This is a genomic window from uncultured Caldilinea sp. (assembly GCF_937128415.1).
In the GTDB taxonomy this organism is placed as follows: Bacteria; Chloroflexota; Anaerolineae; order Caldilineales; family Caldilineaceae; genus Caldilinea.
Genome location: NZ_CAKZMJ010000054.1, coordinates 1 through 57671 on the forward strand (window position 1 = coordinate 1; position 57671 = coordinate 57671).

A 57671-nucleotide genomic window follows, 5' to 3' on the forward strand; every position below is an offset into this window, starting at 1 on the left:
TCTCCCGCTCTCCACCTCTCCCGCTCTCCACCTCTCCCGCTCTCCACCTCTCCCGCTCTCCACCTCTCCCGCTCTCCTCCTCTCCCGCTCTCCTCCTCTCCCGCTCTCCACCTCTCCCCTTCTCACTCCGCCGGGAAAGCCTCCACCAGCTTTTTGCCGACGAAATCCATGTCGTCGAGAAGGCCGGCCTGCGCTGCATAGATGGCCGGGAGATGCAGCGAGTTGGCGAGATTGGGATCGCTCTGTCCGGCGCCGATGGCCCAGCGCAGGCCATCCGTCGCAATCTTCAGCGCCGCGTCGCGCGCGTGGATGCGACTCATGGCCTGCAGCGTCTCCGGACTAAAGGGCATGGCCTCGGTCGGGTGGGCAATCGAGCGCTCGGCGAAGACGGCGGCGGTCTCGGCGAAGGCGATCAGCTCGCCCAGGCGGAAGAGAACATGCTGATTGCGCGTCAGGCGGTCGAGGCGCGCACGCTCCAGCAGGACGGCCAACGCGCGCATGGCCAGCGCCGCCGTCGCTGCGCCGCTGTTGTCGTTGGTGCGCGCCAACGCCTCTAGCCGCGCCGCCCAGTCGTTGTAGTAGGCGCCTTTGGTCTTGAGATGGAGCTGCCAGCGGTCGCGGCTGATCGTCCACTCCATGATCTCGGAGGTGCCTTCGTAAATGGTCGTGATGCGCACGTCGCGCTTGATTTTTTCGACCATGTATTCGCGCGTATAGCCATAGCCGCCCAGCGCCTGAATCGAATCCTCCGCCGCTTTGTTGCCGGCCTCGGTCGCCATATATTTCGCCACCGCGCCTTCGGTCTGCTGGTTGGGGTCGCCGCTGTCGATGCGCTCGGCGGTCCATTCGATATAGGCGCGCGACGCTTCCAGGCGCACGGCGTTGGGGACGATCAGCTTATCCATGTAGCCCTGCTTCTGGTTAAGCGTGGCGCCGCCCTGCACGCGCGTCTGGCTGTAGCGGATCGCCCGCTTGAGCGCAGCCCAACCGGCGCCCAACCCAAACGCCGCCACCATGAGGCGGGTGTAGCCGAAGACGGCCTGCGCCTGCGCCAGCCCCTGTCCCTCGACGCGCCCCATCAGCCGGTCGGCGTCCACATAAACGTCTTCCAAGAAGAGGGCGGCGGTGTTGCTGGCGCGGATGCCGTGCTTGTCCTCCGGCTTGTTTTTGGTGAAGCCGGGCGCATCCTTCTCGACGACGAACCACGACGGGCCGCCGGGCGCCATCGCCAGGATCGTGTAGATGTCGGCGACGCCGCCGTTGGAGATCCACTGCTTGCGGCCGGTGAGTTTGTAGCCTTTGAGTTCGCCGTTTTCGTAGACGGGTACAGCCTTGGTCTTCAGCTGCGCCAGGTCGGAGCCTGCCTGCGGTTCGGTGGCCCCGTAGGCAACCAGCAGCCCCTCGTTGGCGATGCGGCTCATCCAGTAGTGGCGTTGATCCGGCGCGCCGCCGACGACGATAGGGTCGGCGCCAAGAAAGGTGGCGAGCACGCCGGTGGCAATGCCGAGGTCGATGCCGGCCATGGCCTCTGAGATGCGATACACGTCGTAAGCGCCGCCGCCGAGACCGTCGTCCTCCTCGCTGATGAAGACCAGATGCAGGCCGATGTTGTTGTAAAGATCGGAGAGCACCTCCGCAGGGAAACGATCTTCGTGGTCAAGTTCCAGCAAAAATTCCGGCGTCAATTTCTTTTCTGCGTACTTTTGAAGCGTGGAGAGAATTTGTTCGAGTTCTTTGCGATCTAACGCCATAGCAGGTTTCTCCTTCCGTTCCCCTTCGTACAGATTCCCAGCGTGTTGTGGTGCAGTGGTGGGCAAGTTGCTCCGGACACTGCCAATTTACCTTGTGAAAGTTGTCACATATCAGTGATAGAAATAATCAGCGCCTCGGGACAAGTGTCACTTTGTCCATAAGGGAGAGAGACGTCAGGTTTGACGTCCCCGCCGCCGACGGTTAACATGGCTGATATTCATGCGTCAGGCTGCTCAGCCACACACCAAACGGGCATCCAGCGTCTATGCGCGACCACATCCTTGCGATTGACAACGGCACACAGAGCGTGCGCGCTCTGATCTTCGACCTTCACGGCAATCTGCTGGCCAAATCGCAGGTCTACATCGAACCCTATTTCTCCCGTCAGCCGGGATGGGCCGAACAGAACCCCGAATACTACTGGGCTTCTTTATGCGAGGCCTGTCAGAAACTGTGGAAGCAGCCGCAGGCGGACAAGATGCGCATCGCCGGCGCAGCGCTCACGACGCAGCGCGCCACCGTGATCAACGTGGACAGCCGCGGCAGACCGCTGCGCCCCGCCATCGTCTGGCTGGATCAACGGCGCACGCCGGGCCTGCCGAAGATCGGTGGGATCTGGGGGTTGATCTTTCGCCTCACGCGCATGACCGAAACCGTTGCATATATCCAGGCCGAGGCCGAAGCGAACTGGATTCGCGTGCATGAGCCGGAAGTCTGGGCGGAGACGTACAAATACCTCTATCTTTCCGGCTATCTCACCTACAAGTTGACAGGTCGCTTCGTAGACTCGGTGGGCTGTCAGGTTGGCTTCATGCCCTTCGACTACAAACGGCTGCGCTGGGCGGCGAAGTGGGACTGGAAATGGAAAGTCGTTCCGATGGACCCATCAATGCTGGCGGAGTTGGTTCCTCCAACGCATCCGCTCGGCGAAATCACGGAGCAGGCGGCCGAGGCGACAGGCATTCCCCAGGGCTTGCCGTTGATCGCCGCCGCTGCAGACAAAGCGTGCGAGGTGATCGGCGCCGGCGCGCTGGAGCCGCATATCGGCTGTTTGAGCTACGGCACCACCGCAACGATCACGACCACGCAAACGCGTTACATCGAGCCGATCCCGCTCATTCCCCCTTATCCGGCGGCGATTCCTAATGCATACAACCTGGAAGTTCAGATCTATCGCGGCTTTTGGATGGTGAGTTGGTTCAAACAGGAGTTTGCCCAACGCGAGCTGCTCGCAGCCGAGGCGCAAGGGATCGCGCCCGAAAAACTGCTGGATGAGCTGGTGGCGAATGTGCCCCCCGGCTGCGAAGGGCTGATCCTTCAACCCTATTGGTCGCCGGGCATCAAGGTGCCCGGCCCCGAAGCGATGGGCGCCGTGATCGGCTTCACAGATGTGCACACTCGCGCCCATTTGTATCGGGCAATCCTGGAGGGGCTGGCATATGGCCTGCGCGAAGGGAAGGAGCGCCTGGAGAGGCGCGCCGGCGCCCCGATCACCGAGTTGCGCGTTTCAGGCGGCGGCTCTCAGAGCGACGTCGCCATGCAGCTCACGGCGGACATCTTCGGCCTGCCTGCGGTGCGCCCCCATATTTATGAAACGTCCGGGCTAGGCGCCGCGATCGACGCTGCGGTGGGGCTGAAACTCCATCCCGATTTCCCCACCGCGATCAAAGCGATGACGCGCCCCGGCCAGGTCTTCGAGCCGAATCACCGCACGCATCTCATGTATGACGAACTGTATCGCCGCATCTACCTCCGCCTCTATGATCGCCTGAAACCGTTCTACAAAGAAATTCGCAGAATCATCCGCCGCTGATCGGGATCATTGTCCTTATTTGATGCGGAGCGCCGTTTTCAGTACAATTTTGAGATTCCACAGGCGCAAGGTGATTTTGTATGGCAGAGCCTTTGTTGGACGTTCGCTTGCACAAGAGGTATCCCAATCTCCTGTTTTGGCTTTCGTTTTTCGTTCTCAACGCCTTGCTCTTCCTGCCCATGGCCATGGTGAGCGAAGAGAACGCATTGGCGCCGCCTGCGCCGCCGGCGGAAGGGGGGTGGCAATCGGCGCTCAGCCAACTCCTGATCTGGCGTGAATCTCTGGATCCCTGGCGCATCTCCGCCGAATTGACCCTGATGACGACGCTGTGGGTGTGGTTGGGGAAATGGCGACGAAAATGGCTGGGCGCACTCTTTGGACTGCTCTATATGCTGATGTTGGCCTACTCGATCTATGAAGCGATCGTAATCGGAATCTATCTACTGGAGCCTTCGTTCTACAGCCAGTTCTTTCTGGCGCGCGATGGGCTGCCCTTCCTGGCGGAGCATGTCAACGCCCGCTGGGAGCTCTACCTTGTCGGGGGGGCGCTGGTTTTGATTGCAGGCTGCGCCATCGTGATCGCACTGTGGCGCACGTTGCTGACGAGCGGAGCGTCTTCTGGCCTCAGCCGCAGCTCGCGCCTGATCATGGCGGGGCTCGCGCCGGTCACCCTGCTCGCACTGGCGCTGTATCAACATTACACGGCGCGGCCGGAGATGGTGGTCAGCAGCTTCGGATACAAGCTCCAGCGCAATATCGAAGCCTCTCTCGAAATTTACCAGGATGTCATCAGTTTCGACGACAACCTGGTGCGCCACGTCTACGATTACAGCGGCCATCGACTGGCGCACAAGCCGGACATCTACATCATCTTTGTCGAGTCCTACGGCAGCGTGCTATATAAGCGCCCTCATTTTACACCAGCGTATCGCGCCTTACTGAGCGAGCTGACGGAACTGTTTAACATTGAAGGGTGGCATGTGGCGACGACATTGAGCGAAGCGCCGACGTGGGGCGGCGGCTCCTGGCTGTCTTACACCACCACACTGTTTGGGATGCGCATCGACAACCATCCGCAGTATTTGGATTTACGCAACAAATATCAGGTGGAGCGCTATCCCAGCCTGGGCGCCACCTTGCACGATCAGGGTTATCATTATGTCTGGCTTTCGGCGCTGGATGAAAACATCTCCGAAGTGGGCTGGTCAAAATATACGCGCATGCTGGCGGTCGATGAACTCATCCGCTACAGAGATATGGGGTTCGTCGGGCCGCGCTACGGCTGGGGGCCGGCGCCGCCTGACCAGTGGGTGCTGCACTGGGCGTATGAACATTTGAAGAGCAAGACGGATAAGCCGCTGATGTTTTTCACCATCACGCAGAACTCGCACTATCCATGGGCGCCCCATCCCACCCTGGTGGAGGACTGGCGCGCGTTGAACCAACCGGGGCCGGAGCCGGAGCCGGTCGACCCGGAGACGATCGGGCTGGACGCCATGCGCGCCAACTATTTGAACGCCATCGACTATCAGCTGCGCATGTTGACGCAGTGGATCCTGGATGTAGGCGACGAAAACAGCATCTTCGTGCTCATCGGCGACCATCAGCCGCCGGCCGTCTCCCGTCGCGCAGACGGGTGGGCGACGCCCGTGCACATTCTCAGCAAAGACGCCGCCTTCATCGAAGCCTTCGCGGAGTATGGCTTCGTTCCCGGCCTGGAGGTGAACGATCTGGAGCCAACGCTGCGACACGAAGGCTTCTATTCGATGTTTATGCGCACGCTGCTGGGCCGTTACGGAGCGAACCGAATCGCTCAACCCGCTTATCTGCCGGAAGGCATCCTGCGCGAAGCCGTCGATACCGCCGATTATTGACCTTCAAGCAATTCTTTTTGAGGAGGCTTCGACGCTTCCTGAAAGCTTGTAGATGTAGGAACAGGATAGCGCTCACCGGATCGAACGGAGAAAAATTTTGATCGATCTCCCTCAATCCATGCGCTTTGGGCTAGCGAGAGAAAGGAGTCAACCCATGTCTTTCCGCATTGTCAGGTGGCTGACGATTTTTCTTATGGGCGTGTTGATGGTGGGATGTGCTATGCCGCTCGCTCCTGCGGTTACGCCGCAGGCCCCACAACCTGCTGAGTCTCCGGAGGCTACAGTCGAAGCGGAAGAACCTGCCGACGCTGAGGCCGCCACGCCGGGCAGACCGGTGTCGGGTCTGCGCACGTTCGTCGTTGTGCCGGAAGCTTCGCGCGCTTCCTACCTGGTGGATGAAGAGTTCTTCGGCGGTGCGCTGGCGAAACTCGGCATCCCGGCTGGCCTCGCCAAAGTGGTTGGCAGCACGCAGGCCATCGAAGGACGCCTTCAGTTGAACCTGGACGACCTCTCGGCGCCGTTGGGCGAAAATATCTTCACCGTGCGCATCAACACGCTCACAACCGATCGAGAGGACCGTGACCAGTGGATTCGAGAGAACGGCCCGCGGCTGGACAGCTTCCCCATCGCCACCTTCGTCGCTAAAGCGATCGAGGGGGCGCCCGCCACCTACAACGAAGGCGAGGAAGTAAGCTTCAAGCTCTCCGGCGATCTCACGATCCGCAACATAACGCGGCCCGTCACCTTCGATGTGAGGGCGAGCCTCAACGGGGACACGCTCACAGGCGTCGCCACCACGCGGCTGTTGATGAGCGATTTCGGCATCGAGCAACTCAGCTTCGCCAACACGCTGACCGTCGCCGACGAGTTTGGCCTGGAGATCCACATCACGGCGAAAGAGGAGTGATTAGAACTTCTCACCTTTCGGGCGGCGTCGAGCCGCTCGAAAGGTCAAGGAGTTCGGGCAGGACGGCGCCGCTTTCATCGGTGGATGAAGCGCTTTTCCGGCTCTTCGCCAGCAGCACGCCGGCCAACCCCAGGCCGGCGACGCCGAACAGCACGTCACGCGCGCGGATCAGCAGGCTCAGGCTGACGCCCGCAGCGGAGGACTGTCCAAGCATGCGCATCGCCAGCGCCTGGCTTGCCTCCAGGGCGCCAATGGCCGCCGGCATCGGCAGCAGAATGGCGATGCGCGCCGCCAACAGCGCCGTGATCGCCTCGGCGATCGTCAATCTCATGCCCAACACGGCGGTCATCAGCCAGAACTCCCCGATGATGGCGCCCCAGCTCAGCAGGGAGGCGCCGACCGCAAGCAATAAAAATCCCGGATGATTGCGGCAGAGCGCAACGCTTTGCGCTTCGCTGTTGTAAATGGCGCGCGCCCAGCGCGTCTCCGTGAATGGACGGAACGCGCTTCCGCGGTATGCGCTCCACCGCTGTCCCATCCGATCGAACACCTTCAACAAGGTGGAGAGCGGTCGCCCTCCGGCGAGCAGCGCAATCAGCAGGCTCAACGGCGCCAGCAACAGCGCCACGGTCGTGAATAAAAGCTGCGTCTGGCCGATGCCCAGCATAGGATGCGCCTGGACGAGGAAGAGCGCGCCGAGCGTGAGAAAGGTGAAATTGGTCGTCATCTCTAGCGTCTTGTCGACGACCACCGCCGCCACCGAAGCTGAGAGCGGCACCCCGTGGCGCGAGGAAACCAGATAGACCTGAAGCGGTTCGCCGCCAAAATGCGGCCCCGGCGTGAAATAGCTGACGGCGAAGGTGGCGAGACGATAGCCGATCAACAGCGCGTAAGAGATTCGATAGCCCTGCGCCAGGAGAAGGAGCCACCAGCGCAGGCTGAAAGTGGCCAACACAGCCAGGTTGATCAACAGCAGCAGCCCAATCTGTTCAGGCTCCAGGCGGCGCAGACGCTCCCACACCTCGCGCAGGTCGACGGCTCGCAACGTCAACCAGAGCAACGCAATCGCAAGCGCCAACCAGATAAGCTGAACCGCCAGCCTGCCGGGCTGAAACCATTGTCTCGCCCGCTTGCGCAGCGCCCTTGTCATGAGCGGCCTCCGTTGCGCGCCCCAAGCTTTGCGTGCAGATAGTACTCTTCAGGTCGCCACAGCGACCAACGACCGCTGCCGATATGCAGAATGTACACGCTGCACGCCAGGAGCAGCGCGTTCACCCAATGCAGCCCTATCGTCGTCGCATCGAACGCAGCGAAAAAGGCAAGCGCCAATGCGCCTGCCCGCCCGACGACGCCAAGCAGCACAGAGCCGACGGCCAGCGCCACCACAGGCGCCGCCCACAAAGGGATGGCGTCGCTTTGTCGGAGGAGCCAGATTGCAAGCAGCGCCGCCAACAGTCGGACAACAAAGGGGGACTGCTCTTCGATGAGCCATTTGGCGCGGCGTCGCAGCGAGTGATAGCGCGGCGAATCTGCGTCGATCGCTGCGCTGACCGCCAGCCAGTCGCGGCCAAAGCTGAACGCAAGCGGGACGGCGAAGAGCCACGCAGCGAACAGGGCGACTTCGTCTCGCCACAACGGCCAGAGCGCGATGCTGATGAAGCCGGTCTGAAAACCGGCGATCAGGCGGCGATGATCGGAGGGGGGCAGTTCACGCACGGGCTTTCCGAGCCGCCGGCGCAGCCAAATGCCCAGAATGAAAAGCTGTCGCGCCATGCCCAAGATGAGATACCAGGGCGGCAGATGGCCATATTGAATCGCCAGGCCGACCGCAATCAAAATGCCAAGCCCGTCGAACTCGATGTCGAGAATGGCGCCCAACCGGGTCTCGCGGCTCGTGTAGCGCGCAACGAAGCCGTCAAAAAAATCGATGACGCGCTCGCTCATATACAGGAGGGCCGGCGCCCACGCCAGCCACCCCTGCGGCGACGGTGCAAACAGAAAGCCGGCCATCAAGCAGGTGAGCAGCCCGCGCGTCAGCGTCATGCCGTTGGCGACGCCTAAAGTCGGAAACAGCGCAGCGCCTTCAGGGGGGTGATTGAAGCGCAGCGCCCACCAGAGCACAATCATCTGCACCATCATGGCGAGCGTCGCCAGCAACAGCCACTGCAACGCATCCGCCGTCGACCAGGCGCGCCATAAGACCCAATAGCCAAGGCCAAGCACACTGACATAGATCAGCGCAACGTATAGCCATTGTCTGCGCAACTCGCCGATCAGACGCCGTTCATCATAGACCATACTCGCACCCGCCCCTCACACCCGTCGCGCATAGATGTCCCCTGAGCCGGACGCCTCGGTCAGCGTCTCCAGCCACGATAGCATTTCCGTCGCCGAGAGCCAGCGCGGCGATCCCCAGCGATGCTGTTCCCCTGGAGACCAGTTAAACTCGTAAGCTCCCAGCGTGGCAAGATAGTCAACGCACGCAAGCGCCAACGCTTTGGCGGCGCCGATATATTCAAACGAAAGCGCCGCAAGCGGCCGAGAAAGCCCGCGCAACGCCTCAAGCTCGTATCCCTCCACGTCAATCTTGCAAAAAGCCGGCTCGCCGAAGCGCTGGATCAGCGCATCCAACGTCGTCACAGGCACGGTGACGGCTCCATCCCAGCGCACGTGAGCAAAGGAGTCGCTTTGCTGCACCGCCTCGATCCACTGGGATGAAAGCGTCGAGACGGTCGGCGCGTTGGCGCTGATAAAAAGCGTCGCTTCCCCCGGTGCAGCGCCCACCGCAGCCTCGACCAGCGCGATTTCGGGCGTCCGGCCGTACCAGCTTTGCAACAAGCGCATGCAGGCGGGTTGAGGCTCCACGCCTACGATGCGCGCGCCCAGCCCCCTCCAGATGAAGAGGCGGTTGCCGACATGCGCGCCGACGTCAAAGCAAAGGTCGCCCGGCCGAATGAATTGCGCATAGAATTTGCGCATCCGGCGCAATTTGATCGGGTTCCAATAGTATACGAAGATGGAGCGCAGCAATCCTTTCCACTGCGGCGCAACGCGGTCGCCAGGCTGAACGTCCATCGCCTGATTTCACCCCTGGTCTGTGTGTTTGGGAGCCGGTGAAGACTCGTCATTGCACAATGCAGGGCGATTTTGTCGGAACGCCCGGTTGGCTGCATGGCAATGATAGCCGGAATCCTATCACAAACAAGCGCAAGACGTAGTACGCAATCTTCCTTCTGCACCAAAAACCAGAAGAGCCGCAACGGGTCTTCCACCCTGTTGCGGCTCTTTTCAGCGCTGCGACGCGCGCCGTCGATCCACCGGGAACGAGCGCGGAGCGATGCGCCCTGCATCGCTCCTACGCCTATTCCAGCTCTTCGACATATTTGTCGTACGCTTCCGGCTCCATGAGCGCAGCCAGTTCCTGTTCAAGTGCATCCGTTGGCCTGACTTTGAAAAACCATGCGTCATAGGGGCGTTCGTTGATAATTTCCGGCGTGTCCTCCAGCGCCGTGTTCACCTCGATCACCTCGCCGCTGACCGGCGCATAGACGTCCTCCGCCGCCTTGACCGATTCGACCGTGGCCGCCTGTTTTCCCGCAGTCACCGTGTCGCCGACCTCCGGCAAATCCACATACACGACATCGCTGAGCGCATCTTGGGCATAGTCCGAGACGCCGATCACGGCGACGCCGTCTTCGATGCGCACCCATTCGTGGGTCTTGGCGTATTTAACGCTTTTGTCCAGTTTGTATTTCGCCATCTTTGCCTCCTGAGTGGGGAATTGGTTGGGTTGGTTACTTGTAGCGCGGCTTATAGAAGGGCCGCTTGACGACGACGGCTTGCTTGGGCTCGCCCCGCACGATGACGTCCACTTTGGCGCCGATTGCGCTGTGCTCCGCCGGGACGTAAGCCATGGCCAGGAATTTGCCCAGCGTCGGGCTTTTCATCCCCGATGTGACATGGCCGATAACCTTGCCGTCCACGGCGACCGGGTAGCCCTCGCGCGGCACGGCTTTGTCGATCATTTCAAGGCCCACCAGCAGCCGCTCCGGTTTTTCCAGACGCACCTTGAGCAGGGCGTCGCGCCCGATGAAAGGCTTGCTCCAGGAGATCGTCCAGCCCAGGCGCGCCTCGAGAGGATTGATCTTTGCACTGAGCTCGTGCCCGTAAAGGGGCAGACACGCCTCAAAACGAAGGCTATCGCGCGCCGCCAGGCCGCAGGGCAGCAGCCCCTCTTCTTTGCCCGCTTCCAGCAATTGATTCCAAAAATCAATGACATGGTCAACAGGCGCGTACAGCTCGAAGCCATCCTCGCCCGTATAGCCCGTGCGCCCGGCGATGACATGGAGGCCGCCGATCTGCGTCTCGATGGCGGTGCGCGTGGCCACCGTGTGGAGAGGATAGTCCGTCAGCTTTTGCAAGATTTGTTCCGCTTTGGGGCCTTGCAGCGCCAACATGGCCAGATCGTCGGATCGCTCGATCAGGGCCACGTCGTAGCGCCCCAGATGGTGTTCGATCCAAGCCCAGTCCTTGGCGCGATTGGCGGCGTTGACGACCATCAGCCAGCGGCCTGAGAGTCGATACAGGAAGATGTCATCGACGACGGTGCCGTCTTCATAGCACAGCAGGCTGTAGTGAGCGTCCCCCTCCGCCATCTGCTCGACGTCCCACACTTGAATCTGTTGCAAGAACTCAACGACGTCGGGTCCGGCCAGCTCGAACTGCCCCATATGGTCGATGTCGAAGAGGCCCGCCGCCGCGCGCACAGCGTGATGTTCGGCGGTGGGGCCGGTGGGGTATTGCACGGGCAACTCGAAGCCCGCGAACTCCACCATGCGTCCGCCCAGAGCGACATGGATTTCGTAGAGTGGGGTGCGTTGCAACACAGGACGCTCCTTTGCGTTTGAGCTTATCTACGCCAACAGGGTCTTCCAGGGGCTGAACGGTTGGTGTTTCGGCATAAAAAGTATAAAACTGTGCGAATGCACCCGCAAACAGAGTGCGCCGCGGCGCCTGGCTCCAACTCAGGCGCCGCTCTCCTGCGACAGATGCTCGGCCGGCGGTTCGCCCGATTCCGCCCAGCGATCGAGATGCGCCAACGCCTCTTTCAGGTTGAAGCGCGGCTGATAGGCCTTGCGCCCTGTTCCGCCCTTTTGCCAGGGGCGCGGCCCCTCCAGCGGACGATAGTTGACGCCGTAGTGATCCAGGCGCTCCAGATGACGCGCCAGGCGCTCGCGAAAGGCGGAGAAAGGTTCGCGGCGCTCGCTCCAGCCCACCTCGGCCAGGGCGCAGAGCCGGGGGAACGCCATATATTCGAGATGCGCCTCGTCGAGGATCACCTCCCGCCAGAGCTGACACTGCACGCCCAACACATGGTGGAAGGTGCTTTTGTCCTCCCAACGCGCCGCAGGCTCATAGGTGTAGACGTCCTCCAGCGTCACCGACTGACCGATGGCCAAGGGTTCATCCGGACCGTCGTCCTGAGCGTAGTCGAAGTAGGTGGGGAAGACCGGCGCCAGGACGACGTCGTAGCCGGCGGCGGCCGCTTTCATGCCGCCTTTTTCCCCACGCCACGACATGATGGCGCTGCCCGGGGTCAAGCCGCCGTAATGGATGATCTCATCCCATCCGATCAGCCGTCTTCCGCGGTCGGCCAGGAACTTCGCAAAGTGCGCGGTGAACCAGGTGCGCATCGCTTCTGCGCTTTCGACGCCGAGCGCAGCCATGTGGGCGCGAATCTCGGGGGAATTGCGCCATGGGTCAAGCGGCGCTTCATCTCCGCCCAGATGAATCCAGGGCGAAGGAAAGATCGCCAGCAGCTCCTCCAGGATCGTTTCCAGCGCTGCGATGGTGTGCGGCAACGGGTTGACCAAATCGGAGCTGATGCCAAAGTAGGTCGCCACCTCCACTTTTTGAGCGGGGTTGCAGCCGAACTCTGGATAGGCGGCGACCAGGGCGCGTGCATGGCCAGGCAGGTCGATCTCCGGCACGACGGTGATCCCGCGCAGGGCTGCGTAGGCGACGATCTCGCGCAGGTCATCCTGCGTGTAATAGCCGCCGTGCGGCGTTCCATCGTGCGGATCCTTCGGGGAGGTGGCGAAGCCCAGGCCGGTGTGCGGACGGTGCGAGGCGATTTCGGTGAGCTTCGGAAAGGCCTTGATCTCCACGCGCCACCCCTGATCGTCGCTCAGATGCAGGTGCAGCCGGTTCATGTGGTGCATGGCCAGCAGGTCGATGAAGCGCAAGATCGTGTGTTTGGCCGCAAAATGGCGGGCCGTATCGATCATGCAGCCCCGCCAGCCAAAGCGAGGGCGGTCTTCGATCAGACAGGCGGGTGCGCTCCACTCCACGTTCGGCAACGGAGCGGCGCGCCAGTTGGCCGCCGGCAACAGTTGGCGCAGCGTGTAGACCCCGTGCACCAGGCCGGCCGGCGGCCCAGAGATCACGATGCGGCGGGCGTCGATCTCCAGCCGATAGCGCTCGCCGTCCTCCTCTTCGCTGCGCAGCACAATTTGTGCGCCCTCGGCGTCGGTGGATTCAAGGCGCAGGCCGGTGCTGCGCTCCAACTCGATGCGTAAAAGCTGCGCTGCGCCGCTTGCTCGCTCGTCGGCCGCGACGCCCACCGGAGATTTCAACATCAGTTTCCCAGGCCTCTCTTCGACGCGCCAGGGCAGCGGGACGATTGTAGAAAGTTGTAAATCCGACATAAGCGTTTCCTGACAGATAAGATGTGTGGTTGAGAGTGAATCAAGGCTGCCGGCAAAACATCATACCACAGTTTGTATAAAGCCTCGATTCTTTTGCTTTGTAGAGCGAGCAGCGGTACGATTGATCTCATTTTAAGCGTATGTTGTGTAGCAGCTTCTTGAAAAATCGAACGCAAATCGAAAGTTGAGGCATCTATGAGCACCCTTCCAGAATGGCGCGTCGCCGTCGTCGGCGCCGGCACCATCAGTCAACGCGTCCACATCCCAGTTTTCCAAAAGCAGCCGAACACCACGGTCGTTGCGGTGTGCGACGTCAACGAGGCGCGCGCCCGCGCCGTGGCGGAGGAGACGGGCGTCGCCGCCGTCTACAGCGACTTTGAGAAGATGTTGCTTGAAATCCAACCCAACATCACGGTGGTGGCGACGCCCAATGTCTTCCACAAACCGATGGCGATTGCGGCGTTGCAGGCGGGTTCGCACGTCCTGTGCGAGAAGCCTGTGGCGCTCACCTACGCCGACGCCCAAGAAATGTTTGCCACTGCGGCTGCTCAGAACCGCGTGCTGACCGTCGGCACACACTTTCGTTTTACGGCGCCGATGCAGGCGGCCAAGCGGCACGCCGAACGAGGCTTCTTTGGCCGCATTTACGCGGCGCGCACGGTCTGGCAGCGGCGCAACGGCATTCCCGGCTATGGAAGCTGGTTCACCAACAAGGACCTGGCCGGCGGCGGCGCGCTGCTCGACATCGGCGTGCATACGTTGGATCGCGCGCTGTACATCATGGGTTATCCCCGGCCCCGACGCGTCAGCGGCGTCATGTACGCCGAATTTGGCCCGCGCGGTCGCGGCCTGGGAGGCTGGGGGGCGGACATCCTGCAACCCTCCGAAGGCGCTCGGTTCGACGTCGACGACGTCGCCTGGGCGCAGGTGGTCTTTGAGAACGGCGCCGTGCTCCAGTTTCAGGTGGCATGGGCCTCGAACTATCCGGAGACGTTCGTCACCGAAATTTTCGGCGACGAGGGCGGCGCCTACATCGGCGGTTGGGATTCAGTCCAACTCTATACAATGCTCAACGGCCTCGAAGTGAAGGTCGAGACCGAACTCCCGTCGCAGCGGGGCAGCTCCTATGAACAGTTGATCAACAACTTCGTGCGACGATTGGAGGGAGACGAAAGCGCCGACATCGTCACGCCAGAGCAGGCGCTCGTGCACGTGCAGATCGTGGACGCCATCATGCGCTCGGCCACAGAAGGTTGCGAGGTGGCGCTGTAGCTCAGCTGGCGCAGCCGGCTTTGTTTCCGGGAAACGCCAGATTTTCAACAAATCCTCTGGCGATGACGGTGGGTGCGGCTTTCAGCCACACGCTCTCGATGGCACGCAAAGTCTTGAAAACCCAAGGAGGCGTAGCTGCGCGCCGGGCCCATCGGTCGCCAGAATCCTTTGCAAAATTTCATCCAGCTTCCTGATGGGAATAAAAAAACGGGGTGTTTCACGTGAAACACCCCGTTTTTGTGTGCGTCGATTACAGGTAATCGCGCAGCTTGCGGCTCCGGCTTGGGTGGCGCAGCCGACTCAACGCCTGCGCCTCGATCTGGCGGATGCGCTCGCGCGTGACGCCGAACTTCTTGCCCACTTCCTCCAGCGTATAGCAATACCCGTCGACCAGCCCAAAGCGCAGCTGCAGGATGCGCACCTCGCGCGGGGTCAGACTCTGGAAGATCTCGTCGATCACCTCGCGCAGAAGTTGCTGACCGGCGGCCTCGCCCGGCGCGTCGGCGTCCTCGTCCTCGATGAAATCGCCGAGATAGCTGTCCTCCTCTTCACCGACCGGCATCTCCAGGCTCAGGGGGCGCTGGCTGACGCGCATGATGTGCTCGACCTTGCGCGGCGAGACGCCCAGCTCCTCGGCGATCTCCTCCGTCGTCGGATCGCGGCCTAACTCCTGCACCAGCTGACGGCTGGTGCGCGTCAGGCGGTTGATCTGTTCGTACATGTGCACCGGCACGCGGATCGTGCGCCCCTGGTCGGCGATGGCGCGCGTCACGGCCTGCCGGATCCACCAGGTGGCGTAGGTGCTGAACTTGTAGCCGCGGCTGTAGTCGAACTTCTTCACGGCGCGAATCAGGCCGATGTTGCCCTCCTGAATCAGGTCCAGGAAGGGCACGCCGCGGCCGACGTATTTCTTGGCGACGCTCACCACCAGACGGCTGTTGGCCTTGATCAGATGCTCCTGCGCCGCCTGTCCGTCGCGCACGTACCAGAGCAGGCGCTCGCGCTCCTCCCAGTCTTCCACGCCTTCGGCAAGTTTCTTGCGCGCCTCGCGGCCGCGCTCCATGCGCTTGGCCAGCTCCACCTCCTCTTCGGCGGTGAGCAGCGGCACGCGGCCGATTTCTTTCAAATAAAGGCTGATCGAGTCGTCGATCTCGATCTGGCTGAGGTCGAGGTCTTCCTCTTCGATCTCGGCCTCTTCTATTTCGGCCTCGCCCAGATCGGCGAGCATGTCCGGCTCCTCCTCGCGCGGCTGACCGACCTCGATGCCCTGTTCAAACAGCGCAGCGAAGATATCTTCCAGCTGCTCCATGGAATTCTCCGCCTCGGGCATCACCCGCAGCACATCGTCGTACGTGACGTATCCCTGGGCGCGACCGAGCGCCAGCAACGACTCAAGCGCCGCCTCCGGGCTCAACGCCATGGGCGCCTCTTGTTCGCCGCCTGTATTCTCCTCAAGCGTTTCGCCGCCTTCCACGATTGTTTCTTCAATCAATTCGTCGTTCATCTCTTCCTCGAGGTCGATGCTGAAGTCGTCCTCGATGGAAGCGCGCATCGATTTTTGCTTCGCCATCTTCACCACTCCTTGATCGCCAATCCATCGTGCGATCGCTATTTAAATAGCATCCCACACGATCGAAAATTTCTCTATAACCTTCCCTACAAAACCTGTAGCCGTTTCTATAAGAAACTCTTCTGAAAATCCCCTCACAAAACCATAAGAACGCCGCCGGTTGCATTTAAGCTCGCACACACTCCAGCCTACTGCATCTTCGGCGGCTGTACGGCCTCCTTGAAATCCCACACCAATCCCCGACGCTCAAATGCGGCATGACAGACGGTGCATTCCACCCGCTGCTCGGCGCAGCGCATGAACGCCTCCGCCTGACAGTGCGGACACCGAAAGAGGCGCTCGATCGTCATCTCGCCAGACATCGGCGCAGGGCGCAGGGGATTGCCCGGCGCACCGACCTTCAGGAAGACGCTGGGCGCCAGCGGAAACGTTCCACCCGCCTGAAAGAGCCAGCTGTCCAGGCGCGCCAGCGTGTGCGCGTCGATCCGCGTCTTGAGCGCGCTCAGCCGAAAATGCGAGACCGCCAGCCGCTCTTCGATGCGCAGACCCGCCGCCTGCAAGCGCTCCTCCATCCATCGTGGATGGAAGTTGAAGTTCATCTCCACAAATTCAACCGGCTCCTGCGCCCAGGGCGACCATCGCTGGCGCCCCACCATCCACCGCAGGATCGCCTTGAGATTGCGCTTGTTGGCGTATTCGATCACGCCCACACTGTGACGGTGCAGAACCCGTCGCAGCTGCTCCAGCGCCGCCGAGACGTCAGCAAGATGATGCATCACCCGCACCATCACCAACGAGTCGAGAATGTTGCTCGCAAGCGGCAGCGTATAGAGGTTGCCGGCGACAAAAATGAAACGCTCGTCTTCCCCCAGTTGATCGACCGCCTCTTGCAACAAGCTGCGACTATAGTCGAACAGGATCACCTGCTCGTAATTCCTGTACAGGTCGGCCAGCCGCCCAAAGCCGGCGCCGATCTCGGCGATGCGTCCGCCATGGGACGGGAGGAGCCGCCGGAGCGCCAGCCGCTCAACGGCGTCCTCGTATCGCCTTCCGCTGCCCATCCAAAAATCAGCCCGGTACTGACTACCTTCGTAGTCAATCACCGGGATGGGTGACGCCTGCCGCATCTGGACAAATTCCTTCACGAATTCCGTCCGAATTTTGTGTTGCGAGCCGTCTTGACCAACCGATTGCCTGATCGGCCAATTGGTTGCCTGACCGACCGATTGGATGTTTCACGTGAAACACCCAATCGGTTTTCAATAGCGAATCAACCCCAAACACAAGGCTCGCAAAAGTTACATCTACAAAAAAATAGTGGGAGGTGACGCTCCCACCCTTTTTGATTTTGCAATTATACCAAGATCGATTCACAAATTCAACACTTGATTTAATTTTTTTCTGCAAAATAAATTGCAGAACGGCGCAGCGTGGACAATCGGGACAAGCTGCTCCATCTGGCAAACCGCCGACGACGCGGTCTAGATCAAGCGCTCGTCATTCTGCGCGCAGCCACGATCACCTGCCCAAGGCTCACGCCGCCGTCATTGGGCGGAACCTGCCGGTGCAGCAGCGGCTCGAATCCCGCTGCCCGCAGCCGATGCGCCAGATGCTCACTGAGTCGCCGATTCTGAAAACAGCCACCGCTCAACGCCACTCGACTTTGACCGAGGCGCTGCGCCACGGCGACGCCCATTTCCACCAGCGCGTTGTGAAAGCGCGCGGCCATGACGCCGGCTTCCTCCCCGCGGCGCAGGTCGGCGAGCATCGCCTCCAGCAGCGGCGCCCAGTTCAAAAGCAGGGTCGAAGCCGCAGGGGAAGGGTGGGGAGCGACGTTCGGGAGGGTGTCCACCATCTGCACAGCCTGCAGTTCCCCAGCAGCCGTGGTTTCCTCGACGAGGAAAGGATAGGCGCGCGGTTCATTGCGGTCGGCGCTATGCTCCAGCGCCATGGCGGCCTCTCCCTCAAAGGTGACGCGCAGATGCAGGCCGATCAACGCTGCCACGCCGTCGAAGAGACGCCCCATGCTGGTCGTAATCGGCGCGTTGACGCCTTTCGCCAACATCGTCGCCAACACGCGGCGTTCATGCTCGGCGAAGCTGCGCACCGGCGCCAACCATTCCCAGGTGAAACACTCTTCGCCGTACAGCTCCCACAGCAACGCCAGCGCCACGCGACGCGGTTCGCGCACGGCGGCTTCGCCGCCTGGCAGGCGAAACGGGCGCAAGTGCGCTACGCGTTGAAAATCTGCAGCGTCGCCCAACAGACACTCGCCGCCCCAGATCGTCCCATCCAGCCCGTATCCCGTTCCATCCCAAATCAGCCCCAACGCCGGACCGGAAACTTCGTTGTCGGCCAGACAGGCGGCGAGGTGGGCGTGATGGTGTTGCACCGGAATGCGCTGGGGTTGAGCGTCCGCATGAGGGCCGGGCCTGTCGATGTCGCCTGCACCGATTGAATTGTTCGCCCACTTTGTTGAAAGATATTCCGGATGCATGTCGTGGGCGATAGCGGCAGGCTGCGCCTCATAGAGACGCAGGAAGTCTGCAATGACGCGCCGGAAGGCGTCGAAGGCGGGCGCCGTCTCCAGATCGCCGATGTGCTGGCTGAGAAAGATCTGTTCGCCGACGCTGAGCGCCACCGTGTTTTTCAGATGTGCGCCGACCGCAAGGATCGTCGGCAGCGGATGAGGGGCGCGCACCGGCATCGGCGCATAGCCGCGCGCGCGACGCAGCAACTGCGGCTGCCCATCGACCAGCCAGAGCACGCTGTCATCGGCGTGGCGGGCGATCGGCCGGTTGTGGATCAGGAAACCGTCGGCGATGGCGCCCAACCGCTCGAAAGCCTCCCATTCGTCGACGCAGATCGGCTCGTCGGTCAGGTTGCCGCTGGTGGCGACGACAGGGAAGTCGAGCGCCTCCAAGAGCAGATGATGAAGCGGCGTGTAGGGCAACATCACGCCCAGGTCTGGGTTGCCCGGCGCCACCGCCTCGGCGACAATGGCCCCCGCCCGTTTGGGCAAGAGAAGGATCGGCGCCGCCTGGGACTGCAACAGGCCGGCTGCGGCGGGCGTCACCTCACACAGAGCGGCGGCCTGTTCCAGGGTGCGCGCCATCACCGCCAGCGGTTTGGTGGGGCGCTGTTTGCGCTCGCGCAGCTTCTGCACGGCGGCGGCGTTGCGTGCATCGACGATCAGGTGAAAGCCGCCCAACCCTTTGACGGCGACGATTGCGCCGCTCCGGATCGCCGCCGCCGCAGCGCGCAGCGCGCTTTCTCCCTCGGCGCTGAAGGACCATGCGCCGTAAGTCTGCGGCCAGTCGGCGAGCGAAGGCTGTGCGACTGAGGGAGACTCACCCTCAAGCCTTGCGTCGCCTCTGGTGTAAAAGGCCACCTGCGGCCCGCAGAGGGCGCACGCGTTCGGCTGCGCGTGAAAGCGGCGGTTGACCGGATCGTTGTATTCACGAGAACACTCCGGACAGAGCGCAAAGGTGCGCATCGTCGTGTTGGGACGATCGTAGGGAAGCGCTTCGATGATCGTGAAGCGCGGGCCGCAGTTGGTGCAGTTGATAAAGGGGTAGCGATAGCGGCGATCGGCCGGATCGAAAAGCTCGGACAGGCAGTCGGCGCAGGTCGCCAGGTCGGGCAAGATGAGCGTGGTGCGCGCGCCGACGGCTTCGGAATGGCGAATCTCGAAGCGTTCGTAGCCGACCGGCGTCAGCCAGGCATGGCGCAAGTGCGTGATGCGGGCGATGGCGGGCGCTTCTGCGGGAAGGCGTTCGAGGAACCGGCGAAGCTGCTCTTCTGCGCCTTCCACCTCGATGAAGACCCCGTGCGTGTCATTCAACACCCAGCCGGTCAGATGCAACCCTGTCGCCAGCCGGTAGATGAAAGGGCGAAAGCCGACGCCCTGCACGGCGCCGGCGATCTCCACGCGCAGGCGGCTCTGGGGGCGGTCGGTGGGGGACGACTTCGATGCGTCGGCTTGCATACCCCTCTCGTCGTTGCTCGTCAGATTCCCGAAAACGCCGAGAAGCCGCCGTCCACCGGCACGACGACGCCGGTCACGAAGCGAGAGGCGTCGCTGGCCAGCCAGATGGCGGTTCCGATCAGCTCCTCCGGCTCACCGTAGCGACGCATCGGCGTGTGGTCGAGGATCGCCTGGCCGCGCGGGGTGTTGGAGCCGTCGGGGTTAAGCAGCAGGCTGCGGTTCTGCTCGCCGATGAAAAACCCCGGGGCAATGGCGTTGACGCGCAGCCCTTCGCCGTATTTGAGCGCCAGCTCCACCGCCAGCCAGCGCGTGAAGTTGTCGATGGCCGCCTTGGCTGCGCCGTAACCGAGCACGCGCGTCAGCGTTCGCTGCGCCGCCATCGATGAGACGTTGATGATGACGCCGCTGCCTTGCGCCGCCATCGGTTCGCCGAAGATTTGCGTAGGCAACAGCGTGCCGGTCAGGTTGAGCTGCACCACGCGCTCGAAGTCGGCCGGTTGCATGTTGAAGAAGGTGAGATCGCCGACGATGGTGGCGCCCGGCATGTTTCCTCCTGCTGCGTTGAGAAGGATATCGACGCGGCCGTAGCGCTCCAGCAGCTGTTGACGCGCCGCCAGCAGCGAACCCACGTCGAGAACGTCGGCGGGCAGGGGCATCGCTTCACCGCCGGCGTCGAGAATGCGCCGCGCCGTTTCTTCGGCCTTCTGCGCCCGTCGGCCCAGGATCGCTACGCGCGCGCCGGCCGCTGCAAAACCGCGCGCGATCGCGCCGCCCAACACCCCTGTGCCGCCGGTGACGACGGCGACTTTGCCTGCTAAACTGAACTGATCGAGCGTAAAAAGAGCCATCGTTGCTTCTGTCCTGAAAGGTTTGCGTAGAATGATTTGTGTCAAATTTTCCGATGCCGATAGTCTGTCAACGGATATTGTACATCACCACCACAGAGACGAATCCGTGCTGGAAGCGTCAGATGGAAAGAAGCTGGCAGAGACCAACAGTGTTCAGTCTGCGTCATGGGCGTTCATCGTCGGCCCTCCCCACCGGACAAAACTTCGATAAAGTCCGTCCCCTCTTCGAGAAGAAGCCGCTGCACCTGAGCGTCGTACATGCCTAAAATGATGCGCTCCCAGGTGGCAGGCAAATTCTCAAAGCGGTAGACGTCTTCCACACAGTCGCCGGGGCGCCAGGTCGAGGTCGGATAGGCGCCGTCTTGCGGCCAACGATCGATCTGAGCGACGACCTGCCCGTGCGCATCGAGCGCCTGCACAAAGACCGTGTAGTCGGCGTGCAGGATGCGATCGGTCGTCCACAGCAAGCGCACCGTCAGCGCCTCATCGTCGATCGGGGAGGCAGCCTCGACGTCGAGAAGCTGGATGCCATTTTGCCAGCGCGCCTGCGGCGTTGCGTGGCTTGGGCAAGTTGGAGCGACGGCGTTGATGCGCACGCGGGCCAATCGGACGACATCGTCGATGGGCCGCCCGGCGGCGTCAAGGATGGCGAGGCGTCGCCCCGGGTCGTCATACGGGTAGAAGCCGACCGTGAGCGTCGCCAGCGCATCGGTCGTAGTTGGCGTCGGGCGGAGCCAGTAAGAGTCCCGAAAGAGCGCACCGGGAATCCACTGCGGAGTGGGATGCTTGCCTGCAACCGGCACCCCGTCGAATTGATAGAGCATCTCTCCGTGCTGATCGGTCAGGTGAATGAACAGCGTGAAAAACTCTTCGATGGGGCGATGGGTTGTCCAGTAGAGCGTCAACGGCAGCGCCTCTCCTGGGTTGATGGCCGCGCCGTTGGGGAAATCTGCGCCGAGCAGTTCGATGCCGTGATCAAATTGGGCGTGCACCGGCCGGTCCGGTTCAACCGGCTCCTGAAGGGGCGGAGGAAGGCGATAGGCGTCCGCCAGAACGCCGAGCTGCGAAACGGCCAACCCCAGAAAGAGCAACGGAATCACCGCCAGCGCCGGTCGATGCAGCCGCGCCGGAAGAAACGCCCGCCAACCCAGCGCCAACAGCAGCGCGATCGGCGCGATGGCCGGATAGAGGAGCCGTCCCTGCGCCGTGAAATTAACCAGTCGCATCCAGTTGAGAAGGCTGAACAAAACGCCGGCCGTCCAGAGCAGCGACAACGCCAGCGCAAAGGTCGTCCGCCCTGCGCAGTCGCTCGAGAGTTGTGAACGCCGGCGCAGGGTGAGACGAAGCGCGCAGACAAGCAACCCAACCAGCGCCAGCAGCGTTGCAATCTGCATGGTCTGCAAGATGTACGGCGGCGAAAGGACGCCGTAGCCGAATTCCCCCCAGAAAGACTGCTGCACCAGCGGCAACTGCGCCAACATCTGCTCGAAAGAGAGCGGCTGCGGCCGCGCCAGATCGGGCAGCGCGGCCAGCATCGGCGCAAGCGGAACCGGTTGATGATAAAGCCACAGGTTGCGGGCATACCAGAAGCCGGCGACGGCGAAGGCGCCCGTCAGCAACGCCGTCGCCGACAAGGCCATCGCGCGTCCGTTGCGCCGCAACGCCGTCAACAAAACGAACAGCGCAGGCAGCCCCAACGCAAGGTTGCTGTATTTCGTGAGGGCGGCCAGCCCCAGCGCACAGCCCGCCCACCACCAGCCCCAGGTGCGCTCCGGTGCAGCGGCGGCGCGCACCAACAGCCACATGGCGAGGGCGGCCGTCCCCGCCGCCCAGGCGTCGTTGGTGATGGTGGCGGCGCTGAAAAGAAAGCGAGGATTGAAGGCCACAATGCTGGCTGCGGCGAACGCCAGCATCGTCTCCCCAGGAAAGAGCGCCCGCACCAGCAGAAAGGTTGCGCAGAGGGCAAGGGCGCCGCCCAGGGCGGAGACAAGGCGGGCGATCCAGACCGGCAGCTGCGCCTCCCACGGCGCCTCGTACACCGTGGCCGTGGCGCGAAAGGTGAGTCCCTTGAGATATTGTGGATTTGGGCGCAACAAATCCAGCCCTCTTTCGACCGACGTCCCTGCGCTCGCCAACGCGGCCAGCCCATAGTACAGCGGAGGCTGCTGCACCAACTGATGGGAGATAGCGGCGTGCTCTTCATCGATGGAGGGAAGGCTGCGCGCCCGATGGAGGTGGACGATGTAGCTGTAGTGGGCGCCGGCGTCCGGCGCCTCAAAGGGCGGCGTAAGCGCCGCATATGCTCCGACAAGCCCTAAAAAGACCAGGATCAGCAGCCACAACGCTGGCTGAGCGCATCGCGTCTCGCCGGAGACGTGACCGCCCTCTTCAGCGGCGAAAAGGCCGCCTGCACGAAAGGGAAACGGCGGTCGCCTATCGCCGCCAGGATGGCTGGAAAGCTGCGCCGGAGACTGCTTCACGTCGAACGCCGTTGCTCCTGCTGGGCCAGACCGCTCAATAAGAGTTGCATCAGCAGCGGATTTTGAGGGGCGGGCAATGACTGCATCCAGCGCGAGAGGGTGGCCGCTTGCTCCGCAGCCTTTTGATCGCCGGAGATGGCGAGCCAGAGCGCCTGCGCCTGAAGGGCGGCCCTCATCCCTTCCAGGAAGGAATCTCGCTGCGGCGACGCCTCGATCTCATGAAGGATGTGATGGATGAAGCTGCGGGCGTGGTCGGGCGACAGAGGAGTGGGCAGCGGCGGCAACATGCTCCAGACGTTGCTCGCCCACTTCGTCCAGACGTGCATGGCTGGATGCTCGAGCAGCCGGGCCGCCATGTGCGCCAGCTCTTCCGCGTTCGACCGACCGGAAGCAACCTCGACTTCCTCGTTGAAGAAAGACTGGTGTGACTCTGGCAAGGCGGGGGCGGCGAACTGCCAGAGCAAATCGTTGTACAGCCTGTATTCGCCGGGCAGTTCGGCGCTTTCCTTTTGTTTCCAGTGGGCCTCCAGCGCGCGCTGCAATAGCCAGCGCCCGGCGTCAAAGGGCGCCTCCAGGAGAAGGCCCTGCGCCTCTTCCGACGGCTCGAGAGGGATGAGTTCTCCGATCGGTCTTTGAGGAGGCAACTGGGCGTCATTGATATTCTCGGCGCCGGAACAGCCAAAGACGCCGAGATGCAAAACGACCCTCACCCAGAGGAGAACGCCATCGCTGCGGTTCTGCGCGCTGGCGTTGCGGACGAACCAGAGAACGCAATGTCCACTGGCGTCGCACGGGCCGAGCAGGGCGCGCCAGCCTTCGGGCGAGGGCGGTTGATAGCGCTTGCCGGTGAATTGGAGCTTGCGAAGACTCCGCTGCGCCTGCTCAGCAAGCGCCGGCGGCAAGGTGAAGGCCAGAGTGTGGAGGGCGCGCAAGGCCTGAGGGGCGGAGTCGAGCGCCGCCAGCGCCGATAACCGTTCCAGCGCGGCGCGGGCGACCGAACTTCGTCGATCCTGGGCGATCAAACGCAGCAGTTCGACGCGATCTGCAGGCGCCATCCGGTCGAGCAGATCGAGCACCATGAAGGCGACGTCGACGCCATGCTCCTGCATTTGCGTCACATACTCCAGCAAGATATGACGATTGGCGCGCCCCTCCTCGATCGCCTCTTGCAGGCTCTGCATGGCGATCTCGTTGTTGCCGGCCAGGTCGCTGATCAGCGCAGGCGAGACCGTTTCACCCAGGTAGCGTTCCAGAATCAGTTGGGCGCTGACGCGTTCGAGGGGCGTCCGTTGACGGTTGCCTACGACCTCGCGCAGCCGCGGCGCGATCATCTCAGGCGGCAACAACGCACAGAGATGGCCCAAACCGCCGCGCAGCTGGCTATTGGCCTCGCCAAGATGGCGTAGCACGGCGCCGACCAGACCCTCAGGCGGGAAGCGCCCGACCAAGTCTTGCGCCATGGCGATTAACTCCGCCTCCGTCGTCGCATCGCCCAACGCCTGAATGGCCGCTTCGATCTGGCGTCGCTCCTGAAGATTCTGGATAATTCCTCCCTCGCTCATGACGTTCTAGCTTATCTGCGCACGCAGGCATCTGTCAAACCGCCTGTCCCGCCTTCATTCACCCCCTGGGCTGTTCCGACTCGCCCGATCGATGGTACAATAACCTCAAATCTTTTCTTGGAATCCATGTACATCAGAAAGAAAACAAACCATGACGAACGACAACTTGACAAATTCACAGACACAAACGCGGATTCCTCTCGCCGTACAGCTGTATACGCTGCGCAACCTCTCGCTTGACGCCGATGCGCTGCTCGGCGAGGTGGCGGCGGCGGGCTACGCAGGCGTTGAGCTGGCGGGCAACCTCGGCCTGGACGCCGGTTCGCTGCGCACCTTGCTTGAAAAGCACAACCTCAAGGCGGTCTCTGCGCACGTGCCGCTGCAGGCGCTGGAAAATGACCTGCCCGACGTCGTCCGTTTTCACAAAACCATCGGCAACGACACGCTGGTTGTGCCCTGGATCGCCGAATCCGAACGCTCGAAATCTGCGGAAGGATGGAAAGCGCTGGGGAAACGCCTGGAGCGCCTGGGGCGTCGCCTGCGCACGGCGAACATGCGGCTGCTCTATCATAACCATGACTTCGAGATGATCCTCATCGATGGAAAGCCCGCCATCGCCTGGCTGCTGGAGGCGGCCTCGCCGGACTATCTCGGCTTCGAGCCGGATGTGGCCTGGATTGTGGCCGGGGGACAGGATGCAGCATCCATGCTCCGGCAATACAGCGGTCGCGTGCCGCGGGTGCATGCCAAGGATTTGGGCGACAACGAAGCGGAACGCGGCCTGGCGGACGTAGGCAGCGGTCGCCTTGATTGGGACGTTATTTTGCCGGCGATCGAAGCCGCCCATACAGAATGGATCGTCGTAGAGCATGACCTCCCGACCGATCCGCTCGCCAGCATCCGGCGCAGCTACGCTTTTCTCGCCGAAAAATTGAAAGCCTGATCGACGAGGGAAAGAAGATGGCGCGCACCGCGATGTTTGCAGGGCTGGTCTTTGATCAAAGCGGCCGCGTCGCCGAAGTGACGCATGTCGGCGAAAATGCCTGCTACGTGGTCTACGAAGACGATTTCAAGCGACACATCGACGCCGAGATCGTCGATCGGCAGGTGTTGCGCTTCATGCGACAACAGGTCGAAGGCAGCCGCGACCTTGCCGTCGGCGCCATCCTGGAAATGATCGGGCGCGACGATCTGTTCACAAAGGCGGCGGTCGAATCGACCATCGAACACATGGAGGACGCCGTCGGTCAGCCGATCCCCGAGGAAGCGCGCCAGTGGCTCGGAATGTTAGGGTTCAAGATCATCATTGACGAACAGGGGACGGTGGTCGATATTCAGATGCCCGCCGGCGGCGTCGATGAGGGCGAATAGAACTCATCCGTCGTTGCAAGCCGTCATTCCAATCGACGACTGCGAAGGAGCGGGAACCCTATCCTGGGGTTCCCGCTCGATACGTTTGTTTATTGCATCAACATCTGCTCGAGCGTGTCTGCCACCTGCGCATAGATCGGCGAATCGCCGCGGTTGAGGCGTATCTGGCTGGCGACGCGGCGCACGAGACCGGGGTTGACCTCGGCGAGCGCGGTGCTCATGGAATACCAGAGGCTGCACAGCTCGGGCACTTCATGGGTGGCGGCGCGCACGGCGATCTCGGCGGGCGTGGTGGCGCTCAGGGAGGGATTGCCGGCGTTCAACCCCAATTCCCGCCAGGCGTTGACCCAGTAGTACGAGAGCATCGGGTTGATCAGGCCGCGCATCCGGCTCCACAGGGGATCATCCTCCTGCACCAGGAAGAAGAAGGCCAGATAGTACGGCCGCGAATGGGCGTAATCGCGATGAATCTGCGAAAGCTCTCCGGCCCGCACGGAGGCGTAAGAGGCCATGTACCAGCGCAAATCTTCGAGAGTTGCGCCCGGCTCTCCCGCCTCCACAGCATCCCATTGCAGACGACAGGCCATCAGATAGCTGCGCGCCGAGGCGGCGAAATCCTGAGAGCGTTGCAGCATCGCCGTCTTCGCCAGGGAGCGCGCCTTTTCGATGCCGCGCGGCATGTTGTCGGGGAGCTGGACATTTTCGATGTCGTAGATGATCGGCTGCAGCGCCGGTTCGTCGGCGAAGGGAATCGAGCTGTGGCCGGGCAACACATAGCGGCCATCCACCTCGAGAATCAGCCCGCGCTGCTGGAGATCTTCCAACAGGCTGTCGATGTACTCGGTGTGTTCGCCGTCGTTGAGCAGAATGAGGGCCAGCTCTGTTTTATCGATCTCCAACCCGGCGTTGACGACGGCGTAGACGAACCCCGACTCGGCGCGGCGCACAAAGGTCGCTTCACTGTCGATGTCGGGGCTGAGCCAGACCGGAACGTGCACCGAGGCCACCTGATCGCGGTAGTCGAAGGCGCGTTGCCGGAAGCCCATCTGCCAGATCTGGCGGAGCGTCGTCTTGCTGCGGATCAACCCTTGATTTTCATACCGTTCACAAAGCTCATCGAGCAGCTCGTCGGTCGTGCGTTCGCCCGGGCGCTCACTCAGCTCTCGGTAGATGTCGCGCAACACATCGCGGCGCGTGGCGAAGTCCACCGACGTCATTTTGAGCCGAGTAAAAATCTGGTTGTACTGTTGCCGCAGCGTGAGCTTGGCGCTCGAACCGAGATCGCCGGACGGCGTGGTCGCCAATGGCGCCGTCGACGCGGCGGACTGGCCGTTGGCGGCGGTTGCCATTCCCCAGGGGCGCGACTCCCACTCCGGCGTTGGCCTGTACTCTCGCGGGGCGACATAGATCTGATGATCTTTCACGTAAAGGGTTAAAATGTCGGTGTTTTGCTCCAGCCAGCTCTTGAACTGCGAGTTGCCCGTCGAGGCCTCGTTGAAAGAGGCGTCGAGCATGAGCATGGTCTGCTTCAGTTTGGCGGCCAGCACCGGCAGCTCGTTGCGCTGCGCATGAATATGCAACGCCTTGAGCAGGAGCTGGCGCGCCGCCTCGGCGTCTGGAGACGGAGCCTCGACCAACCCCTCATCGCCGACAAATTCCCCCAGCGCCGTTTCCAGATAGACAAATTCGTCGCAGGCGCGCATGAGCAGCGGGTGCGTCACTTCGCGCGGGCCGATGCCGAGCGTATACTTGCTATACTCGCGCAGTTTGGTGACCAGCGGGCCAAAATCGCTGTCGCCGGAGACGATCACGAAGGTGTCGATCTGAGGACGTTGAATGGCCGTCTCCAGGGCGTCGAGCGCCATGCGGATGTCGGCGCGGTTCTTGCCGGCGCGAATGCTGAAGATTTGCACCAGATCGACGGCGTGGTTCATCAAATCTTCCCGATAGCGAGAAAAACGACTCCAGTCGGCGTAGGCGCGCACAATGGCGATCGAACCGCGGCCCTGCAAATAATTCATCAAAGGGGTCAGCTCAAAATCGAGAAACTCCTGCTCCGCCCACAAGGCGATATTTTCAAAATCAATAAAAACGGCGATCTGAGCACTCATAAGAGCTTCCTCGAATTCTCTTAAGAACTATTTGGAGATTTGCAAAGAATCGAGCACAAAATTTCTATGCGTATTTTATCGCATTTTACCATAGAGTCTGCGCCAAGTCATACACCGGCTGCAAACATCAAAAGCATCTGCAAGCTCCTCGGGCGAAAGACTGCCCTCTCGCCAAGATGCACCGCCCGAAGCAATTCACGCATGAAAAGTTCTGCGCCTCGACGTCTCTGCGATGAGATTTTCGGCGAAGCCAGACTCGCCTTGCGCGGCGCCAATCTCAAGATTCAAACAAATCGCTAATAAAAACTCAATGACATATAGACATTGATTCGCTACACTGTAAACGGCAAACGGGAAGAGCGGCCATCGAAAATTAGGCATTGATTGCCGTTGGACGATGCGCTGCACGAGAAATGAGCAAAAGGCGATAAACCCACATCATTTTTGGGAGGAATATACTTATGGGAAAGATTATCGGCATTGACCTGGGAACAACCAACAGCGTGGTGGCTGTCATGGAAGGCGGCACTCCGACCGTCATTCCGAATGCAGAGGGCAGCCGGACGACGCCGTCGGTGGTCGCGTTCAATAAAAATGGAGAGCGGCTTGTCGGCATCACGGCCAAGCGCCAGGCGATCGTCAATCCGGAGAACACCATCTACTCGGTGAAACGTCTGATGGGTCGACGCTTCGACGATCCGGAGACCCAGAAGGTCCGCAAGATGGTGCCGTACGCCATTGTGGAAGGGCCGAACGGCGATGCGCGCGTGAGCATCCCGGTGAAAAATAAAGTGTACACGCCCCAGGAGATCAGCGCCATGATTCTGGCGAAGCTCAAACGCGATGCCGAAAGCTACCTGGGCGAGGAAGTCAAGCAGGCTGTCATTACGGTCCCGGCCTACTTCAACGACAGTCAGCGCCAGGCGACCAAAGACGCCGGTCAGATCGCGGGTCTGGAGGTGTTGCGCATTATCAACGAGCCGACTGCGGCGGCCCTGGCGTATGGGTTGGACAAGAAGAAGGACGAGACGATCCTGGTCTTCGACCTGGGCGGCGGCACCTTCGACGTCTCGGTGTTGGAGGTGGGCGACGGCGTCATCGAGGTGAAAGCGACCAATGGCGACACCCTGCTCGGCGGCGACGACTGGGATGAGCGCATCGTGCGCTGGCTGATCGACGAGTTCAAGAAAGAGCAAGGCATCGATCTGAGCACCGACCGCCAGGCGTTGCAACGTCTGCGCGAGGCGGCGGAGAAAGCCAAGATCGAGCTGTCGACGGTGACGCAGACCGAAATCAACCTGCCGTTCATCACGGCGGACAGCACCGGTCCGAAACATCTGGTGATGACGCTGACGCGCGCCAAGTTCGAACAGCTGACGGCGGACTTGCTGGAGCGCTGCAAGCAGCCCTTCTTCAACGCCTTGAAGGACGCCGGTTTGACGGCGAAAGACCTGGACGAGGTGGTGTTGGTCGGCGGCTCCACGCGCATGCCGATGGTGCAAGAGCTGGTGCGCCAGTTGACCGGCAAAGAGCCGCACAAGGGCGTCAACCCGGACGAAGTGGTGGCCGTCGGTGCGGCGGTTCAGGCGGGCGTGTTGGGCGGCGAAGTGAGCGACGTGCTCTTGCTCGACGTGACGCCGTTGAGCCTGGGCCTGGAGACGTTGGGCGGCGTGATGACGGTGCTCATCCCGCGCAACACGACGATTCCGACCCGGAAGACCGAGATCTTCAGCACGGCTGCGGACAATCAGACGGCGGTGGACATCCACATCTTGCAGGGTGAGCGCCCGCTGGCCAAGGACAACAAGACGCTGGGCACCTTCCGCCTGGATGGCATCCCGCCGGCGCCGCGTGGCGTGCCGCAGATCGAGGTGACCTTCGACATCGACGCCAGCGGCATCTTGCACGTCACGGCCAAAGATAAGGCGACGGGCAAAGAGCAGAGCGTCAAGATCACGGCGTCCACCAACCTGTCGAAAGAGGAAGTGGAGCGCCTGGTGCGCGAAGCCAAACAGCACGAGGAAGAAGATCGCCGACAGCGCGAGTTGATCGACGCCCGCAACACAGCGGACAACCTCATCTATGTGACGGAGAAGACGCTGCGCGAGCTGGGCGACAAGGTGCCGGTCAACGATCGGGCGACGATCGAAAATCTGGTCGAAGAGCTGAAACAGGTGAAGGACTCCAACGACCTCGCCCGCATCCGCAGCCTGACCGAACGGCTCCAGCAGGCGACCAACGCCCTGGCGCAGCAGATGTATGCGCAGTCGGGCGGCCCCGGCGCCGGCTCGACAGGCGGACAGCGACCGGGCAGCGATGAGGACGTAGTGGAAGGCGAATACCGCACCGTCTGATCGGCGCCGAGCCGCACCGAGCAAGTGAAGAGATTTCCGAACGGGCGAGGCAAGACCTCGCCCGTTCTTTGCTAAATAAAACATTGAGCACATCTGTGCAGAGTGAAAGGGGACGAATCTTATGGCATACTTTGATCCATTCGGCGGCGGCTACAGGCGCCGCGGACATTCTGACGCCGTCGTGGTGAGCGCAGCGGAGCTGCAGCGATTACAACAAATGGCGGCGCAGCTTGAACAGGAAAACAAAGAACTCAAGGCGATGATCGAGCGCCTGAATCAAGAACTGCGTCAGAAAGCGCAGGAGATCGAAATCAAAGACGAAGCGTTGCGCAAACAGAGCGAGCATCAAAAACAGCTGGAAGCGGAGTTGGTCTTTCTGCGCGCCGCAGTGGCCGAAGCCAATGAAAGAAAAACATCCGACGCTGAAAACGCCGCCTGGCAAGATCGATATTTGCGTCTTCACGCTGAGTTAGATAATCTGCGTCGACGGTTAGAGCAGCGCTCGAGCGCAGAGACCGCAGAGAACCGCCGTCAGATTTTGGCGGACATGCTGCCGCTCGCCGACCATCTGGACCTGGCGCTGCAACATCGACCGCAGACGGACGATCCACAGGTGCGCAACTTTATCGCCAATATCGAAGCGACGCGCCGCGCCTTTCTGGAAACCCTGCGACGCTACGGAGTCGACCGCCTTGAACCGCTGCACGAGCCCTTTGATCCGGACCGCCATGAAGCGGTCGGCGTCATCTCCTCGGAGAGCGTGCCTACGGATCATGTGGCGACCGTCGTGCAGGCAGGCTACAGCGAAGGCGACCGCCTGATCCGTCCTGCACGCGTCCTGGTCAGCAGCGGCTCGGCGCAGTCGGATCAAACTCCGAAGACCAACCGGAAGGAGGGATGAGGGTAGCCTATGGAAGTCAAAGATTATTATCAAATCCTTGGCGTGCCGCGCACCGCTGACGAAAAGGAAATCAAAAAAGCCTTTCGGAAGCTGGCGCAAAAATATCATCCGGATAAGAATCCGGGCAATAAAGAAGCCGAGCAAAAATTCAAGGAAATCAATGAGGCGTACACGGTGCTCTCCGACCCGGAAAAACGCGCCAAATACGATCGATTCGGCGCGCAGTGGGAGCAATATGCACGCGCCGGCGGCCGTCCGGAAGATTTCGATTGGAGCTCCTGGAGCGCCGGCCCTGGGACGGGAGGAACCTACACGCGCACCATCACGCCGGAGGAGTTCGAGCAGCTGTTCGGCGGAATGGGAGGCTTCTCCAGCTTCTTCGACACGCTCTTTGGAGGCGCTCGCAGCGCCACGGGCCGCACCAGAACCGGTCGGCGCACCACGAGGAGCGATTTCGGCTTTGACTCGATGGGCGCCGCTGTGGAAACCCCGGCCGCCGAAACAACGGTGCAGATCACGCTGGATGAAGCGTTTCGCGGAACCACGCGCGTGCTCGAACGCAGCGACGGCTCGCGCATCGAGGTGAACATCCCGCGCGGCGTGCAGACCGGCTCCAAAGTGCGCATGCGCGGGGCAGCCGGGCAAGGCGACGTGATTCTCAACATCGAGGTGTTGCCGGACCCGCGCTTCACGCGCGAGGGGGACAATCTGCGCGTCACCGTGCCGGTCGATCTCTACACCGCCATTCTGGGCGGCGAGGTGCAGGTGCAGGCGCCCGACAAAACGGTGGCGCTGCGCATCCCGCCAGGCACGCAAAACGGCAAGGTCTTCCGGCTGAGAGGACTGGGCATGCCGCATCTGAAGAACCCGGACCAACGTGGCGATCTGTTGGCGGTGGTGAACGTTCAGTTGCCAACCGACCTCACCGAACGGGAGAAACAACTCTTTCAGGAGCTGCGTCAACTGCGCCAGCGTCGGTAAATGACGTTTGGACGCCTGTCTTTTCTAAAGTCGAACCAGGCGGCTGTTATAATCGTTCTTATTGTGGACATGTTGCGCAGTGCGTTTTGCGCAAGCGAAGACGGATCCAGGTCTTGCACAAAACCAAGCGCGAAATCCAGTTGCACTTGCCTGGAACTCAACAGAAGGGACAGGTCACAATATGTCGGTCACTCCCATCCACCCGGCTGATTTGAGCGACGTGGCGCGTTTGATCGCAAAGCAAAATGCAAACCCGGAGACGCAGTGCCTGTACAGCGGGGAACGCGCCGAAGAGATCGAGGCAGCGCTGCGAAAACAGACGGCTCCCTGTTATGTAGTGGTGCGCGAGGGGCGGACGCTCATCGGCGCCATGGGATGCGAAGTTGAGGAGGAACGGGGGTATCTCCAGGGGCCGTTCGTAGACGGCGCCGACTTCGACGCAGTCGCCGACGCGCTCTGGTCGGCGCTGCAAATGCAGATTGCGTCTCTTACGGGCTGGGAGGCGTTTCTGCATGTGCGCAACGAGCGCGGCGCCGCCTTCTATCTCAGACAGGGGTTCCGTCGAGGGCAGACCGCGCAGATTTATGTGCTGCCGGCTTCGGCTTTGCAGCCGATCGAAGGCGAGCCTGCGCGTCGTTTCACCCCTGAATGTGCGGCGGGCGTGCGCGCCTTGCATGAGCTGGCCTTCGCCGACAGCCCCGACTCCATTGAGCCGTTTATGAACGGCGACGATGAAACTCGCTGCTTATTCGTCTATGTGGACAAGGGACGCTGCGTCGGGTATGTGGCGGCCTCGGTGAACGACAACCCGCGCGAAGGCTCCATCGATCTGCTGGCGGTCGACGCCTCCGTGCGCAACCGCGGATATGGCCGCCGGCTGCTGCTTACGGCTGCACACTGGCTGATCCGCGAACGAGGCATGCCCCAGGTCGGCCTCACGGTGCGCGATATGCGCGCCGATGCCCGAGGACTCTATCAGCGATCTGGCTTTCGACTGCTTCACACAGGCGTCGGCTATGCACGCGAATTCCCCACAAACAAACGACGCTAGAGCTGTCTAGCGCCGGTTCACCCGTGGCGGCGCCTCCGATTGTCGAAATTTCTTGCTTTGCGTGATATGATGGGAAAAATCATTCACGCCGCGCAATTGCTTTCCAGAGGAGTTTGCCATGGACTTCCACCTGACCGATGAGCACAAGATGATCGAGAAAATGGCGTATGACTTCACACGCAAGGAAGTCATGCCCATCATCAAGGAACACGACCGCAACCACACCTTTCCGCATGAGCTTCTGCCCAAAATGGCCGAACTAGGCTTTCTGGGCCTCTGCCTGCCGGTGCGTTACGGCGGCGCAGGACTGGACTTTATCTCGCTGGGCATCGTCTGTGAGGCGCTTGAATATGGCGACTCCTCCGTGCGCGAGACGATCGCCGTGCACCTTTGTCTGCACGCGCTGCCGATCTTCCAATGGGGCACGGAGGAGCAAAAGCGAGAATTCTTGCCGCCGCTGGCGCGTGGAGAGCACATCGCCTGCTTCGGCCTCACCGAACCGGGCGCCGGCTCCGACGTGGCCGCCATGCGTTCGACGGCGCGCAAAGACGGCGACGACTACATCCTCAACGGCGAAAAGATGTGGATCACCCTCTCCAACGTGGCGGATCGCTTCCTGGTCTTCGCCAAGACCGACCCTTCCAAAGGCGCCAACGGCATCACGGCCTTCATTCTGGAGCGTGGGTGGAAGGGGCTGACGACGGGCACGATCGAGGGCAAGATGGGCGTGCGCGCCAGCAACACCGGCTGGATCAGCATGCATGACGTGCGCGTGCCCAAGAGCCATCGCCTGGGGCTTGAGGGCGAGGGCTTCAAGATTGCCATGAGCGCGCTGGACAACGCCCGCTACGGCGTCGCCGCCGGCGCAGTGGGCGTCATGAAGGCGTGCCTCGACGAGTCGATCAAATACGCCAAAACGCGCCAAACCTTTGGTCGCCCGATTGCGGAGTATCAGCTTGTGCAGCAGATGATCGCCAACATGCAACAGTGCATCGACATCGGTCAGCTGTTGGTGTGGAAGGTGGGCTGGCTCAAAAACATGGGCGTTCGCAACACGCGTGAGACGAGCATGGCGAAATGGTACTGCACCGAAGCCGCCTTCCGCTGCGCCAACGACGCCGTCCAAATTCACGGCGCGTATGGCTACTCGGACGAATACAACGTCGAGCGTCACCTGCGCAACACCAAGAGCGCCGTCATCTACGAAGGCACATCGCAGATTCACACGCTGATGCAGGCCGCCTATGCGCTCGGCGACCGCGTGGACAAGCCGCTGCGTTGCGAGATGCCCGCCTACGATCCGGTCTACTGGCAATCCGAGGAAGATGCCCTGGTCGCAGCGTAGCAAACGGCGATGACCCACTGATGCTTGCAGTCAGACTCTACAAGCGTCTTTCTTCGTTTGACCTTGACCTGACGCTCGAAGCGCCGCCTGGGGTGACGGCGTTGTTCGGTCCTTCAGGCGCCGGCAAGAGCATGACGCTGGCCTGCATCGCCGGTTTAGCGCGCCCCGACGCCGGTCGCATCGCCTTGAACGGCTTCGTCTTCTACGACGCCGCCGCCAAGCTGAACGTTCCTCCTCAACGGCGACGCATCGGCTACGTCATGCAGGATTATCTGCTCTTTCCACATCTGACCGTCGGCGAAAACGTTGCGTTCGGGCTGCATCGCCTGCCGCGGCGCGAGCGAGAGGCGCGCGTCGCGGCCATGCTGGAACGCATGGGGCTGGCGGGCTACGAAACCCGCCGTCCTCAGGAGTTGAGCGGCGGTCAACAGCAGCGGGTGGCGCTGGCGCGGGCGCTCGTCACCGAGCCGCACGCCCTCCTGTTGGACGAACCCTTCTCCGCGCTCGATGCGCCGACGCGCGCCGCGCTGCGTCGAGACCTGCTCGATCTGCAGCGTGCATTCAAGCTGCCGGTCATTTTCATCACCCATGATTTTGGAGAAGCCTATCTCCTGGCCGACCAATTGGCGGTATTGGTCGAGGGGAAATTGTTGCAATGCGCGACGCCGGCCGAAGTCGTGGCTCGCCCGGTCAATCGACAGGTGGCGCAGCTCACCGGCAGCCGCAACTTTCTGAGCGGACAGGTGCTGAGCAGCGCCGAAGCGGGGATGGCCGTCCGCGTCGGCGAGATGGTGCTGGAAACGCCGCCTGCGCCGTGGCTCCGTCCCGGCGATGCAGTGACGCTCGCCATACGTCCGGAGCGCATCCTGCTCGTGCGCAAGGATGCGCCGGCCCTTGCGCGGCGCAACGCGCTACAGGGCGTGATTGTGGATGAACTCAGTGACGGCTTCACCTGCACGCTCTTTCTGCGCAGCGAAGGGAGCCATCGCCTGCGCGCCGGCGCGTATGACCTGGAGATCGTCGTGCCGGTCTACATCTACGAGCGGTTGCACATCGCCGAAGACCGGCGCTGGACGGTGGTGCTGCCGCAAGAAGCGATTCAGGTGATGTAGGTTAAGAATAACTCGAGGTGATTTTTAAAACAGTAGCGTCAACCTATTCTTTCCGCAGAAGGAAGCAGCGTGTAATGTCGTTATCTCAAATGATTATTCATGCTCGTCAAGCGGCATTGGTGCAAGCTGTTTGATCTCACCTGCTTCAAGCCGGAAGATCAACGCATTCTGACCGGTGCCATCGTGAAATAAGAAAGACTGCAAAGGGGTGTAAATTACGACGCCGTATTCCCCTGGAGGAACGTTAAGAAATACAAATGCGCCGGAGTCTGTCTTGATATCTGCAACTTTGTCTGCACCCACATTGAGACTTATAAACGGAACATCGATCTCCGAGCCATTGTCAAGTTTGGCTTTTGTATAGATGACCGGGGCAAGATAAAAGTCTCCTGCGAGTAGATACTTGGTGAACGGAGTTTTAGAAATAACGCTGCCGCACACAACCCCCAAATGATTCGGGGGCGGAGGAAAGTCGAGTTCGCAGCCGCTTTCAGGCTCAACACGGAGACTTTCCAGAGGGGATTCAGGTTGGGCTAAAGGAGAAGTTTGCACTGCAAGCGGCGATTCTACAGCGACCGCTTCGGTCGGTTCAACTGTTTCAACAGGCGCAGGTTGAGAGTCACAAGCTACAAGTAACGTGAGTGAAAACAAAATTATAAAAATAAAACGCATTGTTGATGAAGAAAACATAACTTCTTCTCCCAATTCGTCAATTGTTTGTCTGAAATTACAAATACGAATCTAAAGGGGGCGCTGGTGCGCCCCCTGTTGAACTTAGAGAACTGAGTGCCAGGCGAGGGTCGACCGTTATCGATTAATGCCGTTATTCGAGGCGTACGGGTCACCAGCTGCCGCCGGTCCGATGATTGAAAGGTTGTAGATGCCCACAATCGGTTGACCACATTCCACGAGAACGCTGCCGTTGAAGTTTGTCTTGTTGTTGATCAAGACGGTCTCTGCGAAGACCGAATTGGAGCCATTGGCCGCCAGAGGCACATTCGAGATGACATCGCCGTTTGAGAAAGTGTATGTGCAGGTTGTTGCCTGATTCGTCGTATTGGCTATCTGGAAGCCGCCGCGGAAGCTATTTTGTCCCAAAGCTACAATCTGCGGGAAGAACATTCTGACGCTTTGTTGACCATCGGGCACACCACTGTACGTAGCGCCCTGTCCGATCAACGCAGGCTGCACGCCGCCGCCTGTGCGGTTGTCCTCATTCACCGTGCAGGCAATTTGACCGCCGGTCGAGGTGACGACGGCGCTTCCAAAACCTCTGGGAATGGCATCCAGAGTAGCATTGCCGGTGCTGCCGAAGTACCCTAGCCAGGACTGACCAACTTGCACATTCGACTTAGACAGCGTCGCCGAGACGGTTTGTCCATTGGCCTGGTTGATCATGGTCACCTGCATCGTCATGTTTGCTGTGCCAGGGCCAAGATTTTGACAAGCCCAACCGGCAGTGTACCCCAAACCAGAAAGATTCTTAGAGACGCGCGGCAGGAACACTGTGGATGCACCCTGCTTAAACGTATTGAAGCTTAAGAGCTGCGCCCCAGTTTTGCTGTAAATAGCCACAGCGCCTGCCAGGGGGGTAGTCCCATTGACAGATTCAAACTTTGCAGAGCCGATGAACCCGTTCGGTAAGCCAGCCTGTTCTTGATAGAAGACCCTTGAAGCATTCCCAGGAATCGGGAACTGCGCCGGAGTGCCCACTTGATTCCCGTTGGCATCATAGTAGGTGACTCTGACCTGCGTCTCTGAATTGCTGGCATTTTGAATTGCAACATAGGAGCTGAAGCCGCCGCCGGCGTTGTTCAACACCTGGGTTGCATATTGAACCGGCCCTGTATCATCGCTTGCCACGCCTTCCGCTGTTCCAACGCGTTGGACGCCGCTCGTGGTTTGAGTATTGACCGAGCATGCCACTTCGGCGCCTGCCCCCACAACCGCTGAACCAAGAAAACCGGCCGGCAACCCTGGAATATTCGGCGAGAACAACAACCAAGGACTATTCGGCGCGAGGTTGTTATTGTTAACTGTAGTTACGAGAGCGCCTGTCTGATTGTAGAAACTGATGCTGGCTACAGTCGAGTTGTTTGTAAGGTTCAGACACGCAATACCGCTTGCATAGGAACCGGACGGTTGAGCAAAAACCGCCTTTGGCAATAACAGTGCGACGCCCGCAAATACAATTGTTAGTAACAATCGCTTCATCATCGTTTTCCTCCACACTTGAAACAAAGGTTACATCACGCACAATGCAGGTTACAGCTATAGTCCGAAACAGAACTTACAGCCCGAAAATACTATGGCGAACCACAAATTACAATACCCCGTTCGGATTATTTCGCGTAACCCTGGCGAAGGAAAGCAGTTTTTTCAAATTCGTAGGCCAGTGCTTCGACCACAGGAACACAGCGCCTAACTGTAGCATCTCGGACAATATGACTATAATCCGGAGAAGAAGACTCACTGTGATCGTTAAAGGGAGAGGGGCCAAAGGAGATAACATGACCCCCATCGTCGCTTCTCGAACGCCGAGGCCCGCGGGTACAAAAATTACGATGAAACCTAATACGCTAGAAAACGTGAGCGCAATCAAACTATCGATGAAGGTGACATCAGCCGTCCCATCCACTGCCTTGATGAACAGCAACGTAGCGCCTGAAAGAGCAAGCCATCCCAGCCCTCCCGCCACCCAGGCAATCAGCATCCATATGATAAATTTGGCCTTGCTATATTGCTGGTTTGTTCTTGCTGAAAGCACTTTATCGCCAGCATAGAGCGTCCAAATTGCAGTCGCCAGCACGACTAGCAACAGGCCCAAAAGCGACCAAATCCGATAGTGATGGAAATGGACAATTGAAGTTGGAAAGGCAGCCGTGAACGCAAACCCCAGGCTGGCTCCACTGCCGATCAAAATAACGGCCTCAGTTGCAATGATGAAAAAGGCTGAAGAGGTGCTGAGGATGGAGTTGATCAAATATCCTTTGCTTAAATAGTGCCAACCGTAGCCGGGCAAATATTTTGCTACATTGGACACCATGTGCACTATCAAATTTTGTTGCCATGGCAAATCCAAATGAAATGAACGCATGACGCAATGCCAAACCACGCCGCCTAGCAACGATGCAATGAAAACGAGCACCGCCCCTGCATAGACCGGGCCAAAGCGCAACGCCTCAGATCGAGCTTGAAACTCACTTATGCCGGCGACGACGGCCCAGCCCATGAAAACGAACGCCGCCACTACGAACATTATTTTAAAAATGTTCATGAGCGGCGAGGACAAAATCTTCTTATGCAAATATTGAGCTTTTCGGAGAAAATTTATCTCCATTTTTTATTCGGAACGCACACAAATAAACAAGAAACTATATGAAAGATTAAAAGGTGTGATCGGAGAGAGAAGAGGGAAAGTGAGCTTAAGCGGAGATTTGCGGTACCAACCAAGATCGTGCACCGTCCTGGGGAAACAGAGATTGTATTTATATTCTTTTACAATTTTGAGACCGGCTTGCAAAATCAGATGACGCCACTGCCCCGCTGTGGCGAATCGCTCGATAGTCTGAGAATGACTGACGGGAAAACCCCGACGCCAGACATGCCATATTATGTCTAATAAATAGTAACTATTAGGCACCAAGATTGCGATGCGTCCCCCTGGCTTTAAAACTCGTTTCATCTCTTGAAGGCCGCGTTCTGGGTTAAGAAAGTGCTCCAAACTGCCTAAATTCGTTACAAAATCGAATGAATCGCCAGCAAATGGAAGATTTTCTCCATCACCGACAGCTACTACGATTCTGCCAGATAATTGATTGGCAGTTTGAACTGCAATCGTCGAGAAATCAAGACCATATGCATCGATCCCGCGCTTGCGAGCCCAATAGATCATATGGCCCTCACCGCATGCAATGTCGAGCAGAGTCCCCTTGTGGGCCCCTAGTTTGTCTAAAACCCAGAGGTAGAATGCATCAGTTTCTCGCAAAAAACCTGGGACCTGATAATAAGTCTCGTACTGTTGTAGGGCAAAATGCCAAAGGTTTTCCATCGAAACTTTTTCACAATTCATCGGCCAAAGGAGTGCAGTGTTTTTCGATAAGTGTCGAGCGTTTCCAGCGCTGCTTTTCGCCAGCTAAATGCTGAAGCTCTTTCAAGCCCGCGTTGTATCATCTGCTTGCGGAATTGTGGAGAGTAAATCACCAGCGTAAGCGCATGAACCAAATCCTCTATGCGGCGCCCCTCGAGCAGGATGCCAGCATCGCCTATGACCTCATGAACGGCGCCGGCCCGATTGGCGATGATCGGGGCGCCGCAGGCCATGGATTCCAGAGCCACGATTCCGAAGCCTTCATGCAGTGATGTCATCACGGCGACCTCTGCACCGCTGAGAATGGCCGGTAAATCTTTATCGGGCACGGCTCCTGTAAAGATGACTTGTTCGGTCAATCCAAGACCATAGATTAGTGCATAAAATGCATGATCGATGCTTTTGGCATAATTTTCACCCACGAAAACTAACTTGCCAGAGTAATTGGTGAGATTGCGCAACGCGTAAAATGCCTGAACAATTTGGGATGCGTTTTTCTTTTTGTCCAGGCGACCGACATGCAAGATATAGGAGTCGGTGAGATTGTATTTGGCGCGCACCCTGGCAATTTCCTCAGACGCTGCAGGCTTAAAATGACTCGAAAAAGCCGGATAAATAACGTCAATTTTGTCTGCCGGCACGGAATAGAACTTTAGAATATCCTGAGCGGTGTTGAACGAAATCGCAATAATCCGGGTGGCAGAGTGAAGCGTATGTCGTTGGATGGTTTTCCAGTACCATACATCTAACTTTGGCATCAATTCCTGATGCACTAGAGTTGTAAGATCGTACATGGTAACGACATTTGGTTTGCGAATCCCAAAGACTCCCAGGTTTTTCATGAAATGCACAAGATCGCAATCTTGCACCATGATGGGCAAAACAGCTTGCGCCCAAATCCGCACCGCCAATCGATTCTTTACAGGCGCAATCACCTGTTCTACTTTGCCGGGAAAACATAATTCAGGTTCTGGTTGCGTAAGAAAGATACGATAGCGGTGTTCGTCTGATAGGGTGCAAAGTTCTTTGAGCAGATTCAGAGTGGCAGAGCGTCCACCACCGTAGTAATGAATACCTAAGGCGTCAACAGCTATTTTCAACGCAATTCCCTCAAATACGTTTAGCCAATAAAAAGTACATGCTGGCGCCTTTTTTCACACCCTTCTGACGCAGTCGCCTGTCGATATGGTAAAACCATTCCCCTAACTGAAAAATTTCCACCAGTTTTGGCCCGACTATCGGGATGAAGACGCGATTGAGAAAAAAATAAACCGGCAAAATCGTTACAATCGACAGGTGATTGCTCCGAAGAATTGTTTCATAGGCCTCTAGCGGACGAAACCGAGCATGTCGGGCCGAATAGGCATGGCGAAAAATATCTGAAACGATCAAAAAGCCATTTTTCGCAACCGATTGGCAAAGGTTTGTTAACGCACAAGCGAAGAGCGCATCGTCCAGGATATGATAAAGTACGCTGATACAGTTGACGATGTCAAATTCTTGTCGAATTGGGAGATTGGGAGCGGTTATATCACACTGTAAGATGTTGACTCCATCGAGGTGTTGTTTCAGATAGGTGACGCTGGCGTAAGTCAGATCAGCTCCCACAATGACAGAAGCGCCGCGGTCTTGATAATAGCGAATAAAATACCCCGTACCACTCCCAACATCAAACACGCTGCGCCCTGATGGAGCGATGAGCGCCTCGGCGAAAAGACTATCTAAACACTCCGCCTGAGAACGATAAAGAATTTGATTGTAATCCTCGTTGAATGCCCGATGTCCGGTGCCGCGTAACGAGCTTTGTGTGTAGAGCCTTTTTTCCCAATACTGGCGGGGATTCACCTGACCAATGTTCATGGTTTTACACCGATGGCGAAAATATCATTGCAAAAAATGCGCCTGAGGCCGGGAATTTGGGTTAAGCCTTTCATCGCCAGACGCACGATTCGAGACGACTCGTGTTCATAAGTTTGTGTCGATTGTAGCCAGACCTTTGTCTTAAATCCATTTTGCTGGAGCGTTTCCCGAAGCATGTTTGGCGTTTGCTCATTAATGTGGACTTCTTTATATCGCCATCGGTCACGAGGGTCGGCGGGCAATCTTTGGCCCCGGATATTCTGAAATTGACGGTACAAAGGATATCCGTATCGGTAGTACCATAAATTTGGCATCGTATGCACGACCAGTCGCCCACGAGGCGCGAGAATGCGTCTCGCTTCGCTGAGGGCCTGATTAAGTTCTACTGGAGTTAGATGTTCTACAACATCTAACATCGTTACCACGTCCATGCTGTTCGACGGGAACGGTAGATGAAGAGCACTGCCTTGAATAAATTTAACTTTGAGAATTTCGAGTCCTCCGAATCCCTCCAACGTTTTCATGAATCTCTGGGCAATCTTCAAGGCAGCCTCAGCGTAGTCGACGGCCCACACTTCAGCTCCGGCGGCTGCCATATGCACAGCAAACTCTCCCCGTCCACAACCAATATCAAGGATTCTCATCCCACGCTGCGGAGAAACGATTTTGAGAGGCAAAGAAAGCCTCAAAGGCAACTTAGAGCCGTTTGAGGTGAAAAATTCTTCATACCCATGGCAGGCGCTGATAAAATAATCTTCCGTATAATGCTCAGAAGAAATACCTTCAGTGAGATAAGATTCTCTCATTGTGTTCAGATGTTCCCCTTAGTGTCTTAATGGCTTTAGCTGAAGGAGCAGAAACAAAAATCTCTTGTCCTGAATATGGATCCGCCAGCCACGCATCTGGCTCTCCATCTGTCTTATAGGGAAACGGCTGCCCCTTGATAGTTTGATTTTCCCCATGTTACATATCGAATTCAATCTGTTTTCTGGGCGACTAAAAAGTAACCGTATGGAAATGCCTTTGCCGTAAAATGTGCAACACGTTTCCCCAAGTCTGAGATAGCCCAGATAGAGGCTACAGTTTGCAAAATGTTCGCAGACGGAGCGCCAACGACGGGTAGGAATTGGAGATGCTTGGCGAAAATGTCGATCAATATCTCAACAGTTCCTCCAATCGCATAAAATGACAAGATTTTCAGTCCAGTCTCTTCGGCAAATCGTCGGAGCGCAAATTCGGTGTAACGATAGTAATCAAAAGGAGATTCGTGTAACCAGTAATAAAATGGCGAATTCATGAGCAAAACGCCGCCTGGCTTCATAACGCGGGCAAGTTCACGCCACAAACTCAAAGGGTTGAAAACATGTTCAAGCACGTCAGAGAGAATGACGGTGTCAAACTCTTGATTCTTAAAAGGGAGACCTTCAGCTAAATCACAGTGAACGTCGACGAATTTGGCGTCATGTTTAGAATTAGGCCAGTCTACACAAATTGATTCTGTAATGAAGGGTTGATACATAGCAAAAAGCGGCGCCTTACCACATCCAGCATCCAGCAGTTTGCCATGCGCATAACGAGGAATATTAGATTGATAGAAAAGCGCCACCAGATCCCCCAAGAGGCGCGAACCGATTCCGACCTCACTCAAATTCCGAGACGCCATCCATCGGTTCTTATCCAATTGGTACTTGCTAGGAGCCCACTCTTCACGATTGCGCATAGGAGTTTAAACTCTCTCGATAAATATCGATAAACTTTTCTGCGACTTTACGCCAAGTGAGCGATTCCAACAAGAGCTGACGTGCATTTTTCCCAAGTCTTTTTCGCACTTCTGGTTGCGTCATCAGCAGCAGCAATGCATGGCCTATCGATAAGGGGTCTTTCTCTGGGACTGTTAGCCCATTGTACCCATGCCGAATGACCAATTCATTTCCTGCAACTCGAGTTGCAACTACCGGGCGTCCGACAGCCATGGCCTCAAGAATTGTGGTTGGAAGTCCGTCAACATTGCCGTTGTCATCATGAATTGATGGAACAACGAAGACATCGCTCGCGGCCAACCAGCGCGGCACTTCCTTCCAGGCAACAGCGCCAGGAAATCGAATTTTTTGTGAAACACCAAGCGAATGTGCTGTTGACTCGAGAATTTCCCGTTCCGGTCCATCGCCGGCGATGATGCATATAGAATTGGGTGCATTTTTTACCACCTGCGCAAATGCCCGCAGAAGATAAATTACACCTTTTTTCTGGACGAGACGCCCCAAACTTAACACTACGAAGTCCTCGGGGGAAATGCCAAGAGACGCTCTTAGCTCCTGCCGTGATTGTTCTTCGTCCAGGAATATCTCAGGGTCCGCTCCCCATGCAATAAGATGGAGTCGTTCAGGGTCGGCGCCTAGGTGAATCGCACCCTGCTGAAGTTCCGGGCTACAGGCCGTGACAGCCGCACATCGACGAAATGCATATGAGGCAAGTCCGCCGAGTGGCATATTGCGGCGTGCAAGGAAAATATCGGAGCCATGAAGACTGATAATGAGGGGGCGACGTATCAGATCCGCTATCGCAGCCGCAATGACGCCGTTGGGAAGAACCCAGTGGGCATGAATAATATCAAATTGATGTTTGAAGTGGAGTCGCATCAAGGCTTGAGCTTCCATCAAAGCGAACGCAGGCGCTAACCCATAAGAGAGGGCACGGAGTTGCGTATCGCTTTTCATCGCTTGTGCATAACCCATTATTTCCAAGGAAGGCTTCAGGGTGTATCGAAATGTATGCACAGGTATGCGATTGCCGGTCAAATCTAAATCAGAACGGTCAGGGATTAAAACATGAACCTCATGACCAAGGTCATGAATGCTTTCGGCTAACGACCGAATGAATCGAGCAGTGCCATCTGTGTCGGTTTTCGGATAGCTGGAGGCAATGAAGCAGATTTTCATTGATTAACAACAGAGCTTTCGCTTTTCGAGGAGAGCGTCGAATTTCCTGTGCTATGAAAAAACACATTGGGGTGCGCCTCCCCCCGCCTCAACCGCACCAGCACCTCCTCCATAATCTTCCGGTTCGCGCCGATCAGATCCGCCACCAGGCCGATCAGCAGCGTCTGGAAGCCGGCGATCAACAGCACCGCCGCCAGGATGAGCGACTGGATATGCCCCGCCCCGCCCTGCGAGAAATAGGCGATCAAAAAGCGCACGCCGATCAGCGTGCCGGCCAGCAGCGCAATCAGCCCGATCGTCGTGAACACGCGCAGCGGGCGGTAGAAGGCGTAGGCGCGCACGATGGTCGCCGTGGAATTGGCCAGATAATGCGGGAGGTTGTTCATCAGACGAGAAGGGCGCGTCGGTGGGTTGGTGCGGATAGGCACAAAGCGAATGGCGCGGCGCTGCGCTCCCGCCTGGATCAGCGTCTCCAGCGTATAGGAGTACGGGCTGAGGACTAGGGTGTGCAGGGCGACCTCGCGCGTCATGGCGCGGAAGCCGCTGGTGGCGTCCGGCACAGGCACGCCGGCCGCCTGCGAGATGACCCAACTGCCGAACCGCTGCAAAAAGCGCTTCAGCGGGGAGAAGTGCGCAACCTGCGCCACCCCGCGATCGCCGACGACCAGCTCCGCCTCGCCCGCCACGATCGGCGCCACCAACAGCGCAATGTCGGCGCCAACGTACTGGTTGTCCGCATCGGTGTTGACGATGATGTCGGCGCCGAGCTGAAGACAGGCGTCGAGGCCGGTGCGAAAGGCGCGCGCCAGGCCGAGGTTACGCATATGGCGGACGACGTGATGGACCCCCAGTCGTTTCGCCACCTCCGCCGTGCCGTCGCTGCTGCCGTCGTCGATCACCAGATACTCCACTACGTCGACGCCCGGCAGGGCGGTGGGCAAGTCCGCCACCGTCTGCGGCAGGGTCTGCGCCTCGTTATAGCACGGAATCTGGATGATGCACTTCAAGCCGCCTCACCTCATTCGTCGATGCACCGGCGCCAGGACCACGTTCATCGCCGCTTCTCGTCGTCGGGTTTGCGGCCGCCGAACCAGCCGCCAAGGAACATTTGGCGGAACATGCCGGGGCTTTCCTGCGCCGTCGACCTCGCAGACGCAGGCTCCCAATCATGGCGCAAGGCATGGCTCTCCCAGGCCAGACGCTCGGCCTCGGCGTCGGCCAGCGCCGTCAGCAGCGGATGCTCACCCTCTTGGCTCGCCTCCGCCGCCAGCCAGGCGCGCCACGCCGTCAACGCCGCCGCCAGCTGGTCGAGCCGCTGCAGGACATTGGCGCGGTTGGCCATCAATTCGGCGTACAGGCCCTGCGCGCTGCGGTCGAACTGTGTAGTGCGCGCGAAGGCGACGCCCGCCATGCGCTGCGCCTCCGTCCACCCCGGCGAACCGGCGGCCATGTGCAGAAGAATCGCGCCCACCAGCCGCGGCAGGCTCTCGACTGCGGCGGCGATGCCGTCATGTTCATCCGGATCGACGAAGAGCGGAACGGCGCCGGCGCTCTCGGCGAAGTCGCTGGCCAGTTGCAGGGCGCTCGGATTGGTCGTTGGGCCGGTGGACAGACAGAAGATCGCCTTCTGCAGCAGCCCCGCCTGCGGCGTAAGCTCGACGCCAACGCCGTTCAAGATCACCTGCCCAACCACGGCGTTGACGTGACCGGGCAACTTTTCTGCAAAAAGCTGCAACACCGGCCTGAAGACGCCGTTTAACACCAGCACCATCGTCGCCGGCGGAATATCCTCGCGCAGCAGCTCCAGCGTCTCGACCGCCTGGTCGAAGGGAATCGCCAGCACGATCATCGACGCCCCTTCACAAGCCTTGTAAAGGTTCCACTCAATGCGATGCACGGCGTTGCGTTTGCGCGCCTCCTGGGCGACCATCGGCTCTTTGTCGTGGCCGACGATTTCCAGCGCTGCGCCGCTTTGCATCAGCGCCAGCCCCAGGCTGGCTCCGGTCAATCCTAATCCGATGATGGTGATGCGTGGATTTGCCATGTCTCCTGCTCTTGAACTCTTCCCGTCCTCTTGTGCACCGCCCAATTACGCTCCAATGCACCCTCGCAGCCGGCGCGCCGAAGCGAGTCGCTCAATTCTCGCCGTCCGCGCGCTGAAGCCTGTTCAACAGCGCCATTCTCTCTGGGTCGCCGTTCGCCGAGGCGTCCTGATGGTGCGCGATCAACCAGCAGGTTAGTTCGCTGCATCCCGCCTCCTGCGCCCAGGCTGCGCCGATCGCCGGATGGTGCAGCTGCACATACACCGCATAGCGAATGCTGGGCGAGGGCCGCGGAACGGCGAGTCGGTTCAACACCCCCGGCGCAAACGCTTCGAGCACCACCAAGGGCCCGCGCAGCCAGAGGCCCAGATAGGCGCCCGCCTCGGTCGCCGCCGCTTTGCCGACGTCATGCAACAGTGCAGCCACAGCCAGATCGCGCGACGTCGGCCCTTGCCGCTGGAGTGTGCGCAGCACGTCCAGGCTATGACGTCGAGCGTCGAGAGGCATGCGTCGAAAGAGCGCCAGCTGGGCGGGAGCGAGCACTGTTTCCGCCAGGCTCTCGTCCGGCGTTTGCAAGCTTGCTCGCAGCCCCTTGATGAATTGTTCGACGCGATAGCGGACGCGTTGACCTAAGTCGAAACGATTTCGAGTCGCCATCGACGGCTCAGACATCGAGAATTCAGACACTGGGAATTCAGACACAGGGAATGAAGCCATCGGTCTCACCTGTCAGCCGCCGACCAGCGCCAGCAGCGAGCGCAGAATGGCATTGGTGGGCGTCCGAATCAACGCCGGCGCAAAGAGGATCACGGCAAACAGGATCAACATACCGTACTGCATCAGGAAGATCTGCACCTGTCGAGCGTCGTCCGGCAACAGGGCGAAGAGCACGTGCGAGCCGTCCAGCGGCGGGATGGGCAGTAAATTGAACACGAAGAGCAGCACGTTGATCTGTGCAAAAAAGAGCAACAGGCTGGCGAGAAATCCACTTGCACCGAGCCAACGCCATAACAACAGACTTGCGACGGCCAACGCCAGGTTGCTCAGCGGCCCGGCGAGCGATACGAGAATCGAGCCCAACCTGGGATCGACGTCGATGTTGCGGGGATTCCATTGCACCGGTTTGGCCCAGCCAAACCCCACCAACAGGATCAGCAGCGCGCCGATCGGGTCAATATGGCGCAACGGGTTGAGCGTATAGCGCCCCTGTCGACGCGGGGTGGGGTCACCCAGCTGCACCGCCATGAACGCATGGGCGAACTCATGCACCGGCAACGCCAGCAGCAGGATGGCGGCCACAGCCAGCAGCCGCGCCGGGTTGAGCAACGGGCTGCCCTGGCCCAGGGTGACAAGCAGCCCCATGACAACCAGCGCCGCCAATACGCCGACAAAAATCTTCTGCCCCTGACTCAGGGTGCTCCAGCGATACCGCAAAGACTGAAACAAATTCTCCCTTTCCTCCACCGATGCACGGCGTCTTGCCTCATCGCCCGAAAAACAGCCCCTACACTGGGCGATCTGCGTAGCAATATAGCTTCGTAGCAGTATAGCATGAAGTAGAATCGCTGCAGAAACCGTCCGCTCAAATTTAGCGAGATGGCCGCCTCCTACGCACGACAGGCGAACGCTCGACGTTGCGAAACGGCCTCCCTTTTCTTTTTTAGCTTTTGACGCAGCGCGTTGAAGTGTGTTATGATTTTTTATGCTCGCAAGCGTAACAAAATCGATTCTTCGGTGAGTCTCGATGCCCGTCATCAAGCGATATCCCAATCGCAAGCTGTACGATACAGAAGCGAAACGCTATGTCACCCTGGATCAGATCGCCGAGATGATCCAGGCGCGCAAGGACGTGCTCGTCATCGACCATGAGACCGGCGAGGATTTGACCAACCTCACGCTTTCGCAAATCATCTTTGAGCAGGAAAAGAAGGGGGCGGGGTTCCTGCAACGGTCGCTGCTGGCCAACTTGATTCGCGCCGGCGGCGACACACTCGATCAGATGCGACGCGCCTTGACCGCTCCGCTTCACCTGGATAGCGGTGAAAAAAGAGACAGCGGCGAAAAAAAAGAAGGCGCCAACCAGGGAGCGCTCGACGCCCTGCTGTTCCACCGCATCGATGAGTTGATGCAAGACATCCTGACGACGCTCAATGTGCCTACGGCGCGCGACCTGCGCAAGTTGCAGGCGCAGCTGGATGAACTCAACGAAAAAATCAGCGCACTGCTCGCCGCTGAAGAAGGAAACAAGCCGGGCGACGAGTCAACGTCCGTAGCCGAGGCGTCGGAACAGATTTCATCGGATGCAGAGCATGAAACGCAGTAAAGTTGCCCTGGTCCTGGCGGGCGGCGGCATCACCGGAGCCGTCTACGAAGTTGGCGCGCTGCGAGCAATCAACAACATCCTCCGCGACCTGACGGTCAACGACTTTGACACCTATGTTGGCACGAGCGCCGGCGCTCTCATCTGCGCCCTGATCGCCAACGGTTTTTCTCCGGAAGAGATCATTCAAACGCTGGACAATCGCCATCCCGAGATCGGAGGCGTCAACGTCAGAGACATCTTCCGGGCCGACGTTGCAGAATATCTGCGCAGCCTCCTCAACATTCCGCGAGCGCTCTGGCGTTTGGGCGCAGCTTCACTCAAACATCCCCTGAACATTGCGTTGTCCGACATTGTTTGGGAGCTGGCGCGTGTGCTTCCCGCCGGCCTCTACGACAGCGAGGCGCTGGAGCGCTACGTGCGGCGCATCCTGGAGATGCCGGGGCGCTGCAATCGGTTTGATTTTCTACACAAAGAGCTCTTTATTGTGGCGACCGAGCTGGACACGGGCGCGCGCGCCGTCTTTGGCCAGGGCGGCAAGGGCATCGTCCCGATCAGTCGCGCCGTCGCCGCCAGCAGCGCCATCCCTGTGATCTATCGACCGGTGCGCATCTTCGGCAAAGATTACGTCGATGGAGGCCTGCACGGCACGGCCAGCCTGGACCTCGCCATCGAGGCCGGCGCCAAGCTCGTCATCTGCATCAACTCCATGGTGCCGCTCAACGCGGAGCGCGTCTTCCCCAACCAGCACTACATGCGCTCTCACGGCATCCAGGCCATTGTGAATCAAACCGTGCGCACGTTGCTTCACTCTACGCTTCGGTATCACATCAAAAACCTGAAAGCCAAGTATCCAGACGTGGACATCATTCTCATTCAACCGGAATGGGACGACGAGCGCATGTTTTCGCACTATCCGATGCATTTCGGCTCGCGGCTGGCCTTGGCGGAGCATGGCTTTTCCACGGTGACGAACGGTCTGATGCAGCGCCTCGACTACTATCAGCAAATTCTGGATCGTCACGGCATTGCGCTGAAACCGTCGATTGTGGAGCGCAAATTCGGCGCTCGTCAACTTGCCGGGCAGGACCGGGAGCAGCGGACAATTGAACAGCGACTCCTCTTGGTCAACAGCGCTGTGTCTCAGCAGAGCGGCAATGGCGAAATTTCTTTCGATCTGCAGAGTTCCCTCACTCGGCTCGAACAGAATCTCAGCCGTCTCGAACGGTTGCTCGAAAAGAGCCACTGAGGTCTCTCGCACCGGTTCCGCCCTCGTGATGCATCCTCTCTTGTGACGCTCTCATGTTCAAGCAACAGCCACTGTATGTCCAGCGTTTCATCTACGCCGTGGCGGGCGGCGCGCTTGTGCTGCTGATTGCCCTCTTGGCCGCGCTAGGGAACCCGCCCGAATGGACGCCCGCCGTCAACCCCGGCGACGATACGCTGATCCCGGTGAACGACCCATCACCGCCGCATTACACGCCAGGCACGTTGACGCTCCGGTCGCTTGAATCGCTTCCCCCTGCGCCGCCTGCGCCGCCCTATTCACTGCGCTGGCGCGCCGGCGTCGGCGTGCCGGACGGCAACCTTGCCTATTACGATTGGCCCGCTGAACGCCCGGGCTGGTATCTCAATTGGACCGCCAACTTTCGCATCGAGCCGGGATTTCTGGGCATCGGCGACCGCGCTGTCATGGATTTGCCGGCGCCTGCATTCGATATGGAATTCACGCCGATGGTGCGCATGAAAAACGGCCGTCTCTATCCAGGCCCGCGAGAGCTGAGCGAGCTGGCGCGACGCCACCCCGGACTGACCTGGCTGATCGGCAACGAGCCAGACGTTCGCTGGCAGGACAATACGCCGCCTGAGATTTACGCCATCGCCTACCACCGCGCCTATCACGCCATCAAATCCGCTGACCCGACCGCCCGGGTCGCCATCGGCGGCGTCAGCCAGGTCACGCCTTTGCGGCTGGAGTATCTGGATCGGGTCTGGGAGTTCTATCGATCGCTGTATGGGGTGGAGATGCCGGTCGATGTCTGGAACATGCACGCCTTTGTGCTGCGAGAGGAGCGCAGCGGATGGGGCGTCAATATTCCACCGGGTTTCATGATCGAGCAACGCGGCGAGCTGTGGGAGATCGACGACCACGATGATCTGACGCTGGTTGAGCGGCAGGTGCGCGCCATGCGCGCCTGGATGGCGGCGCGCGGCCAGCGCAACAAACCGCTTTGGATCACAGAATACGGCATTCTGATGCCGGCCGAGTATGGATTTGACGTGCAGAGGGTGATTGCATTTCTGGAAGGTAGTTTCACCCTCTTTGAATCGTTGCGCGACCCGGCAACCGGCTACCCAGAGGACGACAATCGGCTGGTGCAGCGATGGAACTGGTACTCGGCGCGCGACAGTCGCTATCCAACCGGCAACCTTTTTGACAATTACGGCCGTTTAACCCCCATCGGCGAAGCCTACCAACAGCTGTTGCGCCCGTCCCGGTGAGATGGTTGCGCAACGACGGAATTTGCGGTATCTATAATGCAGTGCTGTGATTCCCCCGCAACCTATCGGATTTGCGTCATTTCATTGCGGTTCCCCGTTCACCAGGTTTGCGGTTTCCCCGTGCCCACCCGCATGTGGAGTCAAACTTTGCTGGGCGGTGCGTTTCATCAGCCGCGACGCTGTGACAGTCGCAGAAAACAGTCGCAAAAAGGAGGGCGAACATGGCGACAGACTTTCTAACAGCCGAAAATACACGCATCGTGGTGGATACAAGCAGCAATATTCCAGATGAACTCTTGCAGCGCTATCGAATGATCGAGGTGCCGGCGTTGGTGATCTTCGGCGAAGAGTCGTTTCGTAACAAGGTTGACCTTTCTGAACAAGAATTCTACGTAAAATTGGAGTCAAGCCCCGTTTTGCCGACCACCAGCCAGCCGCCGCCTTCCTATTTCGCCGAAGCCTACCAGCAGGCCTTTCATGAAGGCGCTGAGAAAATTTTGCTGGTGACGGTCACCAGCAAGCTCTCCGGCACCTTCCGCTCGGCGCAGATCGCGGCCCAGGAGTTTGACCTGGAACGCTTTATCCTGTGGGATTCAGACGGCATCAGCATGACCAGCGGGTGGCAGGCGATCATGGCGGCGCGCATGCTGGAACGCGGGATCGAGCAGGCCGCCCTGATCGCAAAATTAGAACAACTGCGCAGGGAAGTCATTGGCTATGCTGCACTGGAAACGTTAAAATACGTAGCGCGCAGTGGCCGCGTGAGCAATCTGCAGGCTGGCGTCGGCGATCTGCTTCAGATCAAGCCGATTCTGGAACTTAAAAACGGCGCGGCCACGGCGGTGGCGCGCGTGCGAGGACGCAAAAAGTCCATGCAGGAGGTCGTCGATCGCATGCGCAAAGTCTATGGCGAGCGTCCACTCGCCGTCGGCGTCCTGCACTCGAACGCATTGTCTGACGCAGAGACGCTGCTTGAGATGGCGCGCAGCGCACTCAAAATCGACGAGGCGGTTTTCAGCGACATCGGCCCGGCCGTGGCTGCCCTGGCTGGGCCTGGCGCAGTCGCCCTGGCCGGCTGTCCGAACGACCTGGGCGTCTGAACGCAGCGTCGTTCACCGGGCGGAATCAGAAACCTTGGCCGGAGGACGCCGCCCCAATCGCCGAAGTGCGGCAGAATCTGTTTTCAACATCTGACATCTACATTTGACAACTCTGACATCGGAAAACTCTGACATCGGAAAACTCTGACATCGGAAGTGGAAGCGATGGTATGAATATTGCGCTGGATGCAATGGGAGGCGATCACGCGCCGGAGGCGATTGTCGCCGGCGCCGTCGAGGCGGCGCGCATTTACGGCGTGACGGTCTCGCTGGTGGGAAAGCCGGACGTCATTGAAGCGGAGCTCAAAAAATACAAGACGAAAGGGCTGAATTTGCCGATCGTGCCTGCGTCTCAGGTCATTGAAATGGACGAGAAGCCTGCGGCGGCGGTGCGCGCAAAACCCGACAGCTCGATGGTCGTCGGCTGCAAAATGGTGAAGCGAAATGAGGCGCAGGCGTTCGTCTCGGCCGGCAACACCGGCGGTGCGTTGGCGGCGGGCATTCTGCACGTTGGCCGCATCAAAGGCATTCTGCGCCCGGCGCTGATCGGCCCTTTTCCCACGCTCAAAGGAGTCTGCCTGATTCTGGACATCGGCGCCAATGCCGATGTTCGACCCGAGCACATTCAACAATTCGCCATCATGGGGTCGATCTACGCGCGGGAGGTGATCGGCGTGCCGGAGCCGCGCGTGCGCATCCTGAGCAACGGCGAAGAAGCAGGCAAGGGCAATCAACTGGTCATCGAGAGCTATAAGCTGCTGGAGCAGACGCCGAGCATCCTCTTCGAGGGCAACATCGAAAGCAAGGAGATCCCCACAGGCCTGGCCGATGTGGTCGTCACCGACGGCTTCACCGGCAACATCTTTGTCAAGACGGCGGAAACCACCGCTCGTCTGATGACGCAGGTCATCACCGAAGAAATCAAGAAAAGCCCGCTGGCGATGCTGGGAGCGCTGCTCGCCCGCAAATCGTTGCAACGCGTGCGCGAACGCATGGACGACAGTCACTACGGCGGCGCCGTGTTGCTGGGACTTTCCAGCCTTGTGATCGTGGCGCATGGCCGCAGCAACGCGCTCGCCATCCGGCACGCCATTCGCGTGGCCAAACAGGCCATCGAACAGGATATTCTGACCAAGATTCAACGCGGCATCGCCGCCCTCGAACCGGAGAAGGCGGCGGCGCCGGACGGCTCTCTGTCTATCCAGTAAAACAAACATCCACTCCAATCATCTGATGAAACGACAAAACCATGAAAGTTTATCGAAATCTGACGCAGATCAAAAAGAAGGAATCGCTGGGACGTCGCTTTAGCCTGGCAGGGCTGGCGGTTTTGCTGCTCGGGTTCTTGGCCAGCCTGGTGCCAACCTGGTATCCCCCCGATCAACCGATTCAACCGGGCCTGGTTGGATTTCTACAGCTCTATTGGGCGTGGATCAGCTTCACGGCGCTCGCCGTTGGCTTTATGCTGGCCAGCGTCGGAAGCTATTACATCAATCGCTATGCACGCCGACGTTGGCCCGGCAGCCGCTTTTTTGAACGTCCGGATGAGGTGTTGGAACGCAACATGAAGGGGTTCGACGACCGCTACAGCTTTTTCGCTATGAGCCTGCCGGCCAATTATGTGCTAACAGGCCCCCATGGCGTCACGGTCTTTGCGGTTCGCTCCGACAAGGGGCGGGTCATTGTGGAGGGCGACCGCTGGCGAGAGCCCTTCAGCTTCTGGCGCATCTTCACCGTCTTCTCCAGAGAGGGCGTCGGCAATCCTTCCCAGGACCTGGAGGAGCAGAAACAGAAAATTCGGCAGTTGCTGGAGCAGGCCCCCAACGGCGATGGCAATAATTCGCTGGCGGCGACCCCTGTGGATGGCGCCGCCGTCTTTCTCAATCAAGCGATCGTGCTGGAGTTGAACAACCCGACCGTGCCCGTGTTGCGCGGGGATGAAATTAAAGAGCACATCCGCGCTCGCGCCAAAGAAGTGAAGTTGTCCAACGCCACCATCCGCGCATTGAATGACTTCCTGGTGAAACACGCCGTCTATCAGCCTGCGCCGGAGGCGTAGACGCATGGTTGCAGGTCATGTCGACGCCATACATGCCGAACGACGTGACCTGCAACTTAACGAAATCCTAACCCGCGCTCCTTCAGGCTGACATAGCGGTTGCGTCCGATGACGAGATGATCCAGCACTTCGATGTCGAGCAGCCGACCCGCCTCCACCAGCTGCTCGGTGACGCGCACGTCTTCGGGGCTAGGCGTCGGATCGCCGCTCGGATGGTTGTGAACGACGATGATGGCCGCACAGTTGGAGCGAATGGCCTCGCGGAAAATCTCCCCTACGCGCACGACCGCCGTGTTCAGGCTGCCAGCGTACACGTTGACGATGCGCTGCACATAGTTTTTGGTGTCCAACAGCACGACGCGCAGATGCTCCTGTTCGAGCAGCCCCATCTCCAGCATCACCAGATTGGCGACGTCTGCAGGGCCGCGCACCTGCGGGCGCTCGTAGGGAGCCGTTGCGAGGAGTCTGCGCCCTAATTCCAGGGCGGCTTTGATCTGCGTCGCTTTTGCTTCTCCCACGCCATGCACTGCGCAAAGTTCGTCATGGCTCGCCTGCGCCAGCCCGGCCAGGCCGCCAAACTGCGCCAGCAGTCGCTCCGCCATCCGAATGACGCTTTCTCCGCGTCCGCCCATGCGCAGAATGATGGCGAGCAGCTCCACGGTGCTGAGGGCGCCGGCTCCTGCGTAGATCAATCGCTCGCGCGGGCGCAGGTCCATCGGCAGGTCGCGAATGAGCGGCGAATACTCAATCGGAAGAGAAGAATTCATCGTTCGCCTCCTTCGTGCGTCTGGAGCTCCTAGGTGTGCCTGGAGATGGTGTGAAAGAATTTACAATTGATCGGCGGCGCGGCGATAGGCCTCGGCGACGGAATAGAGAAAGCGCTGTGCATCCCGGCTGGTTGAGCCAGGAAGCGGGGCCTCTAATCGGGTTGCAATGGCCTGCGCCAGCCGCAGCATCAGCGCCGGATCGGCCTGGCCGCGCATCTGACGCTCAAGGACCGTGCAGATGAGCTGATACTCATCGCCGGTCAGGCGGCGCAGATTGGGAATTTCCGATGTAATGTTCCCTGCAAGAGGGGGCGACTCACCCTGGCGGGACTCCCTTGCGCTCGGGCGCATGAAGAGGTCGGGCTGCGAGGTCATCCCCTCATACACGACCAACGTGCCGGCGGCGTAATCTCCCAGCCGCCGCGACTGACGACTCAAAAACATCACGACAAAGCCTAATGCGTAGGCGAAAGGGAGAAAGTCCACGATGCGCACCAGGTTGCGGATGGCAACCTCCAGAAATCCCGGGACGCCGCCGTCTAGCCTGACGACGCGGATTCCGGCCAGCCGTTTTCCCGGCGTCTGTCCCTGCCAGCCCAGCTCGAAGACCAAATAGTAGCCCCAGAAAATGGCGAAGTTGAGCAACGCATAGACCGCCAACACGAGGCCGACGGCCCACCCTGGATCGTCTTCTGCGGCGGTGAGCGCGATGGAGGCGTCCACGACCCAGCCCATGAAGACGGTCAGCAGGAAATTCAAGAGCAACAGAAGGCCGGCGATCAGCGCTGCGTCGATCAGTGCTGCGATGAAGCGACTGCCAAGCCCTGCGACCGCATAGCCAAACGTTACGTTTTCCGGCGTGGAGATGATATACTCGCTTTGATCGACCAATGAAGGCGCATCACTCAGATTCTTCACAATGCGTTTCCGAAGATGAATCTTGAATACTTTCTGAAAAAACGGCGATCCAGCTGGCAACGCATGGAAACGCTGCTCCGCCAGGCCCGCAACCATCCACGCAATCTCTCCGCGTCTGAGTTGGAGGAGCTAGGACGGCTGTATCGAAGCATTGCCTCGGACCTCGCCCTGGCGCAGCGCGATTTTCCCGATCAACAGGTCACACGCTATCTCAACCAGTTCGTTGGCCGCGCCCATGTTTTGATCTATCAGGGGGAGCCGCTGCGCTGGAGGCGGCTTGTTCACTTTTATCGTTGCACATTTCCGCAATTATACCGCGCCCTCTTGCCCTATACGATCACGGCTTTTGTCCTGTTTTGTGCGCCGGCGCTTGCAGCATTCTGGGCGGTGAGCGCAGACCAGGAGTGGATTTACGTCATTCAGGGGCCGGGCGTCGCACCGCTGGTTGCGCAGGTGGAGCGCGGAGAGCTCTGGACGGAGATCGCGCCGGGCGTGCGTTCGGCGGCCGCCAGTCTCATCATGACCAACAATATCCAGGTGATGTTTCTCACCTTTGCCGGCGGCCTGACCGCCGGCATCCTGACGCTCTGGGTGTTGATTCACAACGGCCTGACTTTGGGCGCCATCTTCGGGTTATTGTCCATCCATCAGCTGGTCGGGGGGCTGGCGGAATTCGTCCTGGCCCACGGCCCGGTCGAGCTGAGCGTCATCTTTCTGGCCGGCGGGTGCGGCCTGTATATCGGCGACGGCTTTCTGCGCCCGGGCTTGCTCGGTCGGGGCGTCGCCTTGCGACGGCGCGCCCGGCTCGGGGTTCAGTTGATTCTGGGGTCAGTCCCTTTTTTGGTTATTGCCGGGTTGATCGAAGGCTTCGTCAGTCCTTCTGCGCTCCCGTGGCCTGTGAAGGGGCTGGTGGGTCTGACCACCGGCGCGCTGCTGCATCTGTATTGGCTGGGCGCCTGCCGCCATGCAACGGAAAGGTCCGCTGATGAAAACGCGTTTTTATGAACGCACCGCCTATCAGCTTTCCGATCAACCTGTGCCAGGCTGTTTCGTCTGGTTGGACGAACAATTCGAT

49 protein-coding genes (1 of these 49 running past the window's edge) are annotated in these 57671 nt (G+C 59.5%); 20 read left to right on the forward strand and 29 right to left on the reverse strand.

Going from position 1 to position 57671, the window contains the following annotated elements; all coding sequences use genetic code 11:
- Nucleotides 1-122: 122 nt before the first annotated feature.
- Nucleotides 123-1751 (reverse strand): acyl-CoA dehydrogenase family protein, encoded by a 1629-nt coding sequence (locus Q0367_RS07775; RefSeq protein WP_297630659.1) that lies wholly within the window; start codon nucleotides 1749-1751, stop codon nucleotides 123-125.
- 266 nt (nucleotides 1752-2017) lie between these two features.
- Between Q0367_RS07775 and Q0367_RS07780 the strand changes: the two genes are divergently transcribed.
- From Q0367_RS07780 to Q0367_RS07790, 3 genes are all read left to right on the forward strand, one after another.
- Complete coding sequence (locus tag Q0367_RS07780; protein ID WP_297630657.1) at nucleotides 2018-3565, forward strand: FGGY-family carbohydrate kinase; 1548 nt, start codon at nucleotides 2018-2020, stop codon at nucleotides 3563-3565.
- Between the two features lie 80 nt (nucleotides 3566-3645).
- Nucleotides 3646-5439, forward strand: a complete 1794-nt coding sequence (locus Q0367_RS07785; protein ID WP_297630654.1) for a sulfatase-like hydrolase/transferase — start codon at nucleotides 3646-3648, stop codon at nucleotides 5437-5439.
- Nucleotides 5440-5593: 154 nt separating this feature from the next.
- Nucleotides 5594-6346, forward strand: coding sequence for a YceI family protein (locus Q0367_RS07790; RefSeq protein ID WP_297630651.1), 753 nt, complete (start codon nucleotides 5594-5596; stop codon nucleotides 6344-6346).
- A gap of 10 nt (nucleotides 6347-6356) precedes the next feature.
- Here Q0367_RS07790 and Q0367_RS07795 read toward each other — a convergent pair whose 3' ends face one another.
- The 6 genes from Q0367_RS07795 to Q0367_RS07820 all read right to left on the reverse strand — a co-directional run bounded on the left by Q0367_RS07795 (nucleotide 6357) and on the right by Q0367_RS07820 (nucleotide 13053).
- Nucleotides 6357-7496 (reverse strand): lysylphosphatidylglycerol synthase transmembrane domain-containing protein, encoded by a 1140-nt coding sequence (locus Q0367_RS07795; protein WP_298981436.1) that lies wholly within the window; start codon nucleotides 7494-7496, stop codon nucleotides 6357-6359.
- Nucleotides 7493-8644, reverse strand: coding sequence for a CDP-alcohol phosphatidyltransferase family protein (locus tag Q0367_RS07800; protein ID WP_298981437.1), 1152 nt, complete (start codon nucleotides 8642-8644; stop codon nucleotides 7493-7495). The genes Q0367_RS07795 and Q0367_RS07800 overlap by 4 nt, the downstream gene beginning before the upstream one ends.
- A 15-nt stretch (nucleotides 8645-8659) precedes the next feature.
- On the reverse strand, nucleotides 8660-9421 hold the full coding sequence (locus tag Q0367_RS07805; protein ID WP_298981438.1) for an FkbM family methyltransferase: 762 nt from the start codon (nucleotides 9419-9421) through the stop codon (nucleotides 8660-8662).
- A gap of 286 nt (nucleotides 9422-9707) precedes the next feature.
- Nucleotides 9708-10106: a glycine cleavage system protein GcvH gene (gene gcvH, locus Q0367_RS07810; protein ID WP_298981439.1), complete on the reverse strand. Its 399-nt coding sequence runs from the start codon at nucleotides 10104-10106 to the stop codon at nucleotides 9708-9710.
- A gap of 34 nt (nucleotides 10107-10140) precedes the next feature.
- Nucleotides 10141-11232, reverse strand: a complete 1092-nt coding sequence (gene gcvT / locus Q0367_RS07815; RefSeq protein WP_298981440.1) for a glycine cleavage system aminomethyltransferase GcvT — start codon at nucleotides 11230-11232, stop codon at nucleotides 10141-10143.
- Between the two features lie 138 nt (nucleotides 11233-11370).
- Nucleotides 11371-13053 (reverse strand): beta-N-acetylhexosaminidase, encoded by a 1683-nt coding sequence (locus Q0367_RS07820; RefSeq protein WP_298981441.1) that lies wholly within the window; start codon nucleotides 13051-13053, stop codon nucleotides 11371-11373.
- 195 nt (nucleotides 13054-13248) lie between these two features.
- On the opposite strand from Q0367_RS07820, the gene Q0367_RS07825 reads away from it, so the two are divergent.
- Nucleotides 13249-14325 (forward strand): Gfo/Idh/MocA family protein, encoded by a 1077-nt coding sequence (locus Q0367_RS07825; RefSeq protein ID WP_297630630.1) that lies wholly within the window; start codon nucleotides 13249-13251, stop codon nucleotides 14323-14325.
- A gap of 250 nt (nucleotides 14326-14575) precedes the next feature.
- Here the strand turns inward: Q0367_RS07825 and rpoD are convergent, their stop codons facing one another.
- The 6 genes from rpoD to Q0367_RS07855 all read right to left on the reverse strand — a co-directional run bounded on the left by rpoD (nucleotide 14576) and on the right by Q0367_RS07855 (nucleotide 24773).
- On the reverse strand, nucleotides 14576-15895 hold the full coding sequence (rpoD, locus tag Q0367_RS07830) for an RNA polymerase sigma factor RpoD (protein ID WP_297630626.1): 1320 nt from the start codon (nucleotides 15893-15895) through the stop codon (nucleotides 14576-14578).
- A gap of 188 nt (nucleotides 15896-16083) precedes the next feature.
- The gene (locus Q0367_RS07835) at nucleotides 16084-17022 is read right to left on the reverse strand and encodes a class I SAM-dependent methyltransferase (RefSeq protein WP_298981442.1); all 939 of its coding nucleotides are present in this window, start codon (nucleotides 17020-17022) and stop codon (nucleotides 16084-16086) included.
- A gap of 359 nt (nucleotides 17023-17381) precedes the next feature.
- Entirely contained in the window at nucleotides 17382-19883 is a 2502-nt protein-coding gene (gene hypF, locus Q0367_RS07840; RefSeq protein WP_298981443.1) for a carbamoyltransferase HypF, read from the reverse strand.
- A 20-nt stretch (nucleotides 19884-19903) separates the two neighbouring features.
- Nucleotides 19904-20731: an SDR family oxidoreductase gene (locus Q0367_RS07845; RefSeq protein WP_298981444.1), complete on the reverse strand. Its 828-nt coding sequence runs from the start codon at nucleotides 20729-20731 to the stop codon at nucleotides 19904-19906.
- 173 nt (nucleotides 20732-20904) lie between these two features.
- Nucleotides 20905-23211 carry a glycosyltransferase family 39 protein gene (locus Q0367_RS07850; protein WP_298981445.1) on the reverse strand — a complete coding sequence of 769 codons (2307 nt, stop codon included), beginning with the start codon at nucleotides 23209-23211 and terminating at the stop codon, nucleotides 20905-20907.
- Complete coding sequence (locus Q0367_RS07855) at nucleotides 23208-24773, reverse strand: hypothetical protein (RefSeq protein WP_298981446.1); 1566 nt, start codon at nucleotides 24771-24773, stop codon at nucleotides 23208-23210. The genes Q0367_RS07850 and Q0367_RS07855 overlap by 4 nt, the downstream gene beginning before the upstream one ends.
- A gap of 151 nt (nucleotides 24774-24924) precedes the next feature.
- Between Q0367_RS07855 and Q0367_RS07860 the strand changes: the two genes are divergently transcribed.
- Together Q0367_RS07860 and Q0367_RS07865 are read left to right on the forward strand one after the other, a co-directional pair.
- Nucleotides 24925-25716 (forward strand): sugar phosphate isomerase/epimerase, encoded by a 792-nt coding sequence (locus Q0367_RS07860; RefSeq protein WP_298981447.1) that lies wholly within the window; start codon nucleotides 24925-24927, stop codon nucleotides 25714-25716.
- Nucleotides 25717-25733: 17 nt separating this feature from the next.
- A complete protein-coding gene (locus Q0367_RS07865; RefSeq protein ID WP_298981448.1) occupies nucleotides 25734-26144 on the forward strand; it encodes a hypothetical protein in 411 nt (136 codons plus the stop codon).
- A gap of 89 nt (nucleotides 26145-26233) precedes the next feature.
- Here Q0367_RS07865 and Q0367_RS07870 read toward each other — a convergent pair whose 3' ends face one another.
- Nucleotides 26234-28255, reverse strand: coding sequence for an NYN domain-containing protein (locus tag Q0367_RS07870; RefSeq protein WP_298981449.1), 2022 nt, complete (start codon nucleotides 28253-28255; stop codon nucleotides 26234-26236).
- Between the two features lie 461 nt (nucleotides 28256-28716).
- Between Q0367_RS07870 and dnaK the strand changes: the two genes are divergently transcribed.
- The 6 genes from dnaK (at nucleotide 28717) to Q0367_RS07900 (ending at nucleotide 35999) form a co-directional block, all read left to right on the forward strand.
- Nucleotides 28717-30609 carry a molecular chaperone DnaK gene (gene dnaK / locus Q0367_RS07875; RefSeq protein ID WP_297630605.1) on the forward strand — a complete coding sequence of 631 codons (1893 nt, stop codon included), beginning with the start codon at nucleotides 28717-28719 and terminating at the stop codon, nucleotides 30607-30609.
- A gap of 121 nt (nucleotides 30610-30730) precedes the next feature.
- The gene (grpE, locus tag Q0367_RS07880) at nucleotides 30731-31510 is read left to right on the forward strand and encodes a nucleotide exchange factor GrpE (protein WP_297630603.1); all 780 of its coding nucleotides are present in this window, start codon (nucleotides 30731-30733) and stop codon (nucleotides 31508-31510) included.
- Nucleotides 31511-31519: 9 nt separating this feature from the next.
- The gene (locus Q0367_RS07885) at nucleotides 31520-32491 is read left to right on the forward strand and encodes a J domain-containing protein (protein WP_297630601.1); all 972 of its coding nucleotides are present in this window, start codon (nucleotides 31520-31522) and stop codon (nucleotides 32489-32491) included.
- 181 nt (nucleotides 32492-32672) lie between these two features.
- The gene (locus Q0367_RS07890; RefSeq protein ID WP_297630599.1) at nucleotides 32673-33542 is read left to right on the forward strand and encodes an N-acetyltransferase; all 870 of its coding nucleotides are present in this window, start codon (nucleotides 32673-32675) and stop codon (nucleotides 33540-33542) included.
- A 118-nt stretch (nucleotides 33543-33660) separates the two neighbouring features.
- Nucleotides 33661-34887 carry an acyl-CoA dehydrogenase family protein gene (locus Q0367_RS07895; RefSeq protein ID WP_297630597.1) on the forward strand — a complete coding sequence of 409 codons (1227 nt, stop codon included), beginning with the start codon at nucleotides 33661-33663 and terminating at the stop codon, nucleotides 34885-34887.
- 20 nt (nucleotides 34888-34907) lie between these two features.
- Nucleotides 34908-35999 carry an ABC transporter ATP-binding protein gene (locus Q0367_RS07900; protein WP_298981450.1) on the forward strand — a complete coding sequence of 364 codons (1092 nt, stop codon included), beginning with the start codon at nucleotides 34908-34910 and terminating at the stop codon, nucleotides 35997-35999.
- A 93-nt stretch (nucleotides 36000-36092) separates the two neighbouring features.
- On the opposite strand, the gene Q0367_RS07905 is transcribed toward Q0367_RS07900, so the two are convergent.
- From Q0367_RS07905 to Q0367_RS07965, 13 genes are all read right to left on the reverse strand, one after another.
- On the reverse strand, nucleotides 36093-36689 hold the full coding sequence (locus Q0367_RS07905) for a hypothetical protein (protein ID WP_298981451.1): 597 nt from the start codon (nucleotides 36687-36689) through the stop codon (nucleotides 36093-36095).
- 117 nt (nucleotides 36690-36806) lie between these two features.
- Complete coding sequence (locus tag Q0367_RS07910; RefSeq protein WP_298981452.1) at nucleotides 36807-38216, reverse strand: hypothetical protein; 1410 nt, start codon at nucleotides 38214-38216, stop codon at nucleotides 36807-36809.
- Between the two features lie 106 nt (nucleotides 38217-38322).
- On the reverse strand, nucleotides 38323-39306 hold the full coding sequence (locus Q0367_RS07915; protein ID WP_298981453.1) for a hypothetical protein: 984 nt from the start codon (nucleotides 39304-39306) through the stop codon (nucleotides 38323-38325).
- A 36-nt stretch (nucleotides 39307-39342) separates the two neighbouring features.
- Nucleotides 39343-40050 carry a class I SAM-dependent methyltransferase gene (locus Q0367_RS07920; protein ID WP_298981454.1) on the reverse strand — a complete coding sequence of 236 codons (708 nt, stop codon included), beginning with the start codon at nucleotides 40048-40050 and terminating at the stop codon, nucleotides 39343-39345.
- Between the two features lie 17 nt (nucleotides 40051-40067).
- A complete protein-coding gene (locus Q0367_RS07925) occupies nucleotides 40068-41189 on the reverse strand; it encodes a glycosyltransferase family 1 protein (RefSeq protein ID WP_298981455.1) in 1122 nt (373 codons plus the stop codon).
- A gap of 10 nt (nucleotides 41190-41199) precedes the next feature.
- The gene (locus tag Q0367_RS07930; RefSeq protein WP_298981456.1) at nucleotides 41200-41949 is read right to left on the reverse strand and encodes a bifunctional 2-polyprenyl-6-hydroxyphenol methylase/3-demethylubiquinol 3-O-methyltransferase UbiG; all 750 of its coding nucleotides are present in this window, start codon (nucleotides 41947-41949) and stop codon (nucleotides 41200-41202) included.
- On the reverse strand, nucleotides 41946-42755 hold the full coding sequence (locus Q0367_RS07935; protein ID WP_298981457.1) for a class I SAM-dependent methyltransferase: 810 nt from the start codon (nucleotides 42753-42755) through the stop codon (nucleotides 41946-41948). Before Q0367_RS07935 ends, Q0367_RS07930 begins: the two co-directional genes overlap by 4 nt.
- Nucleotides 42756-42925: 170 nt before the next feature.
- Complete coding sequence (locus tag Q0367_RS07940) at nucleotides 42926-43669, reverse strand: class I SAM-dependent methyltransferase (protein WP_298981458.1); 744 nt, start codon at nucleotides 43667-43669, stop codon at nucleotides 42926-42928.
- Entirely contained in the window at nucleotides 43656-44888 is a 1233-nt protein-coding gene (locus Q0367_RS07945; RefSeq protein WP_298981459.1) for a glycosyltransferase family 4 protein, read from the reverse strand. Before Q0367_RS07945 ends, Q0367_RS07940 begins: the two co-directional genes overlap by 14 nt.
- Entirely contained in the window at nucleotides 44885-45895 is a 1011-nt protein-coding gene (locus tag Q0367_RS07950; RefSeq protein ID WP_298981461.1) for a glycosyltransferase family 2 protein, read from the reverse strand. Before Q0367_RS07950 ends, Q0367_RS07945 begins: the two co-directional genes overlap by 4 nt.
- Nucleotides 45896-45939: 44 nt before the next feature.
- Nucleotides 45940-46932, reverse strand: coding sequence for a prephenate dehydrogenase/arogenate dehydrogenase family protein (locus Q0367_RS07955; RefSeq protein ID WP_297630566.1), 993 nt, complete (start codon nucleotides 46930-46932; stop codon nucleotides 45940-45942).
- A gap of 91 nt (nucleotides 46933-47023) precedes the next feature.
- A complete protein-coding gene (locus Q0367_RS07960) occupies nucleotides 47024-47587 on the reverse strand; it encodes a hypothetical protein (RefSeq protein WP_298981462.1) in 564 nt (187 codons plus the stop codon).
- 72 nt (nucleotides 47588-47659) lie between these two features.
- Nucleotides 47660-48376: a site-2 protease family protein gene (locus Q0367_RS07965; RefSeq protein ID WP_298981464.1), complete on the reverse strand. Its 717-nt coding sequence runs from the start codon at nucleotides 48374-48376 to the stop codon at nucleotides 47660-47662.
- Between the two features lie 298 nt (nucleotides 48377-48674).
- Here Q0367_RS07965 and Q0367_RS07970 point away from each other — a divergent pair, with 298 nt between their 5' ends.
- From Q0367_RS07970 to Q0367_RS07995, 6 genes are all read left to right on the forward strand, one after another.
- Nucleotides 48675-49253: a polyhydroxyalkanoate synthesis regulator DNA-binding domain-containing protein gene (locus Q0367_RS07970; protein ID WP_297630559.1), complete on the forward strand. Its 579-nt coding sequence runs from the start codon at nucleotides 48675-48677 to the stop codon at nucleotides 49251-49253.
- On the forward strand, nucleotides 49240-50499 hold the full coding sequence (locus Q0367_RS07975) for a patatin-like phospholipase family protein (RefSeq protein ID WP_297630556.1): 1260 nt from the start codon (nucleotides 49240-49242) through the stop codon (nucleotides 50497-50499). Before Q0367_RS07970 ends, Q0367_RS07975 begins: the two co-directional genes overlap by 14 nt.
- 53 nt (nucleotides 50500-50552) lie before the next feature.
- Complete coding sequence (locus Q0367_RS07980; protein ID WP_297630552.1) at nucleotides 50553-51752, forward strand: glycosyl hydrolase; 1200 nt, start codon at nucleotides 50553-50555, stop codon at nucleotides 51750-51752.
- A 221-nt stretch (nucleotides 51753-51973) separates the two neighbouring features.
- Nucleotides 51974-52852, forward strand: coding sequence for a DegV family protein (locus Q0367_RS07985; RefSeq protein ID WP_297630549.1), 879 nt, complete (start codon nucleotides 51974-51976; stop codon nucleotides 52850-52852).
- Between the two features lie 170 nt (nucleotides 52853-53022).
- Nucleotides 53023-54060, forward strand: a complete 1038-nt coding sequence (gene plsX, locus Q0367_RS07990; RefSeq protein WP_298981466.1) for a phosphate acyltransferase PlsX — start codon at nucleotides 53023-53025, stop codon at nucleotides 54058-54060.
- 41 nt (nucleotides 54061-54101) lie between these two features.
- The gene (locus Q0367_RS07995; RefSeq protein WP_298981467.1) at nucleotides 54102-54911 is read left to right on the forward strand and encodes a hypothetical protein; all 810 of its coding nucleotides are present in this window, start codon (nucleotides 54102-54104) and stop codon (nucleotides 54909-54911) included.
- A gap of 56 nt (nucleotides 54912-54967) precedes the next feature.
- Here the strand turns inward: Q0367_RS07995 and radC are convergent, their stop codons facing one another.
- Both radC and Q0367_RS08005 read right to left on the reverse strand, forming a co-directional pair.
- Nucleotides 54968-55678, reverse strand: a complete 711-nt coding sequence (radC, locus tag Q0367_RS08000; RefSeq protein WP_297630541.1) for a DNA repair protein RadC — start codon at nucleotides 55676-55678, stop codon at nucleotides 54968-54970.
- Nucleotides 55679-55738: 60 nt separating this feature from the next.
- Entirely contained in the window at nucleotides 55739-56596 is an 858-nt protein-coding gene (locus Q0367_RS08005; RefSeq protein ID WP_298981468.1) for an RDD family protein, read from the reverse strand.
- 63 nt (nucleotides 56597-56659) lie between these two features.
- On the opposite strand from Q0367_RS08005, the gene Q0367_RS08010 reads away from it, so the two are divergent.
- Both Q0367_RS08010 and Q0367_RS08015 read left to right on the forward strand, forming a co-directional pair.
- On the forward strand, nucleotides 56660-57601 hold the full coding sequence (locus Q0367_RS08010) for a stage II sporulation protein M (RefSeq protein ID WP_297630535.1): 942 nt from the start codon (nucleotides 56660-56662) through the stop codon (nucleotides 57599-57601).
- A protein-coding gene (locus Q0367_RS08015) for a hypothetical protein (RefSeq protein WP_297630532.1) crosses the window boundary here: on the forward strand, nucleotides 57582-57671 show its 5' end (the start). 630 nt of this gene lie beyond the right edge of the window; 90 of the gene's 720 nt are visible here — the first part of the coding sequence; its start codon is at nucleotides 57582-57584; its stop codon lies off the right edge, out of view. Before Q0367_RS08010 ends, Q0367_RS08015 begins: the two co-directional genes overlap by 20 nt.

What these genes read in the sequence shown, in the direction of transcription:
- Q0367_RS07775 (WP_297630659.1), bottom strand. Translation starts at nt 1,751, where the DNA reads ATGGCGTTAGATCGCAAAGAACTCGAACAAATTCTCTCCACGCTTCAA.
- Q0367_RS07780 (WP_297630657.1), top strand. Translation starts at nt 2,018, where the DNA reads ATGCGCGACCACATCCTTGCGATTGACAACGGCACACAGAGCGTGCGC.
- Q0367_RS07785 (WP_297630654.1), top strand. Translation starts at nt 3,646, where the DNA reads ATGGCAGAGCCTTTGTTGGACGTTCGCTTGCACAAGAGGTATCCCAAT.
- Q0367_RS07790 (WP_297630651.1), top strand. Translation starts at nt 5,594, where the DNA reads ATGTCTTTCCGCATTGTCAGGTGGCTGACGATTTTTCTTATGGGCGTG.
- Q0367_RS07795 (WP_298981436.1), bottom strand. Translation starts at nt 7,496, where the DNA reads ATGACAAGGGCGCTGCGCAAGCGGGCGAGACAATGGTTTCAGCCCGGC.
- Q0367_RS07800 (WP_298981437.1), bottom strand. Translation starts at nt 8,644, where the DNA reads ATGGTCTATGATGAACGGCGTCTGATCGGCGAGTTGCGCAGACAATGG.
- Q0367_RS07805 (WP_298981438.1), bottom strand. Translation starts at nt 9,421, where the DNA reads ATGGACGTTCAGCCTGGCGACCGCGTTGCGCCGCAGTGGAAAGGATTG.
- gcvH (WP_298981439.1), bottom strand. Translation starts at nt 10,106, where the DNA reads ATGGCGAAATACAAACTGGACAAAAGCGTTAAATACGCCAAGACCCAC.
- Q0367_RS07820 (WP_298981441.1), bottom strand. Translation starts at nt 13,053, where the DNA reads ATGTCGGATTTACAACTTTCTACAATCGTCCCGCTGCCCTGGCGCGTC.
- Q0367_RS07825 (WP_297630630.1), top strand. Translation starts at nt 13,249, where the DNA reads ATGAGCACCCTTCCAGAATGGCGCGTCGCCGTCGTCGGCGCCGGCACC.
- rpoD (WP_297630626.1), bottom strand. Translation starts at nt 15,895, where the DNA reads ATGGCGAAGCAAAAATCGATGCGCGCTTCCATCGAGGACGACTTCAGC.
- Q0367_RS07835 (WP_298981442.1), bottom strand. Translation starts at nt 17,022, where the DNA reads ATGCGGCAGGCGTCACCCATCCCGGTGATTGACTACGAAGGTAGTCAG.
- hypF (WP_298981443.1), bottom strand. Translation starts at nt 19,883, where the DNA reads ATGCAAGCCGACGCATCGAAGTCGTCCCCCACCGACCGCCCCCAGAGC.
- Q0367_RS07845 (WP_298981444.1), bottom strand. Translation starts at nt 20,731, where the DNA reads ATGGCTCTTTTTACGCTCGATCAGTTCAGTTTAGCAGGCAAAGTCGCC.
- Q0367_RS07855 (WP_298981446.1), bottom strand. Translation starts at nt 24,773, where the DNA reads ATGAGCGAGGGAGGAATTATCCAGAATCTTCAGGAGCGACGCCAGATC.
- Q0367_RS07860 (WP_298981447.1), top strand. Translation starts at nt 24,925, where the DNA reads ATGACGAACGACAACTTGACAAATTCACAGACACAAACGCGGATTCCT.
- Q0367_RS07865 (WP_298981448.1), top strand. Translation starts at nt 25,734, where the DNA reads ATGGCGCGCACCGCGATGTTTGCAGGGCTGGTCTTTGATCAAAGCGGC.
- Q0367_RS07870 (WP_298981449.1), bottom strand. Translation starts at nt 28,255, where the DNA reads ATGAGTGCTCAGATCGCCGTTTTTATTGATTTTGAAAATATCGCCTTG.
- dnaK (WP_297630605.1), top strand. Translation starts at nt 28,717, where the DNA reads ATGGGAAAGATTATCGGCATTGACCTGGGAACAACCAACAGCGTGGTG.
- grpE (WP_297630603.1), top strand. Translation starts at nt 30,731, where the DNA reads ATGGCATACTTTGATCCATTCGGCGGCGGCTACAGGCGCCGCGGACAT.
- Q0367_RS07885 (WP_297630601.1), top strand. Translation starts at nt 31,520, where the DNA reads ATGGAAGTCAAAGATTATTATCAAATCCTTGGCGTGCCGCGCACCGCT.
- Q0367_RS07890 (WP_297630599.1), top strand. Translation starts at nt 32,673, where the DNA reads ATGTCGGTCACTCCCATCCACCCGGCTGATTTGAGCGACGTGGCGCGT.
- Q0367_RS07895 (WP_297630597.1), top strand. Translation starts at nt 33,661, where the DNA reads ATGGACTTCCACCTGACCGATGAGCACAAGATGATCGAGAAAATGGCG.
- Q0367_RS07900 (WP_298981450.1), top strand. Translation starts at nt 34,908, where the DNA reads ATGCTTGCAGTCAGACTCTACAAGCGTCTTTCTTCGTTTGACCTTGAC.
- Q0367_RS07905 (WP_298981451.1), bottom strand. Translation starts at nt 36,689, where the DNA reads ATGTTTTCTTCATCAACAATGCGTTTTATTTTTATAATTTTGTTTTCA.
- Q0367_RS07910 (WP_298981452.1), bottom strand. Translation starts at nt 38,216, where the DNA reads ATGATGAAGCGATTGTTACTAACAATTGTATTTGCGGGCGTCGCACTG.
- Q0367_RS07920 (WP_298981454.1), bottom strand. Translation starts at nt 40,050, where the DNA reads ATGGAAAACCTTTGGCATTTTGCCCTACAACAGTACGAGACTTATTAT.
- Q0367_RS07930 (WP_298981456.1), bottom strand. Translation starts at nt 41,949, where the DNA reads ATGAACATTGGTCAGGTGAATCCCCGCCAGTATTGGGAAAAAAGGCTC.
- Q0367_RS07935 (WP_298981457.1), bottom strand. Translation starts at nt 42,755, where the DNA reads ATGAGAGAATCTTATCTCACTGAAGGTATTTCTTCTGAGCATTATACG.
- Q0367_RS07940 (WP_298981458.1), bottom strand. Translation starts at nt 43,669, where the DNA reads ATGCGCAATCGTGAAGAGTGGGCTCCTAGCAAGTACCAATTGGATAAG.
- Q0367_RS07945 (WP_298981459.1), bottom strand. Translation starts at nt 44,888, where the DNA reads ATGAAAATCTGCTTCATTGCCTCCAGCTATCCGAAAACCGACACAGAT.
- Q0367_RS07955 (WP_297630566.1), bottom strand. Translation starts at nt 46,932, where the DNA reads ATGGCAAATCCACGCATCACCATCATCGGATTAGGATTGACCGGAGCC.
- Q0367_RS07960 (WP_298981462.1), bottom strand. Translation starts at nt 47,587, where the DNA reads ATGGCGACTCGAAATCGTTTCGACTTAGGTCAACGCGTCCGCTATCGC.
- Q0367_RS07970 (WP_297630559.1), top strand. Translation starts at nt 48,675, where the DNA reads ATGCCCGTCATCAAGCGATATCCCAATCGCAAGCTGTACGATACAGAA.
- Q0367_RS07975 (WP_297630556.1), top strand. Translation starts at nt 49,240, where the DNA reads ATGAAACGCAGTAAAGTTGCCCTGGTCCTGGCGGGCGGCGGCATCACC.
- Q0367_RS07980 (WP_297630552.1), top strand. Translation starts at nt 50,553, where the DNA reads ATGTTCAAGCAACAGCCACTGTATGTCCAGCGTTTCATCTACGCCGTG.
- Q0367_RS07985 (WP_297630549.1), top strand. Translation starts at nt 51,974, where the DNA reads ATGGCGACAGACTTTCTAACAGCCGAAAATACACGCATCGTGGTGGAT.
- plsX (WP_298981466.1), top strand. Translation starts at nt 53,023, where the DNA reads ATGAATATTGCGCTGGATGCAATGGGAGGCGATCACGCGCCGGAGGCG.
- Q0367_RS07995 (WP_298981467.1), top strand. Translation starts at nt 54,102, where the DNA reads ATGAAAGTTTATCGAAATCTGACGCAGATCAAAAAGAAGGAATCGCTG.
- radC (WP_297630541.1), bottom strand. Translation starts at nt 55,678, where the DNA reads ATGAATTCTTCTCTTCCGATTGAGTATTCGCCGCTCATTCGCGACCTG.
- Q0367_RS08010 (WP_297630535.1), top strand. Translation starts at nt 56,660, where the DNA reads ATGGAAACGCTGCTCCGCCAGGCCCGCAACCATCCACGCAATCTCTCC.